General features: G+C 64.0%; 55 protein-coding genes, 2 tRNA genes and 3 pseudogenes (2 of these 60 cut by a window edge). 19 read left to right on the top strand and 41 right to left on the bottom strand.

Features of this window, described 5'->3' with window-relative positions:
- From relA to BLT86_RS03110, 7 genes are all read right to left on the bottom strand, one after another.
- Positions 1-465, bottom strand: the 5' end (the start) of a protein-coding gene (gene relA, locus BLT86_RS03140; RefSeq protein ID WP_021490068.1) for a GTP diphosphokinase. 1,779 nt of this gene lie to the left of the window's left edge; only the first 465 of its 2,244 coding nucleotides appear in the window; the start codon lies at positions 463-465; its stop codon lies beyond the left edge, outside the window.
- Between the two features lie 134 nt (positions 466-599).
- A complete protein-coding gene (gene rlmD, locus BLT86_RS03135; protein ID WP_092374560.1) occupies positions 600-1,958 on the bottom strand; it encodes a 23S rRNA (uracil(1939)-C(5))-methyltransferase RlmD in 1,359 nt (452 codons plus the stop codon).
- Positions 1,958-2,863: a cysteine synthase CysM gene (gene cysM / locus BLT86_RS03130; protein WP_017677484.1), complete on the bottom strand. Its 906-nt coding sequence runs from the start codon at positions 2,861-2,863 to the stop codon at positions 1,958-1,960. The genes rlmD and cysM overlap by 1 nt, the downstream gene beginning before the upstream one ends.
- Positions 2,864-3,028: 165 nt before the next feature.
- Positions 3,029-3,994 carry a siderophore ABC transporter substrate-binding protein gene (locus BLT86_RS03125; protein WP_092374557.1) on the bottom strand — a complete coding sequence of 322 codons (966 nt, stop codon included), beginning with the start codon at positions 3,992-3,994 and terminating at the stop codon, positions 3,029-3,031.
- 111 nt (positions 3,995-4,105) lie between these two features.
- Positions 4,106-6,190: a TonB-dependent receptor domain-containing protein gene (locus tag BLT86_RS03120; protein ID WP_092374554.1), complete on the bottom strand. Its 2,085-nt coding sequence runs from the start codon at positions 6,188-6,190 to the stop codon at positions 4,106-4,108.
- Between the two features lie 323 nt (positions 6,191-6,513).
- Positions 6,514-7,851 carry a sensor histidine kinase gene (locus tag BLT86_RS03115; RefSeq protein WP_092374551.1) on the bottom strand — a complete coding sequence of 446 codons (1,338 nt, stop codon included), beginning with the start codon at positions 7,849-7,851 and terminating at the stop codon, positions 6,514-6,516.
- A complete protein-coding gene (locus tag BLT86_RS03110) occupies positions 7,848-8,558 on the bottom strand; it encodes a response regulator transcription factor (protein WP_092374548.1) in 711 nt (236 codons plus the stop codon). The genes BLT86_RS03115 and BLT86_RS03110 overlap by 4 nt, the downstream gene beginning before the upstream one ends.
- A 119-nt stretch (positions 8,559-8,677) precedes the next feature.
- Between BLT86_RS03110 and BLT86_RS03105 the strand changes: the two genes are divergently transcribed.
- From BLT86_RS03105 to BLT86_RS03090, 4 genes and pseudogenes are all read left to right on the top strand, one after another.
- Positions 8,678-11,428, top strand: coding sequence for a response regulator (locus BLT86_RS03105; RefSeq protein WP_092374545.1), 2,751 nt, complete (start codon positions 8,678-8,680; stop codon positions 11,426-11,428).
- A gap of 74 nt (positions 11,429-11,502) precedes the next feature.
- Positions 11,503-11,811 (top strand): annotated as a pseudogene (locus tag BLT86_RS03100) (NAD(P)-dependent oxidoreductase); the annotation flags it as partial.
- A 27-nt stretch (positions 11,812-11,838) separates the two neighbouring features.
- Positions 11,839-12,270, top strand: coding sequence for a hypothetical protein (locus BLT86_RS03095; RefSeq protein ID WP_003461765.1), 432 nt, complete (start codon positions 11,839-11,841; stop codon positions 12,268-12,270).
- Positions 12,271-12,274: 4 nt separating this feature from the next.
- Positions 12,275-12,673, top strand: coding sequence for an META domain-containing protein (locus tag BLT86_RS03090; RefSeq protein WP_092374542.1), 399 nt, complete (start codon positions 12,275-12,277; stop codon positions 12,671-12,673).
- An 87-nt stretch (positions 12,674-12,760) separates the two neighbouring features.
- On the opposite strand, the gene dinB is transcribed toward BLT86_RS03090, so the two are convergent.
- Positions 12,761-13,813 carry a DNA polymerase IV gene (dinB, locus tag BLT86_RS03085; protein WP_092374539.1) on the bottom strand — a complete coding sequence of 351 codons (1,053 nt, stop codon included), beginning with the start codon at positions 13,811-13,813 and terminating at the stop codon, positions 12,761-12,763.
- Positions 13,814-13,957: 144 nt separating this feature from the next.
- Between dinB and BLT86_RS03080 the strand changes: the two genes are divergently transcribed.
- The 7 genes from BLT86_RS03080 (at position 13,958) to tsaA (ending at position 18,108) form a co-directional block, all read left to right on the top strand.
- Positions 13,958-14,034 (top strand) — tRNA-Met (locus tag BLT86_RS03080).
- 114 nt (positions 14,035-14,148) lie between these two features.
- Positions 14,149-14,225: transfer RNA gene (locus BLT86_RS03075), tRNA-Met, on the top strand.
- Between the two features lie 137 nt (positions 14,226-14,362).
- The gene (locus BLT86_RS03070; protein ID WP_092374536.1) at positions 14,363-14,911 is read left to right on the top strand and encodes a cytochrome b; all 549 of its coding nucleotides are present in this window, start codon (positions 14,363-14,365) and stop codon (positions 14,909-14,911) included.
- 96 nt (positions 14,912-15,007) lie between these two features.
- Positions 15,008-16,330, top strand: a complete 1,323-nt coding sequence (gene rimO / locus BLT86_RS03065; RefSeq protein WP_003461779.1) for a 30S ribosomal protein S12 methylthiotransferase RimO — start codon at positions 15,008-15,010, stop codon at positions 16,328-16,330.
- A 102-nt stretch (positions 16,331-16,432) separates the two neighbouring features.
- Positions 16,433-17,143, top strand: a complete 711-nt coding sequence (locus tag BLT86_RS03060; RefSeq protein WP_059391612.1) for an rRNA pseudouridine synthase — start codon at positions 16,433-16,435, stop codon at positions 17,141-17,143.
- Positions 17,144-17,186: 43 nt separating this feature from the next.
- A complete protein-coding gene (locus BLT86_RS03055) occupies positions 17,187-17,393 on the top strand; it encodes a hypothetical protein (RefSeq protein WP_017677497.1) in 207 nt (68 codons plus the stop codon).
- A gap of 10 nt (positions 17,394-17,403) precedes the next feature.
- The gene (gene tsaA / locus BLT86_RS03050; RefSeq protein WP_092374533.1) at positions 17,404-18,108 is read left to right on the top strand and encodes a tRNA (N6-threonylcarbamoyladenosine(37)-N6)-methyltransferase TrmO; all 705 of its coding nucleotides are present in this window, start codon (positions 17,404-17,406) and stop codon (positions 18,106-18,108) included.
- Positions 18,109-18,156: 48 nt separating this feature from the next.
- Here the strand turns inward: tsaA and BLT86_RS03045 are convergent, their stop codons facing one another.
- Positions 18,157-18,459 (bottom strand): putative quinol monooxygenase, encoded by a 303-nt coding sequence (locus tag BLT86_RS03045; RefSeq protein WP_017677499.1) that lies wholly within the window; start codon positions 18,457-18,459, stop codon positions 18,157-18,159.
- 61 nt (positions 18,460-18,520) lie between these two features.
- On the opposite strand from BLT86_RS03045, the gene BLT86_RS03040 reads away from it, so the two are divergent.
- Positions 18,521-18,937, top strand: a complete 417-nt coding sequence (locus tag BLT86_RS03040; RefSeq protein WP_017677500.1) for a VOC family protein — start codon at positions 18,521-18,523, stop codon at positions 18,935-18,937.
- 325 nt (positions 18,938-19,262) lie between these two features.
- On the opposite strand, the gene BLT86_RS26330 is transcribed toward BLT86_RS03040, so the two are convergent.
- The 9 genes and pseudogenes from BLT86_RS26330 to BLT86_RS03000 all read right to left on the bottom strand — a co-directional run bounded on the left by BLT86_RS26330 (position 19,263) and on the right by BLT86_RS03000 (position 28,368).
- The gene (locus tag BLT86_RS26330; RefSeq protein ID WP_370604702.1) at positions 19,263-20,126 is read right to left on the bottom strand and encodes a methyl-accepting chemotaxis protein; all 864 of its coding nucleotides are present in this window, start codon (positions 20,124-20,126) and stop codon (positions 19,263-19,265) included.
- Positions 20,121-20,306: pseudogene (locus BLT86_RS26325) on the bottom strand (HAMP domain-containing protein); the annotation flags it as partial. The pseudogene BLT86_RS26325 and the gene BLT86_RS26330, both read right to left, overlap by 6 nt.
- A gap of 1,199 nt (positions 20,307-21,505) precedes the next feature.
- Positions 21,506-22,966: a sodium-dependent transporter gene (locus tag BLT86_RS03030; RefSeq protein ID WP_092374527.1), complete on the bottom strand. Its 1,461-nt coding sequence runs from the start codon at positions 22,964-22,966 to the stop codon at positions 21,506-21,508.
- 91 nt (positions 22,967-23,057) lie between these two features.
- Complete coding sequence (maiA, locus tag BLT86_RS03025; protein ID WP_092374524.1) at positions 23,058-23,708, bottom strand: maleylacetoacetate isomerase; 651 nt, start codon at positions 23,706-23,708, stop codon at positions 23,058-23,060.
- Positions 23,709-23,806: 98 nt separating this feature from the next.
- Complete coding sequence (locus BLT86_RS03020; RefSeq protein WP_092374521.1) at positions 23,807-24,793, bottom strand: fumarylacetoacetate hydrolase family protein; 987 nt, start codon at positions 24,791-24,793, stop codon at positions 23,807-23,809.
- 57 nt (positions 24,794-24,850) lie between these two features.
- Complete coding sequence (locus BLT86_RS03015; protein WP_092374518.1) at positions 24,851-25,984, bottom strand: homogentisate 1,2-dioxygenase; 1,134 nt, start codon at positions 25,982-25,984, stop codon at positions 24,851-24,853.
- A 4-nt stretch (positions 25,985-25,988) separates the two neighbouring features.
- Positions 25,989-27,083, bottom strand: coding sequence for a 4-hydroxyphenylpyruvate dioxygenase (gene hppD, locus BLT86_RS03010; protein WP_090337330.1), 1,095 nt, complete (start codon positions 27,081-27,083; stop codon positions 25,989-25,991).
- A 224-nt stretch (positions 27,084-27,307) separates the two neighbouring features.
- Positions 27,308-27,634, bottom strand: a complete 327-nt coding sequence (locus BLT86_RS03005; RefSeq protein WP_045736598.1) for an antibiotic biosynthesis monooxygenase family protein — start codon at positions 27,632-27,634, stop codon at positions 27,308-27,310.
- Complete coding sequence (locus tag BLT86_RS03000) at positions 27,631-28,368, bottom strand: CTP synthase C-terminal region-related (seleno)protein (RefSeq protein WP_092374515.1); 738 nt, start codon at positions 28,366-28,368, stop codon at positions 27,631-27,633. Before BLT86_RS03000 ends, BLT86_RS03005 begins: the two co-directional genes overlap by 4 nt.
- Before the next feature lie 94 nt (positions 28,369-28,462).
- Between BLT86_RS03000 and BLT86_RS02995 the strand changes: the two genes are divergently transcribed.
- Complete coding sequence (locus tag BLT86_RS02995) at positions 28,463-29,326, top strand: LysR family transcriptional regulator (protein ID WP_090337332.1); 864 nt, start codon at positions 28,463-28,465, stop codon at positions 29,324-29,326.
- A 327-nt stretch (positions 29,327-29,653) separates the two neighbouring features.
- On the opposite strand, the gene BLT86_RS02990 is transcribed toward BLT86_RS02995, so the two are convergent.
- The 5 genes from BLT86_RS02990 to BLT86_RS02970 form a co-directional block, all read right to left on the bottom strand.
- The gene (locus tag BLT86_RS02990) at positions 29,654-31,435 is read right to left on the bottom strand and encodes an ABC transporter ATP-binding protein (protein WP_021488659.1); all 1,782 of its coding nucleotides are present in this window, start codon (positions 31,433-31,435) and stop codon (positions 29,654-29,656) included.
- Positions 31,428-32,060, bottom strand: coding sequence for a DsbA family protein (locus BLT86_RS02985; RefSeq protein ID WP_055987531.1), 633 nt, complete (start codon positions 32,058-32,060; stop codon positions 31,428-31,430). The genes BLT86_RS02990 and BLT86_RS02985 overlap by 8 nt, the downstream gene beginning before the upstream one ends.
- 3 nt (positions 32,061-32,063) lie before the next feature.
- The gene (trhO, locus tag BLT86_RS02980; RefSeq protein WP_021488657.1) at positions 32,064-33,002 is read right to left on the bottom strand and encodes an oxygen-dependent tRNA uridine(34) hydroxylase TrhO; all 939 of its coding nucleotides are present in this window, start codon (positions 33,000-33,002) and stop codon (positions 32,064-32,066) included.
- Positions 33,003-33,316: 314 nt separating this feature from the next.
- Positions 33,317-33,610, bottom strand: coding sequence for a BolA family protein (locus BLT86_RS02975; RefSeq protein ID WP_021488656.1), 294 nt, complete (start codon positions 33,608-33,610; stop codon positions 33,317-33,319).
- 11 nt (positions 33,611-33,621) lie between these two features.
- Entirely contained in the window at positions 33,622-34,119 is a 498-nt protein-coding gene (locus BLT86_RS02970) for a DUF2059 domain-containing protein (RefSeq protein WP_017677514.1), read from the bottom strand.
- Between the two features lie 275 nt (positions 34,120-34,394).
- On the opposite strand from BLT86_RS02970, the pseudogene BLT86_RS02965 reads away from it, so the two are divergent.
- The 3 genes and pseudogenes from BLT86_RS02965 to BLT86_RS02955 all read left to right on the top strand — a co-directional run bounded on the left by BLT86_RS02965 (position 34,395) and on the right by BLT86_RS02955 (position 37,517).
- Positions 34,395-35,406 (top strand): annotated as a pseudogene (locus BLT86_RS02965) (DUF2804 domain-containing protein).
- A 106-nt stretch (positions 35,407-35,512) separates the two neighbouring features.
- Positions 35,513-36,907, top strand: coding sequence for a class II fumarate hydratase (locus BLT86_RS02960; protein ID WP_055987527.1), 1,395 nt, complete (start codon positions 35,513-35,515; stop codon positions 36,905-36,907).
- A complete protein-coding gene (locus tag BLT86_RS02955; protein ID WP_017677517.1) occupies positions 36,900-37,517 on the top strand; it encodes an NAD(P)H-dependent oxidoreductase in 618 nt (205 codons plus the stop codon). Before BLT86_RS02960 ends, BLT86_RS02955 begins: the two co-directional genes overlap by 8 nt.
- Positions 37,518-37,538: 21 nt before the next feature.
- Here the strand turns inward: BLT86_RS02955 and BLT86_RS02950 are convergent, their stop codons facing one another.
- The 14 genes from BLT86_RS02950 to phnC all read right to left on the bottom strand — a co-directional run bounded on the left by BLT86_RS02950 (position 37,539) and on the right by phnC (position 49,587).
- Positions 37,539-38,738, bottom strand: coding sequence for an MFS transporter (locus BLT86_RS02950; RefSeq protein ID WP_092374512.1), 1,200 nt, complete (start codon positions 38,736-38,738; stop codon positions 37,539-37,541).
- A gap of 82 nt (positions 38,739-38,820) precedes the next feature.
- Positions 38,821-39,585 carry a phosphonate metabolism protein PhnP gene (gene phnP, locus BLT86_RS02945; protein WP_017677519.1) on the bottom strand — a complete coding sequence of 255 codons (765 nt, stop codon included), beginning with the start codon at positions 39,583-39,585 and terminating at the stop codon, positions 38,821-38,823.
- Positions 39,576-40,175, bottom strand: a complete 600-nt coding sequence (gene phnN, locus BLT86_RS02940; protein WP_017677520.1) for a phosphonate metabolism protein/1,5-bisphosphokinase (PRPP-forming) PhnN — start codon at positions 40,173-40,175, stop codon at positions 39,576-39,578. The genes phnP and phnN overlap by 10 nt, the downstream gene beginning before the upstream one ends.
- Complete coding sequence (locus tag BLT86_RS02935) at positions 40,175-41,320, bottom strand: alpha-D-ribose 1-methylphosphonate 5-triphosphate diphosphatase (RefSeq protein ID WP_017677521.1); 1,146 nt, start codon at positions 41,318-41,320, stop codon at positions 40,175-40,177. Before BLT86_RS02935 ends, phnN begins: the two co-directional genes overlap by 1 nt.
- A complete protein-coding gene (phnL, locus tag BLT86_RS02930; protein WP_017677522.1) occupies positions 41,310-42,026 on the bottom strand; it encodes a phosphonate C-P lyase system protein PhnL in 717 nt (238 codons plus the stop codon). The genes BLT86_RS02935 and phnL overlap by 11 nt, the downstream gene beginning before the upstream one ends.
- Before the next feature lie 259 nt (positions 42,027-42,285).
- On the bottom strand, positions 42,286-43,095 hold the full coding sequence (phnK, locus tag BLT86_RS02925) for a phosphonate C-P lyase system protein PhnK (protein WP_017677523.1): 810 nt from the start codon (positions 43,093-43,095) through the stop codon (positions 42,286-42,288).
- Complete coding sequence (locus tag BLT86_RS02920; protein WP_017677524.1) at positions 43,092-43,961, bottom strand: alpha-D-ribose 1-methylphosphonate 5-phosphate C-P-lyase PhnJ; 870 nt, start codon at positions 43,959-43,961, stop codon at positions 43,092-43,094. The genes phnK and BLT86_RS02920 overlap by 4 nt, the downstream gene beginning before the upstream one ends.
- Complete coding sequence (locus BLT86_RS02915; RefSeq protein WP_017677525.1) at positions 43,961-45,037, bottom strand: carbon-phosphorus lyase complex subunit PhnI; 1,077 nt, start codon at positions 45,035-45,037, stop codon at positions 43,961-43,963. Before BLT86_RS02915 ends, BLT86_RS02920 begins: the two co-directional genes overlap by 1 nt.
- Positions 45,037-45,648, bottom strand: a complete 612-nt coding sequence (phnH, locus tag BLT86_RS02910; protein ID WP_017677526.1) for a phosphonate C-P lyase system protein PhnH — start codon at positions 45,646-45,648, stop codon at positions 45,037-45,039. Before phnH ends, BLT86_RS02915 begins: the two co-directional genes overlap by 1 nt.
- Positions 45,648-46,097, bottom strand: a complete 450-nt coding sequence (gene phnG / locus BLT86_RS02905; RefSeq protein ID WP_017677527.1) for a phosphonate C-P lyase system protein PhnG — start codon at positions 46,095-46,097, stop codon at positions 45,648-45,650. Before phnG ends, phnH begins: the two co-directional genes overlap by 1 nt.
- A gap of 11 nt (positions 46,098-46,108) precedes the next feature.
- Complete coding sequence (gene phnF / locus BLT86_RS02900) at positions 46,109-46,831, bottom strand: phosphonate metabolism transcriptional regulator PhnF (RefSeq protein WP_021488644.1); 723 nt, start codon at positions 46,829-46,831, stop codon at positions 46,109-46,111.
- A gap of 20 nt (positions 46,832-46,851) precedes the next feature.
- The gene (gene phnE, locus BLT86_RS02895; protein ID WP_017677529.1) at positions 46,852-47,643 is read right to left on the bottom strand and encodes a phosphonate ABC transporter, permease protein PhnE; all 792 of its coding nucleotides are present in this window, start codon (positions 47,641-47,643) and stop codon (positions 46,852-46,854) included.
- Positions 47,644-47,706: 63 nt separating this feature from the next.
- The gene (gene phnD / locus BLT86_RS02890) at positions 47,707-48,708 is read right to left on the bottom strand and encodes a phosphonate ABC transporter substrate-binding protein (RefSeq protein ID WP_017677530.1); all 1,002 of its coding nucleotides are present in this window, start codon (positions 48,706-48,708) and stop codon (positions 47,707-47,709) included.
- Positions 48,709-48,762: 54 nt separating this feature from the next.
- On the bottom strand, positions 48,763-49,587 hold the full coding sequence (gene phnC, locus BLT86_RS02885; RefSeq protein ID WP_017677531.1) for a phosphonate ABC transporter ATP-binding protein: 825 nt from the start codon (positions 49,585-49,587) through the stop codon (positions 48,763-48,765).
- A 384-nt stretch (positions 49,588-49,971) separates the two neighbouring features.
- On the opposite strand from phnC, the gene BLT86_RS02880 reads away from it, so the two are divergent.
- Positions 49,972-50,298, top strand: a complete 327-nt coding sequence (locus BLT86_RS02880; RefSeq protein WP_003461866.1) for an Arc family DNA-binding protein — start codon at positions 49,972-49,974, stop codon at positions 50,296-50,298.
- 78 nt (positions 50,299-50,376) lie between these two features.
- Here BLT86_RS02880 and BLT86_RS02875 read toward each other — a convergent pair whose 3' ends face one another.
- The 4 genes from BLT86_RS02875 to BLT86_RS02860 form a co-directional block, all read right to left on the bottom strand.
- Positions 50,377-51,513: a sodium ion-translocating decarboxylase subunit beta gene (locus tag BLT86_RS02875; RefSeq protein ID WP_017677532.1), complete on the bottom strand. Its 1,137-nt coding sequence runs from the start codon at positions 51,511-51,513 to the stop codon at positions 50,377-50,379.
- A 10-nt stretch (positions 51,514-51,523) separates the two neighbouring features.
- The gene (gene oadA, locus BLT86_RS02870) at positions 51,524-53,302 is read right to left on the bottom strand and encodes a sodium-extruding oxaloacetate decarboxylase subunit alpha (RefSeq protein ID WP_092374509.1); all 1,779 of its coding nucleotides are present in this window, start codon (positions 53,300-53,302) and stop codon (positions 51,524-51,526) included.
- Positions 53,303-53,325: 23 nt separating this feature from the next.
- Positions 53,326-53,583, bottom strand: coding sequence for an OadG family protein (locus BLT86_RS02865; protein WP_092374506.1), 258 nt, complete (start codon positions 53,581-53,583; stop codon positions 53,326-53,328).
- 201 nt (positions 53,584-53,784) lie between these two features.
- Positions 53,785-54,681, bottom strand: coding sequence for an AraC family transcriptional regulator (locus BLT86_RS02860; protein ID WP_092380305.1), 897 nt, complete (start codon positions 54,679-54,681; stop codon positions 53,785-53,787).
- Between the two features lie 175 nt (positions 54,682-54,856).
- Between BLT86_RS02860 and BLT86_RS02855 the strand changes: the two genes are divergently transcribed.
- Both BLT86_RS02855 and BLT86_RS02850 read left to right on the top strand, forming a co-directional pair.
- The gene (locus BLT86_RS02855; protein ID WP_017677536.1) at positions 54,857-55,579 is read left to right on the top strand and encodes an SDR family oxidoreductase; all 723 of its coding nucleotides are present in this window, start codon (positions 54,857-54,859) and stop codon (positions 55,577-55,579) included.
- A gap of 11 nt (positions 55,580-55,590) precedes the next feature.
- A protein-coding gene (locus BLT86_RS02850) for an Atu4866 domain-containing protein (RefSeq protein WP_092374503.1) crosses the window boundary here: on the top strand, positions 55,591-55,704 show its start. 216 nt of this gene lie beyond the right edge of the window; 114 of the gene's 330 nt are visible here — the first part of the coding sequence; it begins with the start codon at positions 55,591-55,593; the stop codon falls past the right edge of the window.

Below are 55,704 nucleotides of genomic sequence, written 5' to 3'. Positions count from 1 at the left end.
ATCGACCATGGCCACCAGCATCTTGCGCAGGTTCTCGACCTGCGTCTGCGAGCCGACCACTACCGATTCACGCGGATTGATACTGGCGCTGATCGCCGCCATGCGCAGCACGCCTTCGATCAGCTTGGCCACCACCGGACCGAAGCGCTGGTGCACCGCAGCCAGGGTGATCTTGCCTTCACGTACGCCGCGATAAATGATCGCCGCGACCAGCGAATCCTGATCGAGTTTTAGATCGGCGAGGATTTCCGCGATGTCGAGGCCGGCGCGGAATGTAGATGCGTCCTCACTCCAGTGATGCGGTGTGGTGTTGGCCTGCTGCTCCAGATCACGGGCGAACTCGCAGGCTTCTTGCAATGCCTGACGATCCAGCGCCGGATCGACGCGAGTGACATGCTCCAACCAGGCCTCGAGATTGATGCTGCCGTCATCGTTGACTGGCTGATGCGCTCTCACCTGAACCATCGTCTTACCTTCCCTACGGCGCGCATAGGTCGCACCGAGCAGTCGCCGGCCTTCTCTGAGCCGGTCGGATTAACTGAAAGAATGCGCATCCTGCACATCCCTGCGGTACCGAACGTACCGCTTTGGCCCAAGACCTAAATCTCGGGTTTCTCGAATAGAGCCATCGCCTCGACATGCGCCGTCTGCGCGAACATGTCGAGAATCCCGGCGCGGCGCAGGCGATAGCCCTGCTGCACCAACTCGGCCGCATCGCGCGCCAGAGTGGTCGGATTGCAGGAGACGTAGACCAGGCGCCGCGCGCCCAACTCACTCATCCCACGCACCGCCTGCAACGCGCCATCGCGTGGCGGGTCGAGCAGCACCGCGGTAAAACCGCCACGCGCCCAGGCCTCGGAGGCCAGCGGGTTGGACAGATCGGCACGGAAAAAGTGCGCATTGTCCAAGCCATTGTTGTGCGCGTTGCCAGCGGCACGCTGCACCATCGCCTCGACGCCCTCCACAGCCACCACTTCAGCAGCCTGACGCGCCAGCGGCAGGGCGAAATTGCCCAGGCCGCAGAACAGATCCAGCACCCGCTCACCAGGTTGCACTGCCAACCAGTCTAGCGCCTGAGCGACCATCGCCTCGTTGACCAGACCATTGACCTGCACAAAATCGCCCGGCCGATAAGCCAGTCGCAGGTGCCAGCGTTGCAACTCAAAGCCCAGCTCGGCGCTCTGCTCGTCAGGCTGCGGCTGCCCTTCACCCTGCAACCACAGCTGCGCACTATGCTCGCTGCAGAATGCGCGCAGGCGGTTCAGATCAGCCTCCGCCAGCGCTGCCGTGTGCCGCAGCAGCAACGCTTCGGCAGTACCACTGAAGAGTTCCACGTGCCCGACTGCCTGCGGCTTTTCCAGGCTGCGCAGCAACGCCGGCAACGCGCTGAAAATAGGCTGCAAAGGCTGTACCAGCACCAGGCACTCATCGATGGCGACAATGTCCTGGCTGGCCTCTGCGCGAAAGCCGACCTGCAGTTGACGCGCCTTGGCGTCCCAGCGCACGGCAACACGCGCGCGGCGGCGATAGCCGAACTCGGGACCGGCCAGCGGCGCTGCCCACTCATCCGGCTGCACGCCGCCCAGGCGTGAAAGCTGCTCGGCCAGCGTGCGCTGTTTCAGGGCCAACTGATCGGCGTGGGGCATGTGCTGCAGGTTGCAGCCGCCGCAGCGGTCAGCATGAATGCAGGGCGCCGCACGGCGCTCGCTGCTGGCGGCGATGATGCGTTCGGCGCGCGCCTCGACGGTCTGGCTGCGGGCACTGAGTACCCGTGCCTCGACCTGCTCGCCGGCCAGGGCGCCACTGACGAACCAGGTGCGCCCGCCTTCGAAGGCGATGCCGCGACCGTCACCGGCCAGGCGTTCGATGGCGAGCTTCTGCTTCTTGCCGACCGGGACCTGCGCCGCACGGCTGCCGCCGCTGGGCTGAAAGCGCAGGTTGGAGCTGCGTCTGGCCATCAGTGCGCCGGTTCTTCGTAAACGCCGGTGGACAGGTAACGGTCGCCACGGTCGCAGATGATCGCCACCAGCACCGCGTTCTCCACCTGTTGCGACAGGCGCAGCATGCCGGCCACCGAACCGCCGGACGAAACGCCGCAGAAGATGCCCTCTTCCCGCGCCAGGCGCCGCATGACGTGCTCAGCCTCGGCCTGGCCCATGTCCATCACCTGATCGACACGTTCGGCCTGATAGATCTTCGGCAGGTACTCCTGCGGCCAGCGACGGATGCCGGGGATGGCCGAGCCTTCCTGCGGCTGCAGCCCGACGATCTGGATCGCCGGGTTCTGCTCCTTGAGGTAGCGCGAGGTACCCATGATGGTGCCGGTGGTGCCCATGGAGCTGATGAAGTGGGTGATGGTTCCGCCGGTCTGGCGCCAGATTTCCGGGCCGGTGCCGCTGTAATGCGCCTCGGGGTTGTCACCGTTGGCGAACTGGTCGAGCACCTTGCCGCGCCCTTCGGCCTGCAGCCGCTCGGCCAGATCACGAGCGCCCTCCATGCCCTCCTCCTTGCTGACCAGGATCAGCTCGGCGCCATAGGCGGTCATCGCCCACTTGCGCTCGGCGGTGGAGTTGTCCGGCATGATCAGGATCATCTTGTAGCCCTTGATCGCCGCCGCCATCGCCAGGGCAATGCCGGTGTTGCCGCTGGTGGCTTCGATCAGGGTATCGCCAGGCTGGATATCGCCACGCAGCTCGGCGCGGTTGATCATCGACAGTGCCGGACGATCCTTGACCGAACCGGCCGGGTTGTTACCTTCCAGCTTGACCAGCAGGGTGTTGCTGGTTTCACCGCCCAGGCGTTGCAGGCGTACCAGGGGGGTATTGCCGATGCAGTCGGCAATGGTGGGGAATTGCAGGGTCATGGGTCGCTCGAATCCAGACTGACGCGAAGGGGCATCATGATACGCCGAACCCGTCGCTTCATCACGCCATGATCGGTTGCAGGCGGTGATCAAGCCTTGCCCCGTATGCAATCCGGGATTGTCTGGCGGTGACCCGGACTGCATCCGGGCCATATGCCACCTCTTTTATTGCGCGGCAGCGAAAGCCTTCAGAGTGCTCATCAGGCCCTGATAGCCGCCAGTGGCGATATACCAGGTCGCTGGCTCGAGATAGAACACCTTGCCATCGGCCCAGACCTTGCTGGCTGCTATACCGGCATGCTTGCCCAGCGTCTCGTCGGCCTTGCCTTCGCCGCCGGTTGCCGCACCACGGTCGAGGATCACCAACCACTGCGGCTGTTCTTTCAACGCCGCCTCCAGGCGCACCTTTTGCCGCTCGCGCAGTTGCCTGGCCTCGGGCGAATCAGGCGCCGGGCGCACCTGCGCCACGCTCGCCGGGTCCACCGACTCGACCACCGAACGAGTACCCAGCACTTCGTTGAGCATGCCGAAACGCTCGCCCGGCGCATGCAGCATCAGCGCGTCGTTGACGGTGAACAGCGTCAGCGAGCTCTGGCCGGTAGTCTTTGCATGAACGGCAGCCAGCTCCTTGTTCAGCTGCGCTTGCAGCTGCACAGCCTGCTCCTGCTTGTCGAAGATCTCGCCCAGCACTTTCAGATTACCCTGCATGCCCGCCAGGAAGTGGTCTGGGGCGATGCTCAGGTCGATGGTCGGCGCCAGCGCCGAAAGCGCCTCGAACTGATTGCTGGAGCGGCCACCGATGATAATCAGGTCCGGCTTGAGACGCTCCAAAGCCGCCTGATCCGGCTCGAACAGGGTGCCAACATTGACGGTCTTGCGCCCTTCGTATTTCGCCTTCAGGTAGGCCGGCCCTGACATCTGCGGCACGCCTTCGGCGGCGATGCCAAGGGCGTCGAGCGTGTCCAGTACGCCCAGGTCAAAAACGGCGACGCGCGTGGGCGCCTGGTTCAGTGTCAGCTTGCCCTGCCCATGTTCGATGGCCAGCGGGTAGGCGGCCTGGGCGGCTGACACGGCGCACATCAGCGCGCCAAGGTGCAACAGGTTGATTAGGGTACGCTTGAACAGCGTCATATCGCTTTCCTCACTTTTTGAGTATTCGTGGATGCCGCAGCGGCGCGCCAGGAACTGGCGGCAAAGGCCACCCGGAGAGGCTCCAGGGCGGCCTGATTAAGGCGCTGCGGATCAGAAGTTCTGCGTCAGACCGAACACGTAGCGCCTGCCATCGAGGTTGTAGGCGTAGTCATCGTCGGTGGTGACTTCCTTGTTGGTGACGTTGTACACACCGAACTTCAGGCTGAGGTCCTGGGTCGGCCTGTACACCAGGCCGACATCGGCGAAGGTATAGGACGGGTAGGTCACGCCGTTGCTGGCAGCACCACTGGTGCCGGTCTGCCAGCGGCCGGATGTCTCGCCCCGGTAGTTGAGCTGAGTCCAGAGGTTCAATTTGTCCATGGCCTGCCAGTCCAACGAGACGTTGAACATGTGCTTGGCCATGTCGTTGAGCGGCTCACCCTTGTACTGACCGGTCTTCTGCTCCGTGCTGGTATAGGTGTAGCTGTGGCGGTACATCAGGTTGTCGAGCAGTTGGTAATCCAGGGTGAACTCAACGCCCCTGAGCTCCGCCTCGTCCACGTTCTCGTAGGCGGTGTAGCCGTACTGATGCGCCGGGTAGGTGGTGCCGTTGTACACACAGGGCACGTTCGGCTGGCAGACGCGGCCAGTGCGGTTGATCTTGTCCTTGTAGTCGGTCTGATAGACAGTCAGGGTCGTGTTGAGGCCCAGATCGAAGTTTTCGTAGCCGATGCCGATCTCGCGGTTGAGGCTGGTCTCCGGCGTCAGCTCGGGGTTGCCGATGATTACGCCGCCCCTTGAGCTGGAGCCAAAATCGGTTGCGGCCTGGCGTAGGCTGGGCGCCTTGTAACCGGAGGTCACGCCGCCCTTGAGGGTGAAGTTCTCGGTCAGGTGATACACGGCATAGACCTTGGGACTGACTTCGCTGCCGAACGCCTCGTTGTCGTCGTAGCGGGCACTGAGGGTCAGCGACAGGTCGTCGGTCAGGCTCCAGTTGTCTTCCAGGAAGATCGAATTCTGGTAGCGTTCCATCTCCACGACGGCATCGGCAACCGCAACGACCGGCGGACGCAGACCGCTGCTGGCACCGTCCTTGAGCTCTTCGTACTTGTGGGTCAGGCCACCTGTCAGTGCATGGGAGCCAAGGAAATAGGTCGCCTGGGTGTTGGCCGTCAGCACGTTGTACTCGATGCCATTGCCGGTATTGGCGTTGACCCGCGTCGGGTTCTCCGAGGTGTCGTAGTTGACGTAGGTATCCAGCAGCAGGTTGTCGTAACGCCCTTCGTGGGTGATGGCGTAGGTCTTGAGGATCGACTCGTTGTAGCTCGGCTCGTCGGCCACGTCGATGCTCTTGCCCGGATTGGCCCAACGGCGTTGCAGCGCTTCGTTGTAGTTGAAGGTGACCAGGTTCTGCTCGTCGATGTTCCAGCCCAGCTTGCCGCCCAGGTTGCTTCTTCTGTACCTGGGGTCGGAGGCAGCGCTGTCGTCACCACCGAGGAAATGGCTTTCGTCCTGATGCAGGAACGAACCATTGACCTGCAAGGCCAGCACATCCTCGATCAGCGGCGCATTCAGATAGGCACTGGTCTGATAACCGTCCTCGTTCACCTTGTTGGCGCCATCGGCCAGGCTGTACTCGGTGGTGATGCTGCCGGCGAACTCGTTGCGGATTTTCTTGGTGATGATGTTGATCACCCCGCCCATCGCATCGGAGCCATACAAGGACGAAGCCGGCCCCCGAATGACCTCGATGCGCTCGATCGCCTCGATGGGTGGCAGAAAATTGATCGGCGTACCGTTCTGGGTACCGTTGAGGCCGAAGGAGTCGTTGCCCTGCATCGGCCGCCCATCGATCAGAAACAGCGTATAGCCCGAGGTCATGCCGCGGATCTGGATCGAGCGCTCCACACCGCCACCGGCAATCTGCACCCCAGCCACATTTTTCAGCGCGTCGGTGATATCGGTGTAGGAGCGCTTCTTCAGTTCTTCTGCGGAGATGACGGTGATGGCGGCAGGCGCATCCTTGACGCTTTGCTCAAAGCCCGTAGCAGTGACCACTACCGCCCCAAGCTCCAGTTGCTCGGACTTTTCCTCGGCCCCCGCCGAACAGGCCAGCGAGGCCAGCGTGACAGCCAGCAGGGTTTTGTTGAATCGAGGCCGAGACGATACAGCGAGGCGTCGCTGGTTGAGTGACATGTGGATTGCTCCCAGTGATCAAGGTAAATCGAGTTGTCGGCTTGTTGCCAGCGGCCGTCCTGCACAGGAACTCGAACCCTGCACTCCCCCGGACATAGGCTTCACTGGCTGACCCAACTCGGAACATCGGCGCCAAGCTCTGCCGTGGTCAGCGGGAGCAAATGGCCGAAACCAAGCGAAAGGGCCGTGGCAAAGCCTCGGATGGACAACACGCCATCGAGAGCGAGCACTAGGAAGAAAAAGAAGCGCTACTACTTGCCGGCCCTGCCGGGTCAGACGCAAATAGTAAGAATTTACATTTGAGAGTAAATCTAATTTACGAACTATACACTTTGCAGCCGCAGCTTCAGTCGCAGACCGGGTCGTGCATTCTCTGCCCAGAGGTGCCCACCCTGGGTAGCGATCATGCTGCGCGCAATGGCCAGCCCCAGGCCGAAACCGTCACCACCCGGGCGGGCCGCGCTGAGCCGGGTGAAGGGACGAAAGATGGTCTCCAACTCGCTCTCGGCGACGCCCGGCCCCTGGTCCTCGATGCACAACAGCCATTGCTCCCCTTCGCGCTGTCCGGCCAGACGCACCACACCACCCTCCGGCGAGTGGCGAATGGCATTGCGCAGGATGTTCTCCAACGCCTGCGCCAGGCCGTTGAGATTGCCCAGCACCCGGCAATCGGCCGGCAACTCGCAGGGCATGCGCTCGATGGGCCAGCCGGTCTCGAAGCCGGCGTTTTCCCTCAGCACATCCCAGAGCCTGACGATGTCCACTTCTTCCAGCGGCAAGCTGGGCCGTTCGGTGTCCAGCCAGACCAGCTCCAAGGCATCCCCGACCAGCTTTTCCATTTCCTCGACTTCACGGGCCAGACGCTGACGCAGGGCCTCGACGTCCTGTTCGCTCTCCCCGGCCACGCGCAAGCGGGCCAACGGCGTGCGCAGTTCGTGCGACAGGTCGCGCAGCAACTGGCGCTGGAACCCCACGGTGCCCTGCAGGCGCTCGGCCATATGATCGAAGGTTCGTGCCAGCTCACCCAGTTCATCCTTGCGCCGCGTCACCTGCGGCCCGAGCCGAGCAGACAGGTCGCCTGCGCTGAGTGCCGCGGCCTGACGCCTGAGGATCGCCAGCGGAGCGATCAGCAAGCGATACAGCAGAACGGCCACGACCACAGCCAGCACGGCCGGCAGCACGCGCTGCAGCAGCAACTCCCACAGTTCGTTGTACTTGCGCGGATTCAAACGCCGCGGCAACTCCATCACCAGCCGGGCATTGCCGTCGCTGAAAGGAATGTAAAAGGTCGGCGTGCCGCCTGGCCGTCCGACCGGGAACTCCAGCCTGCGCACGAAATCGAGGCGCTGCGCCTGTTCGGCCGTCAAGGTTTGCGAGGACAGCGAGTCCTTGTGCTGATCGACCACCACCGCCCAGATCTGCTCACGCTCCTGCAGCCGCTGCAGAAAGACATCGACGCCTGCTGCGCCCTCCTCGCGCCACGTCGTTTCCGCCTCCCGGGCATAGCCTTTGAGCGTCTGCCGGGTGGATTCGGGTAGATAGGAGGTCGCATCGATCAGCTCACGGCCGACATCCACATGCAGACTGACCAGCAGCAGGCAGAACAGCGCCAATGCTCCGGCCAGCCGCCAGAGCAGCGAATGTCGCCCCGGCAGGTTCATGCCCCGGCCTGTGTCAGGATGTAGCCCTTGCCCCAGACGGTGTCGACACGTGTCGCCTCGTAGCCGACGGCCTGCAATTTGCGACGGATATGACTGACGTGCATGTCCAGGCTGCGGTCGTGCTGAGCGTAAGCGCGGCGCAGCGCCTGCTGATAAAGGAAGGGTTTGCTAAGCGCCTCGTCCTTGTGCCGCCAGAGCAGTTCCAGCACCCGGTATTCGCTGGGCGTCAGGCCGACCCAGGTGCCACAAACGGCCACATCGCTACGGCCCTCGTCGAACTGCAAACCGTTGCCCTCTGTACTCGACTGCGGCTCGCGGCGCTCATAGGCGACACGCCGCAGGATCGCATCCACGCGAACGCTCAGCTCGCCCAGGCTGAAGGGCTTGGGCAGATAGTCATCGGCGCCCTGACTGAAACCGGCAATGCGGTTCTGCTCATCGCCCAACGCAGACATCAGCAGAACCGGCACGCTGCAGCGCTGGCGCAATTGCTGCAGCGCCACCAGGCCATTGGTGCCGGGCAACAGGATATCCATCAGGATCAGATCGAAATCCTCGTTCTCCGCCAAGCGCAACCCATCACTGCCGTCATGGCTGAGAGTCACATCGAAACCACGGGCCATCAGGTGAGATTGCAGGTGACTGGCAAGCAGAGGGTCGTCCTCGACAGCGAGGATCCGGGTTGGAGAGGCGGAGCTGGCGTTCATGGAGAGAAACCGAAAATACAAAATGAGAACAATTCTACCTACTAAACGACAATCGCTCACCTACAGATTCCGCCGCGCTGAATCGCTACACTGCCCAGATGTCATTAAGGAGGAACGTCGTGTTCAAGGATCTAGGCATCAAAGGCCGCGTGCTGCTGCTCACCCTGTTCCCCACCAGCCTGCTGGCGCTGGTGCTGGGTGGCTATTTCACCTGGGTGCAACTGTCCGGTTTGCAGACGCAGCTGCTGCAGCGCGGTGAGATGCTGGTCGAACACCTGGCGCCCCTGGCGGCCCCCGCGCTGGAACAGCAGGCCACGAAAAAACTCGAGCGTATCGCTCAACAGGCACTGGAGCACCCGGATGTGCGTGCGGTGGGTTTTCTCAGCCCTGAGCGCACGTCACTGGCACATGCCGGGCCCAGCATGCTCAACCCATCACCCAGCAGCCAGGCCGGCGTCAGCCTGCTCAGCGGTCAGGACGCCACGCGTTTTCTACTACCGGTCTACGACCAGCACCTGGTGCTGAGCGACGACTTCGCTGAGGACCGCCAATTGGAGCTGCTCGGCTGGGTCGAACTGGAGCTTTCGCATCAGGGCACCTTGCTCAGCGGCTACCGCAGCCTGTTCGCCAGCCTGCTGCTGATCGCCGGTGGTCTTGCCGTCACCGCCCTGCTCGCCCTGCGCATGGGCCGCAGCATCAACGAGCCATTGCGCGAGATCAAGGCCGGTGTCGCCCAACTCAAGGACGGCCACCTGGAAACCCGCCTGCCGCCGCTGGGCAGCCATGAGATGGATGAGCTGGCCGCCGGCATCAACCGCATGGCCGAGGCCCTGCAGAATGCGCAGGAAGAACTGCAGCACAGCATCGAGCAGGCCACCGAGGACGTACGGCAGAACCTGGAAACCATCGAGATCCAGAACATCGAGCTGGACTTCGCACGCAAGGAGGCTCTGGAAGCCAGCCGCATCAAGTCCGAGTTCCTGGCCAACATGAGCCACGAGATCCGCACCCCGCTCAACGGTATCCTCGGCTTCACCAACCTGCTGCAAAAGAGCGAGCTCAGCCCGCGCCAGCAGGATTACCTTTCGACCATCGAGAAATCCGCCGACAGCCTGCTCGGCATCATCAATGAGGTGCTCGATTTCTCCAAGATCGAAGCGGGCAAGCTGATGCTCGAATCCATCCCCTTCAACCTGCGCGACCTGCTGCAGGACACCCTGACCATCCTCGCTCCCGCGGCCCATGAAAAGCAGCTGGAGCTGGTCAGCCTGATCTACCGCGACACCCCGTTGGCTCTGCGCGGTGATCCGCTGCGCCTGAAGCAGGTACTGACCAACCTGGTCAGCAATGCGATCAAGTTCACCCGCGAAGGCACCATCGTCATGCGCGCCATGGTCGAGGACGAAAGTGCCGACAGCGCGCAACTGCGTATCAGCGTGATGGACACTGGCATCGGCCTGTCGGATGAAGACCTGCGCGCGCTGTTCCAGGCCTTCAGCCAGGCCGACAACTCGCTCAGCCGCCAGGCCGGTGGCACCGGCCTCGGCCTGGTAATTTCCAAACGCCTGATCGAGCAGATGGGCGGCGAGATCGGCGTCGACAGCACCCCGGGCGAAGGCTCTGAGTTCTGGATCACCCTGACCCTGCCCAAGGCCCGCGACGACGCCGAAGACCTGCCACGTGCCGCCCTCCAGGGCCGTCGCGTGGCCGTGCTGGAAAGCCACGAGCTGGCGCGCCAGGCGCTGGCCCACCAACTCGAGGACTGCGGCCTGGAAGTAGAAAGCTTCGCCGATCCTAGCCAACTCTTCGATGCGGTTAACCAGCAGCAGAATCAGGAACGACCGCTGAGCCTGGCTGTGCTTGGCATCACCGCCAGCCAGCTACCGCCCGACAGCCTCGGCCAGCGTATCCAGGAGCTCGACCGGCTCGGCTGCAAGGCCCTGGTGCTGTGCCCGACCACCGAACTAGGGCTGTTTCACGACTCGCTGCCCGATGCCTACGCGCAACTCCAGGCCAAACCACCCTGCACACGCAAGCTGTACAAGGCGCTGGTGGAACTGGTCAGCCCGCAACGCCCGGCCAGCGAGTCGCTGACCATCAGCAACACGCGCCGACCGCAAATCCTCTGCGCCGACGACAACCCGGCCAACCTGCTGCTGGTGCAAACCCTGCTCGATGACCTCGGCGCTCAGGTCACCGCCGTGGACAGCGGCTACGCGGCTATAGAAGCGGTACAGCACGGCAGCTTCGACCTGGTGTTCATGGACGTGCAGATGCCCGGCATGGATGGCCGCGAAGCCACCGAAGCGATTCGCCAGTGGGAAAGCGAACAGGGTCGCAGCGCCACGCCAATCATCGCCCTTACTGCCCACGCGCTGGCCAACGAGAAGCGCGCCCTGCTGCAAAGCGGCATGGACGACTACCTGACCAAGCCGATCAACGAACGCCAACTGGCCCAGGTGGTGCTCAAGTGGACGGGGCTGAATCTGCGCAACCAGCCCAATCAGAGGATTGCACCGGCTGCTGCGCCGCAGTCGCAACCCAAGGTACTCGACGCCGAAGAAGGCCTGCGCCTGGCCGCAGGCAAAGCCGATCTGGCGGCGGACATGCTGAGCATGCTGCTGGCCGGTCTGCCCGGCGACCGCCAGGCCATACGCCAGGCACGCGATGCCGGCGAACGCACCGCCCTGATCGAGCGAGTGCATCGCCTGCACGGCGCCACGCGCTACTGTGGCGTACCGCAACTGCGCCTGGCCTGCCAGCGCAGCGAGACCTTGCTCAAACAGGACGACCCCGAGGCCCAGCGCGCCCTGGACGAACTGGACGCCGCAATCGCGCGCCTGACCGAAGCGGCGGCACAAAGCGCCTGAGGAACTGCCATGCGTATCTGCCTGTTCAGCAGCAAGGGCTACGACCGTGTGTCGTTCCTGGCCGCCAACGACACCTCAACACCGGCCGCGGCGCGCTGGTCGACGCGCCGGCACTGATCAAGGCGCTGAAAAGCAGCCAGCTCGGCTACCTGGGCCTGGACGTCTACGAAGAAGAGTCGGAACTGTTCTTCAAGGATCATTCCGACCTGCCGCTGCAGGACGATACTCTGGCCCGCCTGCTGAGCTTTCCCAACGTCATCGTCACCGCGCACCAGGCTTTTCTCACCCACGAAGCACTCGATGCCATCGCCCGCACGACACTGGACAACATCGCGGCCTGGCTCACCGGGCAGCCAAGCAATGAGGTCAAGGCCGGTGCGTGATAGCATGCCGGCTGATCCGGAGGACCCATGGCCGAACACGATTTCCGTTATTCCCTGCTCAACCCGCAACACACCCTCACCGAATGCCGCGCACTGGCGCCGGGCCGCTACCAGGTCACCGGCAACGGCGGTTCGATCCAGGCCAATGACGTGCTGCTGGTCACCCTCAAGGGCAGTCGCGACCTGCACATGCGCCTGGAAGTGGAGAAGGTTCGCCACCTGATCAACCCGCCCGGCCAATGGCTGGCCGTGTGCAAGGGCCCGCAGTTCAAGGAGCTGGCCATCCATAACTGGCAGGTGAACTGCGACAGCTGCGGCAAGCAGCTGGATTTCGAATTCGCCGTCGATGCCGCGCTCGGCAAAGCCGCGCAAGCACCAGCCGCTGAAGCTCGTATCGCCGAGCTTGGCTGGCGCAACGACGCTGGCCGACACCTATGCCGTACCTGCCAGGAGGCCTGACACCATGTACCGCGCCCTGCCCCTCGCCCTGCTCACCGCCACCTTGGTCGGCTGTGCCAGCGACGCACCGCAGCTGGAAACCGAACGCAGCTACCAAGTGGAATGGATCGGCGAACACCCGCTGATCGACCGCAGCCACCTGACCGTCACCTTCGCTGCTGACGGCCGCGCCCATGGCCACGCGGGCTGCAATCACTGGTTCGCCGGCTACACGCTGAAGGATGACGCTGTCCGCTTCGAAACCCCGGGCAGCACCCGCAAGATGTGCGCGCCCTCATTGATGGAGCAGGAGCAGCGCTTCCTCGCGGCGTTGGCGGAAGTGCGGCGCTGGGACTTCAACGACATCGGCCAGTTGCAGCTGTGGCCGGCCACCGGCAAGCCGATTCGCCTCTGGCCGCAGTGATCGAGCCGCGTGAATACCCTGTGGGAGGCGCTTCAGCGGCGACTTCTTTATCGATGATCGCGGCTAAAGCCCCTCCCACAACGGCAACTACGCGAACAGATCGAGCTGCTCCTGCCGCCCGCGCAGATCATGCAGCCTGACGCCTACCCCGAGCAGGCGCACCGGCTTGTCGCCACGGGCGAAAGCGTTGCTCAGCAATAGCCGGTAGCTTTCCAGATCCCGACTGGCCCCCGCCTGCTCCAGGGTGGTCTGGGTGAAATCATGAAACTTCACTTTGACGAAAGGCTTGTCCGGTCGATAGCTGGTGTCCAGACGCTGCAGGCGGCCGTTCATCTCCTCGAGCAGTGCCGGCAGTTTCTCCAGACAGCTCTGCAGATCGGGTAGATCCTGATCGTAGGTGTGCTCCACGCTCAACGACTGGCGGCGGCTGTCCACCTGCACGGCACGTTCGTCGATGCCGTGGGCCAGGCGCCACAAGCGCTCACCGAAACTGCCGAACTCGCGCACCAGCGCCAGCTTGTTCCAGTCCCGCAGATCCAGACAGGTGCGAATCCCTAAGCGCGTCAGCTTGTCCGCCGTGACCTTGCCGACGCCATGCAGCTTGTTCACCGGCAACTGCGCCACGAAATCATCGACCTGATCCGGGGTAATGACGAACAACCCGTTGGGTTTGCGCCAGTCGCTGGCGATCTTGGCCAGGAACTTGTTCGGCGCGACGCCAGCCGACACGGTGATGTGCAGCTCCTGCGCCACACGACGGCGAATTTCCTGGGCGATGCGCGTGGCGCTACCAGCGAAATGCGGCGAGTCGCTGACATCCAGATAGGCCTCGTCCAACGACAGCGGCTCGATCAGGTCGGTGAACTGACGAAAGATGCCGTGAATGTCACGCGAGACCGAGCGGTACACCTCGAAGCGCGGTTTGACGATCAGAAGATCCGGGCACAACTTCAGCGCATGCCGCGACGACATCGCCGAACGCACACCATAGGCACGCGCCTCGTAGTTGCAGGTAGCGATTACCCCGCGTCGGTCCGCCGAACCACCGACAGCCAGCGGACGACTGGCCAGGCTCGGGTCGTCACGCATCTCGATGGCGGCGTAAAAGCAGTCGCAGTCCACGTGAATTATCTTGCGCACATCACCCTCGGAAGCCTCGCCCAGCCTGGCCTGGAGTACTGAAGTCTAACAGCTGTTTAACGCTAAGCACCTGAGTTGAAAACACTTTTCTCGCAAATAGCGGTTGACACCTGAGCATCTGACTGTAGAATGCCGACCCACAGACGCGGGATGGAGCAGTCTGGTAGCTCGTCGGGCTCATAACCCGAAGGTCGTAGGTTCAAATCCTGCTCCCGCAACCAGCTTCACGAAAAGGCCACTCAATGAGTGGCCTTTTTGCTTTGACGAAAATTAACTTTTTCGATCAAACGAAACAAATCGATTGACAAGACATTAGGTAAGCGTAGAATTGCCGGCGCGGGATGGAGCAGTCTGGTAGCTCGTCGGGCTCATAACCCGAAGGTCGTAGGTTCAAATCCTGCTCCCGCAACCACCTTCAGATAAAGGCCACTCAATCGAGTGGCCTTTTTCGTTTCCGGGCATTGATCTACCTCAGCGGTCCATAAGCCAAGCAGGCTTATGCTGGAAACGCCTGCTGCAGATGCAGGACATTGACCGAGGAACGCCTGAATGAACCGGAAGAACGCCTCACCACGCCATGGAAGCCTCTCCATCGGCCTGCACTGGCTGATGCTGATCCTGATCGCAGTCGTCTATGCCTGCATCGAGCTCAAAGGAAATTTCCCCAAGGGTAGCGAAACCCGCGAACTGCTCAAGCAGTGGCACTTCATGCTCGGCCTGAGCGTCTTCGCGCTGGTCTGGCTGCGTCTGCTGGCCCGCGCACTCAGTCCGACCCCGGCCATCGAGCCGCCGCTGCCGACCTGGCAAGCCCTGCCTGCCAAGCTGATGCACCTGGCGCTGTATGCACTGATGATTGGCGCGCCGCTGGCCGGCTGGCTGATTCTCAGCGCCGCTGGCAAGCCCATCCCCTTCTTCGGCCTGGAGCTGCCCGCGCTGATCGGCCCGGACAAGGAACTGGCCGGACAGATCAAGGAACTGCACGAGCTGGCAGGCACCGCCGGTTACTGGCTGATCGGCCTGCACGCCATTGCCGGCCTGTACCACCATTACGTGGCGCGCGATAACACCCTGACGCGCATGCTGCCGGGACGTAATTGAGGTGAAGGCGCCTCTGGTCAAGCGCACGAAGCGCCGCTAGAATTGCGCACTTTTTGATCAGAGGCGCCACCCAGGCGCCCTTAGAGGTTAGCCCGCATGTCCACCGCCACACCGAAAGTAGGGTTTGTCTCCCTTGGCTGTCCAAAAGCGACGGTCGACTCCGAGCGAATCCTGACCCAGCTGCGCATGGAAGGTTACGAGATCGTACCGACCTACCAGGATGCCGACGTGGTGGTGGTCAATACCTGTGGCTTCATCGATAGCGCCAAGGCCGAGTCGCTGGACGCCATCGGTGAGGCGCTGGCGGAAAACGGCAAGGTGATCGTCACTGGTTGCATGGGCGTGGCCGAAGACAGCATCCGCGACGTGCACCCGAGCGTGCTGGCCGTCACCGGCCCGCAGCAGTATGAGCAGGTGGTCAACGCCGTACACGAAGTCATCCCGCCGAAAACCGAGCACAACCCGCTGATCGACCTGGTGCCACCGCAGGGCATCAAGCTGACCCCGCGCCACTACGCCTACCTGAAGATTTCCGAAGGCTGCAACCATACCTGCAGCTTCTGCATCATCCCGTCGATGCGCGGCAAGCTGGTCAGCCGTCCGGTGGGCGATGTGCTCAGCGAAGCCGAGCGCCTGGTCAAGGCCGGCGTGAAAGAGCTGCTGGTGATCAGCCAGGACACCAGCGCCTACGGCGTCGACCTGAAGTACAAGCTGGACTTCTGGAACGGCCAACCGGTGAAGACGCGCATGCTCGAGCTGTGCGAAGCGCTGTCGTCGATGGGCGTGTGGGTGCGTCTGCACTACGTCTACCCCTACCCCAACGTCGATGACGTGATCCCGCTGATGGCCGCCGGCAAGCTGTTGCCGTACCTGGACATCCCCTTCCAGCACGCCAGCCCGAAAGTGCTCAAGTCGATGAAGCGCCCGGCCTTCGAAGACAAGACCCTGGCACGCATCAAGAAGTGGCGTGAGATCTGCCCGGAGCTGACCATCCGCTCCACCTTCATCGTCGGTTTCCCCGGCGAGACCGAGGAAGACTTCCAGTACCTGCTGGACTGGCTGACCGAAGCGCAGCTCGACCGCGTCGGTTGCTTCCAGTATTCGCCAGTCGAAGGCGCACCAGCCAACGACCTGGGCCTGGAAGTGGTGCCTGACGACGTCAAGCAGGACCGCTGGGAGCGCTTCATGGCGCACCAGCAGGCGATCAGCTCTGCACGTCTACAGGCCAAGATCGGCCTGGAGATGGACGTACTGATCGACGAAGTGGACGGTGAAGGCGCCGTGGCCCGCTCCTGGGCCGACGCCCCGGAGATCGACGGCAGCGTGTTCATCGACTCCCCCAACGTCAAGCCGGGCGACAAGGTGCGCGTACGCATCGTCGATGCCGACGAGTACGACATGTGGGGCGAGCTGGTCTGACCGACATATCTCCTGAAAAGCCCCGCAGCATGCGGGGCTTTTTCTTTTCCGGCACCACAGCTTCTTGCCGGTACAATGACCTTCTTTTTGTCGAGCCCAGTCATGAGCGAAGCCACCCGTCTGTCCAAACGCGTCATCGAGCTGTTCGGTTGCTCGCGCCGTGAAGCCGATCTTTACATCGCAGGGGGCTGGGTGACGGTGGACGGCCAGGTGGTCGAAGCGCCGCAATTCAAGGTCGAGGATCAGCGCGTCGAGTTGCACCCCGATGCCAGCCTTGATCCCGTGGAGCCCGTCACCCTGCTGGTGCATGGCTCGACTGGCTGCAACGCTGCACAGTTGCAGCACCTGCTGGTACACGAACGCCACTGGGAACAAGACCCGCACACCCAGCGCGTCCTGCATGGCCACTTCCTGCGCCAGGAGCAGAGCCTGCCGCTGCAGACAGGCGCCAGCGGCCTGATAGTGCTCAGCCAGGACTGGCGCACGCAACGCAAGCTGCGCGAGGATGCCGCCAAGCTGGAGCAGGAATACCTGGTCGAAGTAGCCGGCGAAGTGCCCGCCAGCGCATTGGAGCGCCTGAAGAAAGGCTGGCTGCACAAGGGCACGCAGTTCCCGCCGTGCAAGGCCAGTTGGCAGAGCGAACAGCGCCTGCGCTTCGCGCTGAAGAATCCGGCCCCTGACCTGCTGCGGCAGATCTGTACGGCGTTGGGCCTGAAGGTGCTGGGCATGAAGCGCATCCGCATCGGCGGCGTCCCCATGGCCAAGTTGCCGGTCGGGCAATGGCGCTATCTAGGCGAGAAGGAACGTTTCTGAGGTCGTGTTAGGCTGTGTCCGTCACGCTCTGGAGACCACCATCATGCGTACCCTACTGCTCACCGCACTGCTCGCCCTGAGCCTGCCCAGCTTCGCCGCGCCGGCACCATTCTTTCTCTGGCAGAGCAAGATCGATGGCCACCTGACCTGCGCTCAGGTCAGCCCTGGTGAGGGCTGGATTCGCTTCACCGGTCCATTCCGCGATGCCGGCTGCCGCGTGGCACACGACGCCCCCGTCAACAGACGCTAAGCAGGACGCCATGCAGCATCTGGTTTCTCCGGTCGGTATCGTTCGCTCCTGCTTCAAGGAAAAATTCGCCATTCCTCGCCAGCCGCACCTGGCGCCCGCCGCTCGCGGCGTGCTGGAGCTGCTCCCCCCCTTCGATCAGGGCGAGGCCGTGCAGGGCCTGGAACAGGTCAGCCATGTCTGGTTGCTGTTTCTCTTTCACCAGGCGCTGGAAGACAAGCCGCGCCTGAAAGTGCGCCCGCCACGCCTGGGCGGTAACCAGGCGGTAGGCGTGTTCAGCACCCGCGCCACCCATCGCCCCAACGGCATCGGCCAGTCCGTGGTACGCCTGGAACGAGTGGAACCGGACCGCCTGCATCTGTCCGGTATCGACCTGCTCGACGGCACCCCGGTGCTGGATATCAAGCCCTATGTGCCGTACGCAGATTCTGTGGCCGACGCGCACAACGATATGGCAGATGCACCGCCACCCCTGATTACAGTGGACTGGCAGGATGACGCGCTACGCCTGGCGCGCCAACACGCGCTGCGCCTGAACGAGCCGCTGGTGGAGCTGATCGAGCAGTGCCTGGCGCAGGATCCGCGCCCGGCCTACCAGCAGCCGCAGCCGGAGCGCCGCTATGGCGCGCGCTTCTGGGATCTGGACGTGCACTGGCACTATCCCGAGCTAAGGCATATCCGGGTGCTGGATATGCAGATGGCACAGAGCCCGGCCTGACCGAGCCCAGCCTTCGGAACGGCCAGTGGTGCAACGGGCAGCCTCACTTCAGCGCGATGGATTGAGCGCCAGCATATCGGCTTCGATAGCCTCCTGACGCTCGATCAGTGGTTCCACCAGCGGCCGGCTGGCGAGGAAATGCGCAGTTCGCGTATGCGCCTCGAAAGCCGCCTCGTCGACGTACACTTCGTACAGCCACACCAGATCGGGATCACTGCGGTCACGCATCACGTCGAAGGTCAGGCAGCCCGGCTCATCGCGCACCGAAGCGGCGGCGTTGACGCGCATGGCATCCATGAACGCCCCGAAACTGCCGGGTTTGAGTTGGGTCTTGAGCAATAGCACGTACACGGCAACCTCCATTATGTTTTATATTTGAAAAATAATTGTATACATATTGGAGTGTAAAAAGATGCTCGAACGCCCATCGCGCCTCAATGGCCTGCGTCATCTGGCCCTGCTGGTACCCAACCTGGAAGAGTGCGAGCGTTTCTACGTGGACGTGCTGGGCATGCAGTTGCTGCACCGTGCCAATGAGGACCTGGTCTACCTGACCTGCGGCAACGACAACCTGTCGCTCGGCCGCGCTTATGCCGAGAGCCACGGTGTGGCGCTGGTGGATCATTACGGCTTCATCGTCGACAGCGTCGAGGAGCTGGACGCCTGGTACCAGTACCTCAAGGCACAAGGGGTGACGCTGCTGGATCGGCCCTTCGACCATGGCGACGGCGCGCGCAGCTTTCACCTGCTGGACCCAGCGGGCAACAAGGTCCAGCCGCTCTATCATCCCGCGATCTCGGGCCAGCGCTTCAGTCCGGCCCGAACCTGAACATGTGGGAGCGAGCTCCCACAGCGCTGTAGGGCGTACTCGCGAAGCAGTACGTCGTTAGGACTCTTGCCGCACCGAAGATGGCGGACTGTTCGCTGACGCTCCTGAGTCCGCCCGCGGCCGGCGTCCCGGCTAGCCCGAGTCAGGTGCGGAACTGGCGCACCAACTCCTGCAGCTCGACACCCAAACGCGCCAGCGCCGTAGGGCGTACTCGCGAAGCAGTACGCCGTTAGGACTCTTGCCGTACCGAAGATGGCGGACTGTTCGCTGACGCTCCTGAGTCCGCCCTACGCCCTCCTGCGGCCGGCGTCCCGGCTCGCCCGAATCAGGTGCGGAACTGGCGCACCAACTCCTGCAGCTCGACACCCAAACGCGCCAGCTCGGCGCTGGAGGCCGCAGTCTGTTCCGTGGCGGTAGCGCTCTGCTCACCAATATCGCGCACACGGGTGACGCTCTCGTTGATCGCCTCGGCCACAGCGCTCTGCTCCTCGGCAGCGGCGGCGATCTGCTGGTTCATCTGCTCGATGGTACTCACCGCCTGGGTGATGCGACCCAGCGCGTCCCCAGCCTCGCCCGCCAGTTCGACGGTGCGGCGGGTCAGGTCGCGGCTGCTGTCCATCTGCTGCACGGCGCCCTTGGCCATGCGCTGCAGGCCGGCGATCAGGCTCTCGATCTCTTCGGTGCTGTCCTGGGCACGCTTGGCCAGCGCGCGTACTTCATCGGCGACCACGGCGAAACCACGGCCCTGCTCACCTGCACGCGCCGCCTCGATGGCGGCGTTGAGCGCCAGCAGGTTGGTCTGCTCGGCGACGTTGCGAATCACTTCCAGCACACTGCCGATACGCGCGCTTTCCTGATTCAGGTCGGCGATGGCCTTGGCGGACTGCTCCACTTCGCTGGCCAGACTGTCGATCTGATCCACCGCCTGCTGCACCACGCGATTGCCCTGCTGCGCTTCCAGATCCGCATCGCGCGCCGCCAGCGAGGCCTGCTCGGCGTTCTGTGCCACTTCCTGCACGGTCGCAGCCATCTGGTGCATGGCGGTGGCGGTCTGCTCGGTTTCCAGTTTCTGCGTCTGCACCCCGGCGCTGGTCTGCGCGGTGATCGCCGACAATTGCTCGGCAGCCGCCGCGATCTGCCCGACACCCCCGCCAATACGCCCGACCAGGGTGCGCAGGCTGAGGGTCATGTCCTGCATGGCGGCCAGCAACTGGCCCACTTCGTCGCGGCGATCCTGCGGGATGTTCTGGCTGAGATCGCCCGCGGCGATGCGTTGGGCGAAAGTCACGGTCTCGCGCAGCGGCGCGACGATCAAACGGGTGATCAGCAACGCCGCGCACAGGCCCAGCACCACTGCGGCAGCACCCATGATGCCGAGCATCACCAGCGAGCGCTGGCTGTCGTCGAGCATGCTCTGCTCGGCCGCCGCTTGGGCTGCTTCGGCCAGGTCCACCACCGAGCGCGCACGTTCGATCATGGCGTTCTCAGTGGCCAGGTTCTGCTCACGCAGTTGCTGGTAATAGAGGAAGGAACGCTGATAGAGGGTCAACGCCTGCAGCGCGGTGTCAATGGCGCCTTTCTGGTCGTCGTTGAGCCATACCATCAGGCTGCGAGCCACGGTTTGCAGGTCTTCACTGACGTATTCCCATTCTTCCAGCGCCTCAGCCGAACCGTCGATGATGTACAGGCTTTCATGACCACGCAGATCGAGCATGCGTTTGCTCAGACCGGATGCTGTTTCCGCCAGGGTCAGCGGATCGCTGCCGCGCAGGCGGTCGCCCTGCAGACGCAGTTCACGTACTGCGTCGTACATGTCCAGCTCGATCACCTCGAACTGGTCGCGCGCTTCGGCAGCGGCGCTGCGCATGTCCTGCCGTGCTTCGCGCGCCTTGTCCTGCTGCTCGACATAGTTGTCGAACTGCTTGAGGTACTCGGCCACGGCCTGCTGCATGGTCTGATTGCGCGAGGTGGCGCCAGAACTGTCCTGGGCGAGCTTTTCCAGCAGTGTCTGCACCTTGAGCAAACTGGCCCGCACGAGCTCGGCACTCTGCGGGGTCTGCTCGATGGCGAAGCTGCGCTCCAGGCGACGCGCCTGAAGAATCTCCTGGTTGACCTGTGCCAACTGGCCGACCTGGGCATGTCCTTGCAGCACCGCCTGTACAGCGAGAAAGCCGCTGCCGGTCATGGCTGCAGTGAGCAGCAATACCAGACCGAAGCCGATGAATAACTTCTTGCCGACGGCAAGGTTGGCGAATAGGCGTGCGGCAGGTTCAAACATAGGGGACAACTCCAGGTTCTTCTTATAGAGCCACGTCTCGTGAACGCGGCCTGGTCGGAAGGCAACGCAACTGCTATGCCAAATCGAACCCCATATATCGGCAGCAAAGGCGCCCAGCTTGAGTACTGGCAATTCGCCAAGTGGTTTTGTTAAGCATAGCCCCTGAAAAGCAGACATCTGGCCATGCTCGGCAACTATCCGCTTATTGGCGCCGATTTACTGGCGATTTTTCGCCGACAAAAAAAGGCGCAGCCCCTCACGGAGCTGCGCCTCGGTCTGTCATCAACGACTCAGCGGCCAGTCAGTACCGGCATCACTCGTGGCCGCAGCAATTCGCCAGCCACAGCCAGCAGGCCGATGGCACCGGCAATCCAGTACCACTGCAGTACGGGATCGAATATCAGCCAGCCCAGCGCATGCAGGAACACCACCATGATCAGCACCGGGCTGACGTAGCGCACCATGAACAGCCACAGTGCGTACCCCGCAGGCGGCAGATCGAGCTCATCACGCATGATCTCGCCGCGCAGTGCGTAGCCTGCGAGTACGACCATGAAGATGCCACCCAGCGGCATCATCCAGCGCGAGGTGAGGTAATCCAGCCAGTCGAAGAAGTTTTTGCCCAGCGGCGTCCAGCCCGCCAGCAGGTTGAACGACAGCATTGCCAGCAGGCTGATCACCAGCAGTACCGCGCCGGCCCCGATGGCAGCGCGCAGGCGGCTGATACCGTGCTTTTCGTTCAGGTAGGCCACGCTGGCCTCGATCATCGAGATCGCCGAGGTCAGCGCGGCGATCGATACCATGGCGAAGAACAAGACGCCGAACGCGGTGCCGAATGGCATCTGCTGGAAGGCCAGCGGCAGGCTCATGAAGATCAGCCCCGGCCCGGCGCTGGGGCTCATGCCGTTGGCGAAGATAATCGGGAAGATCGCCAGACCGGCCAGCAGCGCCACGCAGGTATCGCAAAGTGCAACGATGAAGGTGGTCCGCGCGATGGATTGACCGTCCGGGATGTAGGAGCCATAGGTGAGAATGGCGCCCGAGGCCAGGCTGAGGGTGAAGAAGGCATGGCCCAATGCGGCCAACAGCGCCTCGCCGGTGATTTTCGAGGCATCGAAATGGAACAGGAAATCGAAACCGGCGCTGAAACTGCCGCTGGTGAAGGCGTAGCCGACCAGCACGATGAGCATCAGGGCCAGGCCCGGCATCATCCAGCGCACCGCGTTTTCGATGCCTTTCTGCACGCCCCTGGCGACGATCCACAGGGTCAGCAGCGCCACCAGCACGCTCCAGCCGCCAAGCTGCCAGGGGTTGGCGTTGTGCGCTTCGAACACCCCACCCAGCGCCTCGACGCTGGTGGCGGCCAGGGAGCCGTCGAGCATCTTCCACGTGTAGGCGAAAGCCCAACCAGCAACGATCACGTAGAAGCACAGGATCATGAAACCGGCGAGCATGGCCATACCGCCAACCGCCTTCCATAGCGGGTTGCCACCGTTCTCGCGTACCACGCGGCCGATGGCGTCGATGGGGCTGCCGCGACCACGGCGACCGATGGCGATCTCGGTCATCATCACCGGAATGCCGATGGCCAGGATGCACGCCAGGTACATCAGCACGAAGGCGCCGCCGCCGTATTCGCCGGTGATGTAGGGGAATTTCCAGATATTGCCCAGGCCGACGGCCGAGCCGGTTGCAGCGAGGATGAAGCCCCAGCGCGAGAGCCAGAGGTTCTTCGGTTTTTCACGGGTCATGCGTCACCTGTTTGTTTTTATCTGTGACGGAATCGGACCCGCCGCGCTTGTGGCGCAGCGGAATGCAAGGCTTGGGTTGAAGCCGAAGGTGTCACTGGGCGTCGGCTTGTGCCTCCGGTGCGGCCAGTTGGAAGGCCTCCAGGGGTTCACAGCGCGCCGCCATGGCGACAATGCGTGGGTACGCGGCAAGGTCACAGTTAAAACGCCGCGCATTATACAGCTGCGGAATCAGGCAGGCTTCCAGATATCCAGGCCGCTCGCCGAGCGACAGGCGTCCGTCGAATGCGGCCAGGCCCTCCTCCACGGCGGCCAGACCGAGCGCGACCCAGTGCCGGTACCAGGCGTTTTTCGCCTCATCGGCGACGCCCAGTTCGCTGGACAGGTACTGCAGCACGCGCAGGTTGTTCAGCGGATGCACGTCGCAGGCGATATGCAGCGCCAGCGCCCGCACCTGGGCACGCTCGGCCGGATCCGCTGGCAACAGCGCCGGCACCGGGAAGATCTCTTCGAGGTATTCGATGATCGCCAGCGACTGGGCGACACGCACGCCACCGTTCTCCTCGTCCACCAGCAGCGGCAGCAACTGCTGCGGGTTCAGCGCGCGGTAGTCAGCGCCGTGCTGCTGGCCGCCGTCCTTGACCAGGTGCACTGGCACCTGCTGGTAAGCCAGGCCCTTGAGGTTCAGGGCGATACGCACCCGGTAGGCGGCGCTGGAGCGCCAGTAGCCGTAGAGTTTCAACATTGCGGATTCCTCGCGAAACGCGACCTGCGTAGGAGCGGCTTCAGCCGCGATGCTTTTAGCGACTTCAGACAAATCGCGGCTGAAGCCGCTCCTACAGATCAGCGGGCGTCGTACTTTTCCACCACCTGATCGATGGCGCCGAAGATGCTCTGCCCGGCAACGTCGAACATCTCGATGCGCACCCGGTCGCCGAACTTGAGGAACGGCGTCTTCGCCTCGCCCTGCTCGACGATCTCCAGCATGCGCTTTTCCGCCAGGCAGGAAGAACCGGCACTGCGGTCGTAGTTGGACACGGTGCCCGAACCGATGATGGTGCCGGCGCCCAGCGGCCGGGTCTTGGCGGCATGCGCTACCAGGGTTGGGAAGTTGAAGGTCATGTCGACGCCGGCGTTCGGCTGGCCGAACAGCGCGCCGTTGATATGCGACACCAGCGGCCGATGCACCTTGCCGTCCTTCCAGCTCTCGCCCAGCTCGTCCGGGGTGATGGCCACCGGCGAGAAGCTCGATGACGGCTTGCTCTGGTAGAAACCAAAGCCCTTGGCCAACTCGCCAGGGATCAGATTGCGCAGCGAGACGTCGTTGACCAGCATCAGCAGGCGGATATGGCCTGCCGCTTCGGCCGGCGTGGCGCCCATCGGCACGTCGTCGGTGATCACTGCCAGCTCGGCCTCCAGGTCGATGCCCCAGGCTTCGTCGGCCAGGCTGATCGGGCTGTGCGGCGGGATAAAGGCATCGGCGCCGCCCTGGTACATCAGTGGATCATGCCAGAAGGATTCGGGCATCTCGGCGCCGCGCGCCTTGCGCACCAGCTCGACGTGGTTGACGTAGGCGCTGCCGTCGGCCCAGTGATAGGCACGCGGCAGCGGGCTGTGACAGGCGGCCTGATCGAAGGCGAAGGCGCCCTCTTCCAAGCCGTCGTTGAGACGCTGATAGACCGCTTCGAGCTTGGGCCGGGCCACGGCCCAGTCGTCCAGCGCAGCCTGCAGGGTGAAAGCGATCTGCGGCGCGAGCACGGCGCGGGTGAGATCGCGGGAAACGACGATCAGCACGCCATCGCGGCCCTGGTTCAGTGATGCGAGTTTCATGCTCAAACCTCGTAGGGTGCGCCGTGCGCACCATTGCAATCAGAAATCCGTGTGCAGCTACAGACCCGGCGCACGCCAGGAGTTGACGTACTCGGCCACGTCCACCGCGCCGGCGGCATCGGCCACTTCCAGGGCGCGGCGGGTGTCGATCATCACCGCCACCTCGTCGATGAAGGTGGCCGGATCCTCCTGGCTCTTCTTCAGCGCCTTGGGGTGTGGCCCATGGGGGAAGCCGCACGGGTGCAGGGTGACCATGCCCTGCTCGATGTTGTCGCGGCTGAAGAAGTTGCCACGGTGGTAGAACAGCACTTCGTCGTAGTCGTCGTTGTTGTGGAAAAACGGCACCTTGAGCGCGCCGGGATCGGATTCCACCGGACGCGGGGTGAAGGTGCAGATCACGAAACCGTTGGCGACGAAGGTGGTGTGTACCGACGGCGGCAGGTGGTAGCGATGGCTGATCAACGGGCGAATATCGCGCCAGTTCAGGCGCACCACGGTGTTGTCGCCATGCCAGCCGACCACGTCCAGCGGGTTGTAGGGGTAGGTCACGGTGCTGATCTGGCCGCGCCGCTTGATGCGGATCTGCCAGGTGTTCTCGTCCTGCTGCGCCTTGAAGGCGTCGTCGATATGCGGGTGCTCCAGCACCGCCAGGTCGAAGATCGCCTGCGGGCCGAGCAGGCCCTTGTCCGGCAACTGATAGGCGCCGTCGGTGTTCTCGATCAGCAGGAAGTAACTCGGTGTGCTGGCCTCGATGCGCCAGGCGGTGCCACGCGGGATCAGCAGGTAATCGCCGTCGCGGTACTGCAGATGGCCGAAGTCGCAGTAGAAATGCCCACTGCCTTCATGCACGAACAGCAGCTCGTCGCCATCGGCGTTGCGCACCAGATGACGCATGGCGCCGTGGGTGCGCCAGACGCGCAGCTTGACGTCGGCGTTGTGCAGCGTCAGCGGCGCCGCCAGCGGGCAGTCGCGCTCGCTGGGAATGTTGTTGAAGTTGAACGCATGCGGACGCAGCGGGCCTTCCCAGTCGATCCAGCCGGTGGGCGGATGCTTATGGTGCAGGTGCGCGGTGGGGCCGAAGAAGCCCTCACGGCCCATCTCGCGCTCGTATGTGCCCTGCGGCAGGTCGCAATGCGCCTGACGCGAGCACTCGCCTTCACGCAGGGGAAAGCGAATCCATTGGCGGCTCATGGCATCACTCCTCGGAGATCACACCGCGACGCAACTGGTCTTCCTCGATGGACTCGAACAAGGCCTTGAAGTTGCCCTCGCCGAAGCCCTGATTGCCCTTGCGCTGGATGATCTCGAAGAAGATCGGGCCGATCACCGTGTTGGTGAAGATCTGCAGCAGGATGCCGTCATCGCCCGGCGCTCCGTCGATCAGAATGTTCAGTTCACGCAGTACGTCGGTCGGCTCGCCATGGCCGGCGACGCGGGTGTCGACCTTCTCGTAATAGGTATCCGGGGTGGTCATGAAGTCGACGCCGTTGGCGCGCAGTTGGCGCACGGTGGCGTAGATGTCGTCGGTGGACAGGGCGATGTGCTGGATACCTTCGCCGTGGTATTCGCGGATGAATTCCTCGATCTGCGACTTGTCATCGGCCGACTCGTTGATCGGGATGCGGATCTTGCCGCACGGCGCGGTCATGGCGCGGGAGAACAGGCCGGTGAGCTTGCCTTCGATATCGAAGTAGCGGATCTCGCGAAAATTGGCGATACGCTCGTAGAAGCCGGACCAGACGTCCATCTGCCCGCGACGCACGTTGTGGGTCAGGTGGTCGATGCACTGCAGGCCGACGGCGTTGTCATTCGGGCTGCGGCCTTCGATGTACTCGAAGTCGACGTCGTAGATGCTCTTGTCGCCGCTCTCGTTGGAATAACGGTCAACCAGATACAGCAGCGAGCCGCCGATGCCCTCGACGCAGGGAATGTTCAGCTCGCCGAAGTTGGCGTGGCTGCCCACCAGCTTGGCGCCCTGCTGCTCGACGTAAGCAGCGGCCTGGGCCGCGTTCTTGACCCGGAAGGCCATGGCGCAGGCGCTGGGGCCATGCTTCTCACCGAAGGCGCGCACGTGGCCGGTGGGGCTGCCGTTGAGCACGATGTTGATGTCGTTCTGCTGGAACAGCCAGACCTCTTTCGAGCGGTGCTTGGCGGTCTCGGTGAAACCCATGGCGGTGAACAACTGGCGCAGTTGCTCGATGCCTTCGGCATTCGGTGCGGTAAATTCGACGAACTCGAAACCGTCGGTTCCGATGGGGTTGTGCTGCTCGATCTTGGCCACGGCGGTCATTTCGCCTCCTGATTGTCATTGTTATGGCAGCCGCACGAATGCGTTGCGGACAACCTCATGACAACCGAGTGCAGACCCGCTCTCAAGATGCTTTGCGACACGTCGACGCGGTGGCCGAGTGCGGCAGCGGCAAATTTTCCTTACACCCTCCAGGCAAGGCACGCAAAACCCTGACAGCCGTAAAAAAATCCTTACAAAGCGGTCAGCCGGCTTGCCGCTATCACTCAGCTCGGGCGCGAGAATGTGTAGGCGCGTTCGACCTTGGCCACGCGAGTGGTGAAAGCGGCATACCAGTCGGTGCGCCCCTGCTCGCGAACGGCGCTGTGCTCGGCATGCTCACGCCAGGCGCGAATGGCCTCCTCGCTCTGCCAGTAGGACAGGGTGATGCCCAGGCCATCACTGCGTGCCGACTCCACGCCGAGAAAGCCGGGCTGCTGCGCAGCCAGCTCAAGCATGCGCTGCGCCGCCTTGGCATAACCGGCGTCCACCTCCGTGCGTACCGAGGTGAACATCACCACGTAGTAAGGGGGCTCGGGAGTGGTGGCGATCACGCGACCGCCTCCTGTTGCGCCTCATGCACCGACTGCACTGCGCAGGCGCCGACCAGGCCGGCAACCACCGGCGGCAGACGCCCCTCCAGCGCCGCACGCTCGGGCTGGAACAGGGTAGCGATGAAGAACGGATGATCTTCCAGTTCGATGGCACGCACCGCGCCCGCCTGGTCGTGCCCGGAGGCCTTCAGCGCCTGGGCCATCAGCGGCTCGACGAAGGCATCGGCGAGGCCGTAGCGGCACAGGTACTGCTCGCTGATCTCACGTACACCGTAGAGCTCGGCAATGCGCGAGCCGGAGACCAGGTGCACATGCTCGCTGACGTCCAGCAAGGCACAGCTCAGGGGCGCGATCAGCGGATTTTGCGCTTGCGGCGACAGCTCGGCGTGTTCGGCATCCGTCCAGCCCAGGCGGTTGCGCGCGTACTCCAGCAGCGCGTGCTGGAAGCCGCCACAGGTGCCCAGGAACGGCACGCCCCGCTCGCGCGCGAAACGAATGGCGCGCAACGCACCTTCGGTGGCGGCGTAGGGACTGCCCGGCACGCACCAGATGCCGTCGTAAGCCATCAGGGTGGCGTCATCGACGAGACTGTCAGTGGCCAGCCAGTCATGTTCGACCGCCACACCCAGTGCCTCGCTGGCCAGGCGCAGCGCCTCGGGAATGGCCCGGTGCGCGGCAATCGCCGCATTGTAGTCACCCACCAGAGCGACCTTGACTCGACACTTGCTGTACATACGCCTATCCCCTCTTGCATGGCGGTCTCCCTGCCACTATAAGATGGCGCTAGCGCAATAATAATTGGCGAATAGACAAGCAGAGATTGCAGCCATGCAATATCAGATCGACCATGCCGACCTCTCCCTGGTGCTCGCCCTGGTGCGTGGCCGCTCCCTGGCGCGCGCGGCAGAACTGATGCAGGTCGACGTGTCCACGGTGTTCCGCGCCGTGCGCCGCCTGGAGGCCGCCCTAGGGGTGGCGCTGTTCGAAAAGAGCCGACGCGGCTACGAACCCAGCGAAACCGCCCGCGCCCTGGCCGAGCAGGCCGAGCGCGCCGAACAGGCGCTGGATGCTGCACGCGTGGCGCTGGAGCTAGGCAAGCAGGTAGTCAGCGGTACGGTGCGCCTGACCTGCACCGATGCAGTATTGAGCAGCCTGCTGCTACCGGCCATGGCGCGTTTCATGCCCAGTTACCCGGCGCTGGCGCTGGAGCTGGTGACCTCCAACGACTTCGCCAACCTCAGCCGGCGCGATGCCGACCTGGCCCTGCGCCTGACCAACGAGCCGCCGGAGCATCTGGTCGGGCGGCGCCTGGCCAGCGTGTACTACCTCGTCTGCGCGCGCGATGATGGCCAGGATCGCAGCGACCTGGCACGGCAGAGCTGGATCGCCCCGGACGAGGCGATGCCGGATCACGCCACGGTACTCTGGCGCCTGCGCGAGTTGCCCGGCGTCACCCCCAGCTACCGCTGCAGCAGCATGTACGCCGTGGCGCAGTTGGCCCGCGCCGGGCTGGGTGTCGCCGCCCTGCCCGACTTCGTGCTGCGCGCCCACCCCGAACTCAAGGCACTCGGCCCGCCACTGGCCGGCTGCGACACCGAACTCTGGTTGCTGACCCGCCCGGATTGCCGGGCCTTGCGCTCGGTGCAGACACTGTTCGAGGAGTTGAGTGAGGCTCTGATGAGCCATGGCTGAGGTAGAGCGTCGCCGCTAAAGCGCCTCCCACAGAACGGGAGCAGCCGTTCATTGCAGCGGCGCAACCTTGTGGGAGGGGCTTCAGCCGCGACAGCCAAGGAAGCTGTGTAGCCCGGATGAAATCCGGGGACATTGGTTGCGCAAAAGAGCATCGCGGCTGAAGCGGAATGCCGCCCAGCCGCTCCTACCTATCCCGTAGAAGCGGCTTCAGATCCATAGGGCGGGTGCAACCCGCCACTCATTTATGGTGGGTTGCACCCGCCCTACAACATTACAGATGCCTAACTGCCCCCGTAGGAGCAGTTTCAGCCGCGAAGAATAGACACCTCAGCCCTGCTGCAAATGCCCGTAGAGCTTGGCGTACAGGCCACCTTCGGCGATCAGCTGCTGGTGGTCGCCATCCTCGGCGACGCTGCCGCCATCGAACACCAGCACGCGGTCAGCCTGTTTCACCGCGCTGAGGCGGTGGGCGATGATCAGCGTGGTGCGACCTTCAAGGAACTGCGCCAGCGCTTCATGCAAGGCGTACTCGGTGGCCGCATCCAGCGCCGAGGTGGCCTCGTCGAGAATCACCACCTTCGGCTCGGCCAGCACCATGCGCGCGATCGCCAGGCGCTGACGTTGCCCACCAGAGAGCCGCACACCACTGCGCCCGACCACGCTGTCCAGACCCTGCGGCAGTTGCGCGATGGTGTCGTGAAGCTGGGCGATACGCAGCGCCTGCCAACAAGCCTCGTCGCTGCGTTCGCGGCCCATGGTCAGGTTGGCACGCACCGTGTCGTTGAACAGTGCCGGGTGCTGCAACACCACCGCGACGTTGTCACGCACGCCGTCCAGGCCGATCTCCTCCAGCGCGCTGCCGCCGAAGCGGATGCTGCCGGCCTGTGGCGTATAAAGGCCCAGCAGCAGCTGCACCAGCGTGCTTTTGCCACCGCCGGACGCGCCGACGATGGCGACCTTCTCACCCGGGCCGATGGACAGATCGAGACGATCCAGCACTGGCTCCTCGCCATAGCCGAAGGTCAACCCGCGCACCTCGATACCGACCGTGTCGCGCCCCTTGAAAGGGTCGACGCGCCCGTCGTACTGCGGCTCGTCCTTGCGTGCCAGCAGCTCGTTGATCCGCGTCAGCGCCCCGCCTGCAGCGTAGAACGCGTACTGCAGACTGAGCAGCTGCTCCACCGGGCCGATCATGAACCACAGGTAGCTGAACACCGCGAGCATCTGGCCGATGGACAGGTCGGAAAACAGCACGGTGAGCATCGCCGCCGCGCGGAACACGTCGATACCGAACTGGAACAGCAGGCCGCTGGCACGGTTGGAGGCATCGCTCTTCCACTGCGAGGCAACGGCATAGTCGCGCACCTCGCGCGCCCGCCCGCCGAGGCGGCCGAGGAAGTAGCCCTGGCGGTTGCCGGCGCGCACTTCCTGAATGGCTTCCAGGGTCTCGGTCAGCGCCTGGGTGAAACGCGACGTGCTGTCGTTCTCCAGCTTCTTCAGGTGCTTGACCTTCTTGCCCAGCAGCACGGTGGCGTAGATCACCAGCGGGTTGAACAGCAGGATCAGCAAGGCCAGTTGCCAGTGCATCCAGATCAGGATGGCCGAGGTGCCGACCAGGGTCAGCACCGCCACCAGAAAGCGGCTGAGGGTCTCGCCGACGAACTTGTCCAGGGTGTCCAGATCGGTGACCAGGTGGGTGGTCACGGTGCCGCTACCCAGGCTCTCGTACTCGCCGAGGGAGATGCGCTTGAGGCGCTCGATCAGACGCATGCGGATGCGATAGACAATGTCCTTCGACAACCTGGCGAACAGCCGCGCCTGCAACACGTTGAAGATCAGCCCCGAGCTGCGCAGCAGCAAGGTCAGCAGCAGCATCAGGCCGATGTAGCCTGCTGCGGTCTGCCAGTCGGCAGGCAGGAAGTTGTCCATCACCTTGAGCGCCGCGTCTCCGTCATGCAGCAGCACTTCGTCCACCAGCAGCGGCAACAGCAACGGGATCGGCACGCTGCACAAGGTCGCCAGCACGGCGACCAGATTGGCCAGGATCAGCGCTTTCTTGTGATGCAGGGCCAGGCGACGGATTTCTGCCCAGCTCAACCGATCAGGCATTGGCAGCGCGCTCCAGCCAGCGGCCCAGCAGCGGCGCCAGTACCGCGAGCGGTTGATAGCCGTTGGTCAGCAGCGCCAGCTGGCCGTCGCGCTCCGCCAACAAGGTGGGGAAGCCGGCGATGCCCAGATCCTGTACCCAGGTGAAGTCGGCAGCAGTCGCCTCCTGCATGGCCTGACTGTCGAAGGCCTCGGCGAACTCGATGCGCGGGATGCCCGCCTGCTCGGCCAGTTGCACCAGCACGCTGGCCTGGGTGACGTCGGCACCCTCGGTGTAGAAGGCTTGCTGAACCAGCTTGAGCAGCGTCCAGGCGCTTGCGGCATCGAGCTGGCGCGCGGTGACCAGCGCACGGCAGGCTGGCTCGGTGTCGTACACCAGCCCCTCGGGCAGCCCGCGTTCGAAGTCGAACAGCTGCCCGGTACTGGCGTTGACCGCCTGCCAGTAGCCCAGGTAACGCACCCGCGCGGCCGCATCGATCGCCACCTGATCGCGGCGCAGGCCACCCACCACGACCTGCAGCGGCACGCCGGCGGCCGCAGCCTGCTCGGCCAGTGCTTCGACCACCGGGGCGAAACCCCAACACCAGGAGCACATCGGGTCCATCACGTAGAGCAGGCGGCTAGCCATGGGTCAGGCCTCGTTCAGTTGGCGGGGGTCGCGGCCAATCGGGTGCGGCTGGTTGCGCTGGCGCGCCAGTTCGATCTGCTTCTGCCGCTCGCGGGCGCTCTCACGGGTTTTCTCCGGCAGCGAATCCCAGCAATGTGGACAGCTGACGCCGGGGCTGTAGAACTCGGACTGGCGGTCTTCCACGGAGATCGGCGTGCGGCAGGCGTGACACTGATCGTAGTCGCCCTCGGACAGGTCATGACGCACGGTTACACGATTATCGAAGACGAAGCAGTCGCCCTGCCACTTGGTCTGCTCCTGCGGTACTTCCTCGAGATATTTGAGGATGCCGCCCTTGAGGTGATAGACCTCCTCGAAACCCTCGCCGAGCATGTAGCTGGAGGCCTTCTCGCAGCGGATACCGCCGGTGCAGAACATCGCCACCTTCTTGTGTTTGCTCGGGTCGAAGTGGGCCTTGATGTACTCGGGGAACTCGCGGAAAGACTTGGTCTTGGGGTCGATGGCGCCCTCGAAGGTACCGATGGCCACCTCATAGTCGTTGCGGGTATCGATCAGCAGCACTTCTGGGTCGCTGATCAGGGCGTTCCAGTCCTGCGGCTCAACGTAGGTACCGACGCGCTGGTTGGGGTCGACACCGGGCACGCCGAGGGTAACGATCTCTTTCTTCAGCTTGACCTTGGTGCGATAGAACGGCTGTTCATCGCAATAGGATTCCTTGTGGTCGATATCGGCCAGACGGGCATCCAGGCGGAACCAGGCGAGCAGCGCATCGATAGCGGTGCGGGTGCCGGAAACGGTGCCATTGATACCCTCTTCGGCGAGCAACAGGGTGCCCTTGATGTCGTTATCGATCAGGGTTTGCAGCAGGGGTTCGCGCAGCGCCTGATAATCCGGCAGGGAGACGAATTTATACAACGCCGCGACGACGATCTTGTCGGTCATGAACAGTTCTCTCAGTAGTCGCCCACGTAAAGGGCGGACTGGCCCTCGATCAGCTGCGCGTCGGCCCTGCTGCGTTAAAAACAGGCTTGGAATGCTCATGTACAAAAGTACACTGCGCTTCCTCGCCTGTTTTTGCCTTGCATGGCTCTAGCTCGCTAGATCGAGAATCTCAACGAAAGCGCCGGCGTGGGCCGGCGCGGGCGGATTCTAACAAATCGGCGAATTGCCAGGGCAAGTTGGCGACAGGGCGCGACAGCCTGTCGCGTAGTCCGGATGCAATCCGGGAAAGGATCGCTGCCGCGGATTGGGCTACATCAATGACCGCCACGGCAGGTCGGCGAGGCCGGGGCCACACCCTGCGCCGCCCACTCCTCCGGGGTGTAGGTGTGCAGCGCCAGCGCGTGGATCTGCCCCATCAGCTCGCCGACCGTGGCATAGACCTTCTGATGTCGCTTGACCGCATTCAGGCCGGCAAACGCCGGGCTGACGATCACCGCCTTGTAGTGGGTCTCCAGACCGCGGCTGTGCATATGGCTCTCATCCAGCACATCGAGATACTCGGGCTGCAGCGCCGTCAGGGCGGTGACGATCAGGTCTTGCTTGGACATCTCGAGCTCCATCAGGGCTGTTTCGGCAGGCCGAGCTCGTTGCTCATGTCGGCCAGCAGCTTGTTCACCTCAGGCACGGCGGTTTCCAGCTTGCTCTGGGTGATCTGTGCAGATTGTGCGGTCAGGGTCGGCATCTTCTGCAGCACCTTCTGTCCCAGCGGCGACTCGTAGAAGGCGATCAGGTCCTTGAGCTCCTGCTCGTTGAAGTTGCTGGTGTAGAGCTTGACCATGTCCGGCTTCAGCTTGTCCCAGCCGACGGCCTTGTCCAGCGCGGTGTTGGCCTTGGCCTGATAACTCTCAAGCACCGCCTTCTTGCCGTTCGGGGCCTCGGCGAAACGCTGGGCGAACATCTGCTGCACCTGGCCGTACACCGGCACGGTCAGCTTGTCGGCGTGGGCCAGCTTGAGAAAACGCTCGGCATCGGCGGCGTGACTGGCAGCATCGGCCATGGCCAGGGATGCGCTCGCGCTGAGCAGAACGGCGGTGCAGAGTTTGGAAAAACGGAGCATGGAGAGCGTCCAGAGGTTGTGAATGAGTCTGGGTAGACTACGAAGGCGGCATTTTGTGCCCTGCGCGGAAATCCCTCAAGCGATGCGCGTTGTGCGCTGGCTCACACGCGTCATGTTGACCGGCGCACCCACTGGTCAGTTGCCAAAATGCCAGTACTTGCTCATGCTCGGCTGGGCTCGGCATTCTTTGCGACCTCCCCATTATTCAACAAGGCGTGCGCACCTCAAGAGCCGGCAATTGATCGCCAGCCCGCGCACACACACGGACGTGCCCGATGACCAGCCTCACCTCACACGCGCCCCTTCCGCTCCAGCCGCTTTGCGACAGCAAAGGTCGACTGCTGGACGAGGCCATTGGTTGGTCCAATCGACCGCAGGTGGACTGTACCCTGCATGGTCACGCCGGGCGGCGCAAGCGCTGGAATCACTGGTGCATCACCACTCCGCAGTGGATGCTCTCGCTGACCCTCGCCGATCTCGATTACCTGGGCTACGGCGCCGCCTACTTTCTCGATCTGGAATCCGGTCAGGCCGTCGCCCATGCCCAGTTCCGCCCCTTCGCTCTGGGTTGCCAACTGCCCGACTTGCCGCTGGAGAGCCACGCCTTCAGCCACTCTCGCCTGCAACTGCGCATCGACGAGCACCCCGGACGCCTGCGCCTCACCGCTGCCGCCCCGGATATAGGCGGCCAGCCCCTGCAGGTGGCCCTGGACATTCAGCGTCCTGCCCATCTGCAATCGGTCAATCTGGTCGCGCCGTTGCAACATGGCGGCTTTCATGCCACCAGTCGGCAACTCGGCCTGCCCACCGCCGGCAGCCTGCAGTTGGGCGGCCAGCATTACAGCTGCGTGCCGGGCCAGAGCTTCGCCGCACTGGACTTCGGTCGCGGCGTCTGGCCGCTGAACACTTACTGGCAGCGCGCGGCCTTCGCTGCAGCGGGCGGCATCGCCGGCAACTTCGGTGCTGGCTGGCTCGATCACAGCGGCCTGTCGGAAAATTCCCTGTGGTTCGGCGGTGAAGTGCAACTGCTCGACAGCCCCCCTGCATATCGAGCGCAGTTCACAGGCGCCACTGGCCCCCTGGCGCCTGGACAGCGAAGATGATTGCGTGGCTCTGCGCTTCACGCCCCGCCAACTGCACAAGGCCTGCCCCAAGCTCGGGCCCTTTCACGCCAGCACCGTACAGCGCTTCGGTCATTACGATGGCGTGCTGCGCGGCCCTAAAGGCGAGCGCGTACCGGTGGACGGAGCGCTGGGCTGGCTGGGTGAAACCCACGCCCGCTGGTAGTCGCCCGCTCAAAGGCTCCAATCAACCTTATAGATAAGTTGTGGAACCAGTCTTCGGCGGCACGACCTAAACTGCCAGCAACCTTGCAATTGCCCCGGAGAACGCCATGAGCCGCACCGAAACCGACAGCATCGGCCCCATCGAAGTCCCTAACGACGCTTACTGGGGCGCGCAGACCCAGCGCTCGCTGATCAACTTCGCCATCGGTCAGGAGCGCATGCCGCTGGCCGTGTTGCACGCCCTGGCGCTGATCAAGAAAGCCGCGGCACGGGTCAACAGCCGCAGCGGCGAGTTGCCGGCGGACATCGCCCGCCTGATCGAACAGGCCGCCGACGAAGTGCTCGACGGTCAGCACGACACGCAGTTCCCCCTGGTGGTCTGGCAGACCGGCAGTGGCACGCAGAGCAACATGAACGTCAACGAGGTGATCGCCGGGCGCGCCAACGAACTGGCTGGCGGCAACCGTGGCGGCAAGACCCCGGTGCACCCCAACGATCACGTCAACCGCGCGCAGAGCTCCAACGACTGCTTCCCCACGGCCATGCACATCGCCGCCGTACAGGGCGTGCGCCATTGCCTGCTGCCAGCGCTGGCCGAGCTGCGTGACGGCCTGCAGGAGCAGGCGCAGCGTCACGCCAACCTGGTCAAGACCGGGCGCACACACATGATGGACGCCACGCCGATCACTTTCGGCCAGGAGCTGTCGGCCTTCGTCGCTCAACTCGGCCACGCTGAAGCAGCCATTCGTGCCGCCCTGCCCGCCGTCTGCGAACTGGCCCAGGGGGGTACCGCCGTCGGCACAGGCCTCAATGCGCCGGCCGGTTTCGCCGAAGCCATCGCTGCCGAGCTGGCCGCGCTTACTGGCCTGCCACTGACCAGCGCGCCGAACAAATTCGCTGCGCTGTCCGGCCATGAACCTCTCGTGCACCTGTCCGGTGCCCTGAAAACCCTGGCCGTGGCGCTGATGAAGCTGGCCAACGACCTGCGCCTGCTTGGTTCGGGCCCGCGTGCCGGCTTCGCCGAAGTGCGCCTGCCGGCCAATGAGCCGGGCAGCTCGATCATGCCCGGCAAGGTCAACCCGACCCAGTGCGAAGCGCTGTCGATGCTCGCCTGCCAGGTACTGGGCAACGACGCCACCATCAGCTTCGCCGCCAGCCAGGGCCACCTGCAGCTGAACGTGTTCAAGCCGGTGATCATCCATAACCTGCTGCAATCGATCCGCCTGCTCGCTGACGGTTGCCGCAACTTCCAGCAGCACTGTGTCGCCGATCTGCAGCCGGATGCCACGCAAATGGCCGCGCACCTGGAGAATGGCCTGATGCTGGTGACCGCGCTCAATCCCCATATCGGCTACGACAAGGCCGCCGAAATCGCCAAGAAGGCCTACGCCGAAGGCAGCACCCTGCGCCAGGCTGCTCTGCAGCTTGGTTACCTGAACGAAGAGGAATTCGACCAATGGGTACGACCACAGGACATGCTCGGAGCCGGGCGGCATGACTGAAGGCAAGAGCGGCGCCACACCGCTGGAAGGCGATGGCAAACGAATCCTGCTGATTCTCGGCACCCCCAAGAAGGACAGCCTCTGCCACGCCCTGGCCGAGGCCTACAGCCTGGGAGCACGCAGCAAGGGGCACGTGGTGCGCCAGCTCAGGCTGGGCGAGATGCAGTTCGACCCGATCCTGCGTGAAGGTTACGAGCAGAGCCAGAATCTGGAGCCGGATCTGCTCGAAGCTCAGCGTCTGATCCACTGGGCCGAGCATCTGGTGTTCGTCTACCCGGTCTGGTGGGGCGGCATTCCTGCACTGCTCAAGGGTTTCTTCGACCGGGTGTTCCTGCCCGGCTTCGCCTTCAAGTATCGCAACCGCTCACAACTCTGGGACAAGCTCCTCAGTGGGCGCAGCGCTGACCTGTTGGTGACCATGGACACGCCACGCTGGTACTTCCGCTGGATCTACGGCGCTCCGGCGCATCGGCAGATGGTGCGCACCATTCTCGGTTTCTGCGGGATCAAGACTCGCCGCCTGAGCGAATTCGCCCCGGTTCGCCCGTCCAATGAGGAACAGCGCCAGAGCTGGCTGCGCAAGGCTGAAGCGCTGGGGATGAAGGCATGACACACAGCAGGCATGCCTGATCTACAAACGAGCACTGCCCTCGCGTGCCTTGCCCGCCCACCATAGCGCCAGCGGCCCCAGCGTCAGTAGCAGGCCCATCAGCGCGAACGCTGCCCACCAGCCGAGCAACTGCTGATCGCCCAGGGCATCGAGGGTCATGCCGAACAGCAACGGGCCGAGGAACGCGCCGGTAAAACCGGTGCAGGAATACAGCGCCATCGCCGCACCACGATGGCTGGCCGGGGCGACGCTGACCAACCCGGCGGTCAGCGAAGCCGAGTCGGCGGTCACGGTCACCGCGTAAAGCAGCACCAACACCAGCATCCCCCAGAACGGCAGTGCCGCCCCCAGGCCGACCACGACTGCCAGCAGCGCGGAGGCGAACATCACGCCGATCAGCCAGCGCTGCCGACCGAAACGCAGCGCCAGCTCATTGCCAAGAATGCTCGACGGCATGCCGATCAGCGTTGCCAGCATCGCCACCCAGGTACCGGACAACCAGGGATCGACGCCCTGAAAATGCCCGGAGAACACCACGAAGGCCACCAGCCAGGCGCGCAGGGCGAACAGCTCCAGGTTGTGCATCGCGTAGGCCAGGCAGTAGGCCAACACCGCGCGACTTTTCAGCGGTGCCAGATCCAGCAGATTGCGCGGCGTATGCACCACCACCGGTTTCGGCGCCAGCCCCCAGTACACCAGCGCCCAGGCCAGCAACGCGCAGGCGCCGCTGAGCAATGCCGGCACCTGCCAGCCACCGAGCTTGGCCAGTTCGCCGGACAGGGTGAAGGACAGCGCCGTACCCAGGCCGAAACTGGCGGTATAGAAGGCGATGGCGCGCGACTGCGAAGCACCGTCGATGCGTTCTGATAACGCCTTGAGCCCCGGCATGTAGGTGCCCGCCAGACCGATGCCGGCCAGCACACGCCAGAGCAGCGCCGACCAGAAACCATCGGCGAAGACGAAGCCGGCGCTGGCCACGGCCGTCAGCAGCATGGCCCACAGGTAGATCAGCCGGGCATCGTGGCGGTCGGTCAGGCCGGTGAGCACCGGCACGGCCAGCATATAGCCGAGAAAGAAGCCGCCGCCGATCCAGCCCGCCTCGGTATTGCTCAGCCCCCAGAGCGCCTGGAACTGCGGCAACAATGCGGCGAACAGGGCAAAGCCGGCCATGCCCAGGGTTTCGGCTGTACACAGCAGCAGAGTAATGCGACGAGTGTTCATGCTGTTCTTAGGGCGAGAAATCGGAAGGCTTTGCACTGTAACGGCAAAGCCGCGCGAATCGAAATATTTGGTTACACCAAGATCAAAGCACCAGGCCATCGCTGGCCAGGCTCACGCCACTCGGTAACGCCTCGGGATGCTCCAGCAACCAGGTATCGAAGGCATGGCCGATATGGGTCAGCACTGCATGCGTTGGCTGCAACCGCTCGATGACCTCCAGCGCGCGGGTCAGGTCGTTGTGGTTACGTGGTGCAACGGGTTGCGGCGCGGTGGAGCAATCGAGCACCAGCAGATCCAGCGGTGCACGCTGCAATTCGGCGCAACTGGCCTCGGGCACACCAACCGTGTCGGTGAGATAGGCGATACGCCGGCCCTGCCCTTCGAACCCCTTCCCCTCGAACAAATACCCGAAGGTCGGTTTGGAATGCGTCAGCGGTAGCGCGGTGACCTGCAGTTCGCCCAATTGGCGACGCTCGAATGCGGCGAATGGCTGGCTGAAGTCGAGGATGCCGGGGTGCTTGTACAGATCGGCCAGCCCTTCCGGGTCGTCCGGGCCATGCACCGGAATCACCAGCCCCTGGCCCCAGCGCAGGTGCAGCAGACCCTGGGCGTGGTCGGCGTGGTAGTGGGTCTGCAGAATGCCGCTGAGGCTGTGCGGCGCGAAGCGCTCGGTAAGGTCGGTCAGGCCGCTGTCGATCAGCCAGCGCTGCGCGCCGCATTCGATCAGCGCGCAACAGGGGCCACGGCGCCGCGCCGGATACACGCGCGCCGCATCACAAGCCGGGCAGCTGCAGTTGTACACGGGCACCTGGCGAGCATCGCCGCTGCCGAGCAGGGTCAGGCGCATTGGCGGGCCTCGTCGAGCAGATGCAGCAGGCGGCTGACGGTGTGTTGCAGGGGGCCAGAGTTGTCGAGGATTGCCAGGCACTCCCCTGTGGGAGGGGCTTTAGCCGCGACAGTCGCCGCTGAAGCGCCTCCCATAGGGGTAAAGCTGCGGCTGCGCGCCAGGCGCTGTTCGATCTGCTCCGGCGTTTCCCGGCCACGGGCCAGCAAGCGCTGGCGCAGCACCGCCTCGTCGACCTGCAGAAGAATCGCCAGCAGATCCGGATAGCGCTGGCGGGCGACCTCCAGATGGCCGCGCGAGCCGTTGATCAGTACGTCCTGCCCGGCGCTCAGCCAGTCGTCGATCTCACGCGGGATGCCGTAGGCCAGGCCGTTGGCACGCCAGCTCAGGGCGAAGGCGCCCTCGCCCTGCAGACGCTCGAACTCGTCCGGGGTGACGCCCAGTGCGTCCTCGCCTACCGACTCCGCGCTGCGGGTGATAACCCGCCGGGCGAAACGGCAGCCGTGCGCCTCCAGCGGCGCACGTGCGGCTTGCAACAGGCTGTCCTTGCCCGAGCCCGAAGGCCCCATCAGATAGATCAACCTGCCCTGCATCAGAATACCCTTCGTGCTTGGCGCCACACCTGCTGGATCACCGGCTGCTGGCCATGGGCCCTGGCCTGTACCAGGTCGGCGCGCAGGCCGACGCGGATCTCGCCGCGGTCATCCAGTCCGGCCGCCCTGGCCGGCGCGCGGCTCACGGTGGCGATGGCCGCAGGCAAATCATAGTCGTTGTCCTGCCCGACGAGCAGCCAGGCAGCATGCAGCAGACTGGCCGGGTAGTAGTCGCTGGAGAGGATATCCAGCACGCCGTGGCGCGCCAGTTCGGCGGCGGCGATATTGCCGGAGTGCGAGCCGCCGCGCACCACATTCGGTGCCCCCATCAGCACCTTCAGCCCCAGCTCGTGGCTGGCTCTGGCCGCTTCCAGGGTGGTGGGAAACTCGGCGATGGCCATGCCGAAGCCGGCCGACTCCTGCACATGGGCCAGGGTCGCGTCGTCATGGCTGGCCACCGAGATGCCCCGGGCGTGGCAGTCCTCGACGATGGCGCGGCGCTGGCGGTCGCTGTATTGGTGCGAGTTGGCGATCTGCTCCTGAAGGAAATCCTCCATCTCCGCCGAGCTCAGGTGATACTTGCCCATGTAGTACTCGCGGTACTTCTCCACCTTGGCGAACTGGCGCTGGCCGGGCGAGTGATCCATCACCGAAACCAGCGCCACCAGCGGGTGCTCCACAAGGTCGCGGTAGATGGTCAGGGCATCCGGGTGGCACAGCTCGCAACGCAGGTGCAGGCGGTGCTCGGCGCGAGTCTGCCCGGCCGCCTCGCTGGCAGCGATGGCCTCGATCATCGCCGGCAACTGCTGCATGCGCCGCCCGCGCGGGTTGATGTCGCCGATGGCCAGCGCATCGAACACCGTGGTGATACCGGCGGCGACGATCTGCGCGTCGTGGGTCAACACCGCCGAGGCCGAGGGCCAATCGACTCCCGGCCTGGGGCTCATATGTTTTTCCAGGTTGTCGGTGTGCAACTCCACCAACCCCGGCAGCAGGTAATCGCCGCCGAGATCCTGGGCCTGCGGCAGGCGGCTGGCGCCCTCGTCCACCGCTGCGATCAGTCCGTCACGCAGCAGCAGGCTACCCAGGAATTCCCGCTCAGCGGTGACGACGCGGGCGTTGCTGAGAATCTGTTCAGACGACATAGACGTACTCCGGTTGCGCCGCCTCGGCGCTCATATCGAGGTAACGGTCGGCCACCGCCTCACGGGCGGTGCGGTCGTGGAAAATGCCAATCAGTGCGCTGCCTGCGGCCTTGGCTTCGTTGATCAGCTCCAGCACCACCTGGCGGTTGGCGTCGTCCAACGAGGCGGTGGGCTCGTCGAGCAGCAGCACCGGCCACTCGACCATGAAGCCGCGGGCGATATTGACGCGCTGCTGCTCGCCCCCGGAGAAGGTGCCCGGTGCCAACTGCCACAGCGCCTCGGGAATGTTGAGGCGGGCCAGCAGGGCCTTGGCCCGCGCCTCGGCGTCGCTGCGCGGCCAGCCGCGCGACAACGCCGGCTCCATCACCACGTCCAGGGTCGAGACGCGCGGGATCACCCGCAGGAACTGACTGACATAACCCAGACTCTGCCGGCGCACCGCCAGCACCTGACGCGGCTCGGCGCCGACCAGCTCCACCGGCGCGCCCTGGTGACGGATGCGGATGCTGCCGCCGGCCGCCAGGTAGTTGCCGTACAGGGTGCGCAGCAGGGTCGACTTGCCGGCGCCGGACTGCCCATGCAGCACCAGGCACTCGCCGCCGCGCACGGCGAAATTCAGGTCACGCAGCACCTGCAGGACGACGCCGTTCTGCTGGTGCAGGGTGAAGGTCTTGCTGAGGCTGCTGACCTCGATCAGGTTGTTCATATACACCTCGATTGCTGTCGTAGCCCGGATGCAATCCGGGGGTGGCGGGCACGGGCTTCCCGGATTTCATCCGGGCTACGGGTTGACGGTTGCAGGCCGTAGGGCGGGTGCAACCCGCCATTGCCGTGGCGGGTTACACCCGCCCTACATCCCGCGTCATGCGCAAGCGGGCAGCTGTAGCCCGGATGCAATCCGGGGATGGCTGGCACGGTTTTCCCGGATTGCATCCGGGCTACGGGCTGGCGATTGCTGGGCGTCATCAGGGCTGCAACACCGACGACACCAGCAGCTGCGAATACGGATGCTGCGGGTCGTCGAGAATCTGGTCGGTCAGCCCCGCCTCCACGACCTTCGAACGGCGCATCACCATCAGGCGGTCGGCCAGCAGGCGCGCCACCGCCAGGTCATGGGTGACGATCACCACTGCCAGGTCCAGCTCACGCACCAGGCCGCGCAGCAGGTCGAGCAGGCGCGCCTGCACCGACACGTCCAGCCCTCCAGTCGGCTCGTCCATAAACACCAGGCGCGGCGCGGAGACCAGGTTGCGGGCGATCTGCAGGCGCTGCTGCATGCCGCCGGAGAAGGTGCGTGGCAGGTCGTCGATACGCGCCGGGTCGATCTCCACCTGGCTCAGCCAGTCGAGCCCGGCGGCGCGCAGCTCGCCGTAGTGGCGCACGCCCTGGGCCATCAGCCGCTCGCCGATATTGGCGCCGGCCGACACCGCCATGCGCAGGCCGTCGCGCGGGTTCTGCTCGACGAAGCCCCACTCGGTGCGCAGCAGCGTGCGCCGCTCGGCCTCGCTGGCGCTATACAGGTCGAGCCACTGACCACTGCGCGCGCGATAACTCACGCTGCCGCGATCCGGCGGGCAGCGCCCGGAGAGCAGGCTGAGCAAGGTGGACTTGCCCGAGCCGGACTCGCCGACGATGCCCAGCACCTCGCCGGGATAGAGGTCGAAGCTCACCCCCTGGCAGCCCTTGTCCGGGCCGTACAGGCGGGTCAGGTCACGCGCCGAGAACAGCGGCTCGGCCGCTGCCACGGCAGGTTGCAGACGTTCGGCGGCGCTCATTGCAGGTTCTCCTCGGTGCGCTGGCGGCAGTAGTCGGTATCGGAGCAGACGTAGCGCTTGCTGCCGGCGTCGTCGACGATCAGCTCGTCGAGGAAGGATTCCGTGCTGCCGCAGAAGGCGCAGCACTCGTCCCAGCGCTGCACGGCGAAGGGGTGATCCTCGAAGTCCAGGCTGACCACCCGGGTAAAGGGCGGCACCGCGTACAGGCGCTTTTCACGACCGGCGCCGAACAGCATCAGCGCCGGGCTCATGTCCAGCTTGGGGTTGTCGAATTTCGGGATCGGCGACGGGTCCATCACGTAGCGCTCGTCCACCGTCACCGGGTAGGCGTAGGCGGTGGCGATATGGCCGAAGGTGGCGATGTCCTCGTACAGCTTCACGTGCATCACGCCGTAATCCTCCAGCGCATGCATGGTCCGCGTCTCCTGCTCGCTGGGCTCGATAAAGCGCAGCGGCTCGGGGATAGGCACCTGGTAGACCATGATCTGCCCGGCCGACAGCGGGGTTTCCGGGATGCGGTGGCGGGTCTGGATCACGCTGGCCTCCACCGTGCGTTCGGTGGTGGCGACGCCGGCGGTGCGGGCGAAGAAGCGGCGGATCGACACCGCATTGGTGGTGTCATCAGCGCCCTGGTCGATCACCTTGAGCACGTCATCACGGCCGAGAATGGCGGCGGTCAGCTGCATGCCACCGGTGCCCCAGCCGTAGGGCAGCGGCATCTCACGGCCGCCGAAAGGCACTTGGTAGCCGGGGATCGCCACCGCCTTGAGCAGACCTCGGCGGATCATGCGTTTGGTCTGCTCGTCGAGGTAGGCGAAGTTGTAGGCCGACGCCTCGCGGACGCCGCTTGCAGTGGAAAGGTTCATCAGTGGTTCTCCTCTGCCGACGCCTGTCGGCGCAGCTTGCGGATCAGTTCCAGTTCGGCCTGGAAGTCGACGTAGTGCGGCAACTTCAGGTGCGAGACGAAGCCGGCGGCCTCGACGTTGTCGCAGTGCATCAGCACGAATTCCTCCTCCTGCGCCGGGCCCTGCACTTCCTCGCCGTACTCGCCGGCGCGCAGGGCGCGGTCGACCAGGGCCATGCCCATGGCCTTGCGCTCGGCGTAACCGAAGGCCAGGCCGTAGCCGCGGGTGAACTGCGCCTGCTCGGCGCTTTCCCCGACGAACTGGTTGACCATCTCGCACTCGGTGATTTCGATGTCGCCCAGCGGTACGGCGAAACCCAGTTCGGCGGGCGTCATCCACACCTCGACATCACCGATGCGGATCTCCCCGGCGAAGGGGTGGTTGCGTCCGTAACCACGCTGCGTGGAATACCCCAGCGCCAGGAGGAAGCCCTCGTCGCCACGGGCCAGGGCCTGCAGGCGCTCGGCGCGGCAGGCGGGAAAGGCCAGCGGCTCGCGGGTGATGTCGGGTACTGGCGCGCCGTCATCCGCCTCACGGGCCATCAGCCCTTCGCCTGCGAGAAAATCCAGCACCCGCGGACAGGGCTTGGGCTCAGCGGTAACGGCTGCTTCCGGCGCCGGATAGTCGCCCTCGGCCAGCAAGGTGAAATCCAGCAGACGGTGGGTGTAGTCGAAGGTCGGGCCGAGCAGTTGACCGCCAGGCAAATCCTTGAAGGTGGCGGAGATGCGCCGTTCCAGCTGCATCTTCGTGGTATCCAGCGGCTCGCTGGCGCCGAAGCGCGGCAGCGTGGTGCGGTAGGCGCGCAAGAGGAAGATGGCTTCCATCAGATCGCCCGCGGCCTGCTTGATGGCCAGCGCAGCCAGTTCCTCGTCGTACAGCGAGCCCTCGCTCATGACGCGGGCCACGGCCAGCGGCAGTTGCTGACGCACCTGCTGCACGCCCAGTTCGGCGACGGCGGTATCACCGCGGCGACGATTGGCCAGCAGTTGATGAGCGTTGTCGATGGCGCGTTCGCCACCCTTGACGGCGACATACATCAGGCAGCCTCCTCGGTTTCGATCAGCACGTGGGTGCTGCGTGGCAGGCCGATGACTTCGCCGTCAGCGGCGAAGAAGCAGTCCAGGCCACGGGGAAAAGCGTTGCGCGCCTGGCGCTGCTGCCAGAACGAGGCCGGCAACGGCAGGCTGACGCTGCGCACGTCCTTGATACCCGGGCCGCGCCAGCGCAGGGCTGGGCCAGCGTGCAGATCGTCGAGTTGAATCAGCAGCGTGCAAGACTGATCCGGGTAGCGCTCGCTGCCGTTGTCGAAGTCCGACAGATCGCTCAACTCGCGCTCATCGAGCAGGGCGAACAGGGCGATCTCGCGCTCGGCGACGATCGGGCAGCCGCAGTGGAACGCCAGGTTGGCGCGGATCAGCGGCGTATCGAAGCGCGGCGCCAGCCACAGCGGCGTGTCGCTGTCGAGAAAGGCCAGGCACAGGCCATAGGTGGCCGGGGCCAGGTCACCCAGGGCGTGGGCGCGATCCATGGCGCGCGGCAGACCCGGTTCGGCCAGGGCGCCGAGGGCGGCGCGGAAGCTGAGCTGGGCGTCCAGCACCGGGTCGTCGAAAGCCGGTTGCAGCCAGTGCGAGCTGTGCGGCGTAGTCATCAATCCTCTCCTCTGACCAGGGTGAAGAACTCCACCTGGGTGGTGGCAGTCTGTGCGGCCCGGGCCAGTCGCTGTTCGCGCTGCTGGCGGGCCAGGGGGTCGATCAGGTCAATGAGCCAGCGCGCCTGGTCACTGCCCTGCAGGTGGGCGTCGGCCAGGGCGGCCAGTTCAGCGCGGCGCTTGTCGCGACCAGCCAGGTAGCTGTAGCCGGTACGGCCGTCGGCCAGGCGCACCACGCAGCGGGTCACGGTCATCTCGCCGAGGTTGAAGGCGCTGCCGGTGCCGCCCATGCGCCCGCGCACCAGAGTCATGCCCACCTCGGGGGCGCGGATCAGCTGGTAGGCGCTGTCTTTCAGCGCCGCTTCATGGGCATCGAGAGCGTCGCCGGCGCGAGCCAGCACACCCATCCAGCGCTGGCGCGCGGCGATGTTCGGATCAAGGTCGTTCATGCGGGTCTCCATCAGGTCGCTACCTGGTACTGGAAGCGGTCGGCGCGGCTGCTGGACTGCGCCAGCTCCACCGCCCGACCAGCGGGATCGCGGGACAGGGTGAGTACGCTGAGCAGCGGCGCATGGCGCGGCATCAGCAGGTGCGCGGCTTCTTCGCGGCTGGGCAGACGCGCACCGATCAGGCTGAAAGTGCGCGCCAGCGGCAGGTCGCGCTCGGCCAGGTACTGGCGCAGCGAACCGCCCTGGTAGTCGGCCAACAGTGGCGCCAGGCTGGCGCAGAAACGGTGACGGATCAGGCTCAGCGGCTGGCCGTCGAGCAGGCGCAGGGTGGCCAGTTCGATCAGCTCGCTACCATCGGGCAATTGCAGGTGGCGGCACTCCTCGCTGCTGCCGCCACGGCGCAGGCGCTCGATCAATTTCGCTTCAACCCGGTGGCCGAGCGCCGACAGCGACTGGCTGAAGGCACTGCCCGCCTCCACCGGATACACCAGCGGCTTGGCCAGCACCTGGGTGCCCTTGCCCTGGCGGCGCAGCAGTCGGCCTTCGAGCACCAGCTCGTCCACCGCGCGGCGCAGGGTGTGGCGGTTGACGGAAAAACGTGCGGCCAGTTGCATCTCGCCCGGCAGGTAGTCGCCCGGGCTCATGCGTTGCAGATCTTCGCGCAACACGGCGGCCAGCTCGCGGTACAGCGGTTCGCTTTGTCTAGACAAGTTCATCGTTTGAAAAGGGCGCACGCAGGCGCCCTCCTCCTCCTTCAGATAAAGAGCTTGCGCAGGCGCTGGGACAGGATGTCGATGGCGCTCACCACCAGGATGATCACGATCAGCAGCGCGCAGGTCTGGGCGAACTGGAAGCCGCGTATGGCCTCCCAGAGGATCACCCCGATACCGCCAGCGCCGACCATGCCGACCACGGTGGCCGAGCGCACGTTGGACTCGAAGCGGTACAGCGAGTAGGAGATCCACAGCGGCAACACCTGTGGGATGACGCCGAAGATCACTTCCTGCAGGGCACTGGCGCCGGTGGCGCGCACGCCTTCGACCGGGCCCGGATCGATGGCCTCGACCGCCTCGGCGAACAGCTTGGCCAGCACCCCGGTGGTGCTGATGAACAGCGCCAGCACGCCAGCGAAGGGGCCGAGGCCGACCGCGACGACGAAGAGCATGGCGAAGACCATTTCGTTGATCGAACGGCAGGCATCCATCACCCGGCGTACCGGCTGATAGATCCACCAGGGCACGATGTTCTCGGAGCAGAGAATGCCCAGTGGAATGGCGCAGACGATGGCCAGCACCGTGCCCCAGAGGGCGATCTGCACGGTAACCACCATCTCCTTGAGGTAGTGCTGCCAGTTGCTGAAATCCGGCGGAAAGAAGTCGGCGGCGAAGGTGGCCATGTTGCCGGCATCGCGCACCAGCGCCAGCGGGTTCATTTCCGCGCCCTGCCAGGACCAGGCAAGTACGGCGAAGAACAGGCCCGAGCCGATCAACTGCAACCAGCTGCGTTTGCTATCGACGGTCGGGGTATGGGTGGTCAAAGTGGTCATCAAGGCATCTCGGGGAAAACGACTGCAGTCAGCCCCTCAGTCGATACCGAGGGGCTGCCAGGATCAACCGGCGCTGGCGCCGCCCTGCTTCTCACGCTCGGCCATACGCTGCTCCAGCTTGGCCAGCTCGGCGTCCAGCTCCTTGAGCTGAGCCTGCTTGTCGGCGTCCTTGAGCTTGTCGTTGTTGGCTACTTCAGTACGTTTCTTGAACAGTTCGAGCTGACGAATCGGCAGCAACTGATCGTTGTCGGAAGCCTTGAACTGGCCCCACTGCAGGCCTGCGAGCACCTTCTTCTCCTCCGGCTTGGCACCGTAGGTCATGAAGAAGTCGCGCAGCTTGTCGCGGGTTTCCTGCGGCAGGTTCTTGCGCCAGACGATGGGGTCGGACGGGATCAGCGGCGAGGTCCAGATCACCTTGAGCTGCGCGGCCTTGTCCGGCGCGGTCACTTCCAGACGCTCCATGCCCTCGCTGTTGAAGGTGCCGACATCGACCTGCTTGTTGGCCACCGACAAGGCGTTGACCTCATGACTGCCGTTGAGCGAGCGCTTGAAGATCTTGCCGGCGTCGGCGTTGTTCTGGGCGAACACGTAATACCCCGGTACCAGGTAGCCGGAGGTGGAGTTGGGGTCGCCGTTGGCGAAGGTCAGGCTCTTGGCGTTCTTGAGCATGTCCTCGACCGAGTTGATCGAGCTGTCCTTGTGCGCCACCAGCAGGCTGTAGTAACCCTGCGCGCCGTTGGCCGCCACGGTCTGGGCGAAGATCTCGCCGCCGGCGCGATCAACCGCCTCCATCGCAGACTTGTTGCCGTACCAGGCCACGTCGACCTTGTCGAAGCGCATGCCCTGGATGATCCCGGCATAGTCCGGGGCGAAGAAGGCGTTGATCTTCACCCCGGTCTGCTTGCTCATGTCAGCCAGGAAGGGGTCCCACATGGCCTTGAGGTTCTGCGAGGACTCGGTGGAGATGATGCCGAAGTTGAGTTCCTCGGCGGCCTGGACCGAGCCCAGCAGGGAACCGGTGACGAGCGCAGAGGCAGCCAGCACCTGGCCGATGCGTTTGAACATGGAGCACACTCCTGTTGCGGGTTGGCGTTGTTGTTTCGAATGAGGGAGGCGACGTCAGGCCTTGGCCAGCGCCAGCGGACGCTCTACAGCCCGTGGGCGCTGCCCTTGCGGCAGCAGCAGGCTGATATCGAGATCGCCGCCGTAGAGGTCATTGAGGAAATCGGGGTTGAAGCTTTCGGTGGGTCCGTCGAAATGAATGCGCCCGCCCTTGAGCGCCACGGCGCGCTGGCAATAGCGCACCGCGTAGTCGACCTGATGCAGGGTCACCACCACCGTCTTGCCGTCGCAGCGGTTGATGTCGGCGAGAATCTCCATCACCTTGCGCGCCGACTCCGGGTCGAGCGAGGCGATCGGCTCGTCGGCGAGGATCACCTCGGCCTGCTGGCACAGCGCGCGGGCGATGGCCACGCGTTGCTGCTGTCCGCCGGAGAGGGTCGAAGCACGCTGCGTAGCGAGCTCGGCCAGACCGACGCGCTCCAGCGCCTGCATGGCACGCTGCCTTTCCTCGGCATTGAACAGACTGAGGCTGCCGCGCCAGCGCGGCATGCGCCCCAGACCGCCGAGCAGCACGTTCTGCATCACACTGAGGCGGCCGACCAGATTGAACTGCTGGAAGATATAGCCGATATCGGCGCGCTGACGGCGCACGTCGCCGTTGAGGCGACCATCGGTCTGGACCTGGCGACCGAGCACTTCGATACTGCCGGCATCGCCGCGTGCCAAGCCGGCGAGATGGCGCAGCAGGGTCGACTTGCCCGACCCCGAAGCACCGATCAAGGCCACCATTTCACCTGGCTGTACCGACAGCGCCAGGTCGAACAACGCCTGTTTGCGGCCGAAGCTCTTGTTCAGACGGTCGACTCGAATCGCTGCGCGCATGGGCTGGCCCTCTACTATCATTGTCGATACGAAGGCAGCTAACTCGCGCCTTCTGGTGTAGACCAAGGTAGGCGCAAGCTGTGTCAGACCCGTGAACCACGGATGACGATTGAGTGAACGAAACTTGAAACTTTTATGTTCGAGCGACGCAACAAGATGAGTTCTGCCGAATACCACGCATTTCAGACAATCGGTGCTGGCATAAAGCCGCCACCTGAATCACAATCCGACACGTATTTGGCGTCAAGGAACTGTTCAGATGACTCTCGGGTCATAATGACGCAGAACGCGATACCGGTTGAACGGCTAGTGCGAAACACGGTCAAACCGGTGACAATCTCGACACTGACTACCAGTATCGCTCCCTGAACTAACCGGTAATGTATGCGCCCTATGAAACAGGCTATTTACTCCAGCCGCACGGCTGACAAATTTGTCGTTCGCTTGCCAGATGGCATGCGTGAGCGTATCGCTGACGTAGCACGCAACCATCACCGCAGCATGAATTCGGAAATCATCGCCCGCCTGGAGCAAAGCATGCTTCAGGAAGGTGCGCTGGATGACGATCTCAGTCTGCGTCTCGACAGCCCCGAACTGAGCCTCCATGAGCGTGAATTGCTGCAGCGTTTTCGTCAGTTGTCGCGCCGCCAGCAAAACGCGCTGGTCGCTCTGATTGCCCACGACGTGGAAATGGCCGCCGAAGAAGCCTGAGGCGAGCCCATAAAAAAACCGGCCTTGAGCCGGTTTTTTTATGGGCAACGAAAAGACGCGGAGCGAACTCCGCGCCTATCAGCCAACGAAACTGAGCAACACCCCCGCCGCCACGGCCGAGCCGATCACCCCGGCCACGTTCGGCCCCATGGCATGCATCAGCAGGAAGTTCTGCGGGTTGGCCTCCAGGCCGACCTTGTTCGATACCCGAGCCGCCATCGGCACTGCCGACACACCCGCCGAGCCGATCAACGGATTGACCTTGTTGCTGCTGAACACATTCATCAGCTTGGCCATCAGCACCCCTGCAGCAGTGCCGGCGCAGAAAGCCAACATGCCCAGAGAGAGAATTCCCAGGGTTTTAAGTTGCAGGAAGGAATCGGCTGAGAGTTTGGAGCCTACGGTCAGGCCAAGGAAGATGGTGACGATATTGATCAGCGCATTGCGCGATGTATCGGCCAGACGCTCGACCACACCGGCCTCGCGTAGCAGATTGCCGAGGGCAAACATGCCGATCAACGGCGCGGCGTCAGGCAGCAGCATCCCGATCAGAACGCACAGCACGATGGGGAATATGATCTTCTCGGTCTGCCCCACCGGGCGCAGTTGCTGCATGACGATGGCGCGCTCTTCCTTGGTGGTCAGCGCACGCATGATCGGCGGCTGAATCAGGGGCACCAGCGCCATATAGGCATAGGCCGCAACTGCAATAGGACCAAGTAGATGCGGCGCCAGCTTGGAGGTCACGAAGATCGAGGTCGGCCCGTCAGCACCGCCAATGATGGCGATGGAGGCAGCCTCCTTGAGTGTGAACTCCATACCGGGAATACCCAACGCGGTCAGCGCCAAGGCGCCGAGCAGCGTACCGAAAATACCGAACTGCGCAGCAGCACCCAACAGCAGCGTTTTGGGGTTGGCCAGCATCGGCCCGAAATCGGTCATAGCGCCGACACCCAAAAAAATCAGCAGCGGGAAGATACTGGTAGGCAGGCCTACCTCGTAGATCAGGTGCAGAAAGCCCGCCCCCTCTGCCATGTTGGCCACCGGGATGTTCGCCAACAGGCCACCAAAACCAATGGGCAGCAGCAACAGCGGCTCGAAGCCCTTTTTGATGGCCAGGTAAATCAGCAACAGACACACCGCGATCATGAACGCCTGACCGGGCTCCAGATGGTACAGACCGGTGCTCTGCCAGAGCTTGAGCAGCTTTTCCATGACGCGCCCCTCAGCCGATGGTCAGCAGGCTTGCGCCCACTGCCACTGCATCGCCGACCTTGACGTTGACGGCACCGACGGTGCCGGCCTTGAAGGCGCGGATCTCGGTTTCCATCTTCATTGCTTCGAGGATGATCACCAGTTGACCCTCCTCCACGGCCTGGCCAGGTTGCACCAACACCTTGAAGATATTGCCAGCCAATGGCGCGGCTTGCGGCTCGCCGCCGCCGACTGCGGCCGGAGCCGCCGCCGGTGCGGCGCTCGCTGCGCCACCGACGGGCTTGATGCCTTCGATATCGCCACCTTCGCCCACCTGCACGACGAAGGATTTGCCATTGACCTCGACGGTGTAGACCTCGGGCTTGCCGGCCTCGCGAGCCGGGGTTTCCTTACCGGTCGGCGCCGGCTCGAATGCCGCCGGATTGCCGCGATTTTCCAGGAACTTCAAACCGATCTGCGGGAACAGCGCGTAAGTCAGCACGTCGTCGATCTCGTCGGCGGCCAGCTTGATGCCTTTCTCCCGGGCAATGCCCTTGAGCTCGGCGCTCAGCTTGTCCATTTCGGCCTCGAGCAGGTCGGCCGGGCGGCAGGTAATGGCCTCGCTGCCATCGAGTACACGGGCCTGCAGCTCGGCGTTGAACGGCGCGGGCGCGGCGCCGTACTCGCCCTTGAGCACGCCGGCGGTTTCCTTGGTGATGGACTTGTAGCGCTCGCCAGTGAGCACGTTGATCACCGCCTGGGTGCCGACGATCTGCGACGTGGGCGTCACCAGCGGGATGAAGCCGAGATCTTCGCGCACGCGCGGAATCTCGGCCAGCACCTGGTCGAACTTGTCCTGGGCGCCCTGCTCTTTGAGCTGGCTTTCCATGTTGGTGAGCATGCCTCCGGGCACCTGAGCAACCAGGATGCGCGAATCGACACCCTTGAGGTTGCCCTCGAACTTCGCGTACTTCTTGCGCACTTCGCGGAAGTAGGCGGCGATTTCCTCCAGCAGCTCCAGGTTGAGCCCGGTGTCACGCTCGGTGCCCTGGAACATGGCCACCACCGATTCGGTCGGCGAATGACCATAGGTCATCGACAGCGAGGAAATCGCGGTGTCGACGTTGTCGATACCGGCTTCCACCGCCTTGAGAATGGCCACCGACGACAGCCCCGCCGTGGCGTGGCACTGCATGTGAACCGGAATCGCCAGGCTGGCCTTCAGGCGCGACACCAGCTCGAAGGCGGTGTACGGGGTAAGGATGCCCGCCATGTCCTTGATGGCCACCGAATCGGCGCCCATGTCTTCGATCTGCTTGGCCAGGTCGACCCACATATCCAAGGTGTGCACCGGGCTGGTGGTGTAGGAGATGGTGCCCTGGGCATGTTTGTCCTGCTTCTTCACGGCCTTGAGCGCGGTTTCCAGATTGCGCGGATCGTTCATCGCATCGAACACGCGGAACACATCGACGCCGTTGACCGCCGCACGCTCGACGAACTTCTCCACCACATCGTCGGCGTAGTGGCGGTAGCCGAGCAGGTTCTGCCCACGCAGCAGCATCTGCTGACGGGTGTTGGGCATGGCCTTCTTCAGTTCGCGGATGCGCTCCCAGGGGTCTTCGCCGAGGTAACGAATGCAGGCATCGAAGGTCGCGCCGCCCCAGGACTCCACCGACCAGAAGCCGACCTGATCGAGCTTGGGCGCAATCGGCAGCATGTCTTCGAGACGAACACGCGTCGCCAGGATCGACTGATGCGCATCACGCAGCACCACATCGGTGATTCCGAGTGCTTGTTTTACGGCAGTCATACAGGTGCTCCCTCTGAACCTGATCAACCGCGGCGCGCGCGGTGCTGGGCAATAGCGGATTGGATGGCGACCAGTGTCTCTGCATCCGGCCCATGGCTGGCCGACTCGACACTAGGCGCTGGAGAAGAAATGGCCGGGGTCGGCGCGGGCGGAGCGAAGGTCGCGATCAGACGTGACATCAGACTGACCACACCCACCAGCAACACCAGAAAGACAAATACGAAGCCCATGCCGAACAGCATGAGTTCGACACCCTCGAGCAGCAGTTCACTGGGGGTCATCTTGGCTCCTTTGGCCAGCAGCTAAGGGGCTGCATTCATTATTGATTAGGAGCGCCCAGGGTCAGTACCTGGGCAAAGCTGGCGAACCTTAGCGTGAAACGAGCGTTTGAAGCAAACGCCAAAAGGGACGAACGGGCTATTTATGTAGTGGTTTATCAGCACCCACTACCAAAGAGGCAGAAAGGCCCGGCGAGCGCAGCCTCAGGATGCCGAGCGAACCACGGTATCAACGGCAGGAGCAAGCCTCAGCAGGGTCTTGAAGTGACGCGTCTCATCACCGGGGGTACGCCCGAACAGACGCTTGAACTCCCGATTGAACTGCGACGGACTTTCATACCCGACGCGCTGCGCAGCGCTGAGCGCACTCATGTCGTTGCGGATCATCAGCAGGCGCGCCTGATGCAGGCGAATGGCCTTGAGGTACTGCAGCGGTGAGCGACTGGTCATCGCCTTGAAATGCACATGGAAAGTCGGCACGCTCATGCTGGCGACTTCGGCCAGCGAAGGCACATCGAGCGATTGCTGATAATCCCGGTGAATCCGCTGCAGGACGCGCGCGATACGACCGAAATGACTGTTCTGCGCCAGGGTCGCGCGCAGGCCATTGCCCTGCTCACCCTGCAGCACGCGAAAGACGATCTCACGCAGAATCGATGGGCCGAGCAGGCGCACCTCCTCAGGGTCAGCCAGGGCCTCCAGCAGGCGCAACGTGGCATCACTCAAGCGCGCATCCATCGGACTGGAATAAAGCGTTGCCGGTTGAGTGGGCTGGGGCTCTTGCAGATCCATGACCAGCTCGGCCACCAACAGCGGGTCGACACGCAGCGCCACCCCCAGCATGGGCTCTTCGGCACTGGCCTCGGTTTCGATGGAGAACGGCAGGGGCAGCGCCAGCACCAGATAGTGCTGCGCATCGTAAACATACAGATTGCCGTCGTGCAGTCCGCTCTTGCGCCCCTGGATCACGATCACGATGCTCGGCTCGTACAGCGCCGGGGTAACCGGCAGCGAGCGATTGGAGCGCATGAAGGTAACCCCGTCGAGCTGCGCCGCGGTGTACCCCTCCTCGGGGGCCAGACGCAGCATCAGTTCGACCATACGTCGCTTGATGCTCTCAGGACTCATGCTCATGCGCCGCTTTCGACTCGTTATCAATACCCGGGTATTGTAGGAAGCATTCAATAGAAACAGGCAATATCGAAAGAGTAACGAGACTTAGCAGCCGGCCGGCCCCTGCCTAGCATGGACGCTCCACAACGCAATGGAGACCGACATGAGCAAAGTCATCCTCATCACCGGCGCCAGCAGCGGCATCGGCGAAGCCACCGCCAGACACCTGGCAAGCCTGGGTCATCAGGTAGCCCTCGGTGCACGGCGCATCGAGCGCCTGCAGGCACTGGTAGAAGAACTGCAGGCACAAGGTCAACATGCCTCCTGCCGCGCCCTCGACGTCAGCCAACTGCACGATATGCAGGCCTTCGTCGAGCATGCCGAAGCGCAGCACGGCCCCGTCGACGTGATCATCAACAACGCCGGGGTCATGCCACTGTCGCCGCTCAATGCCCTGAAGGTGGATGAGTGGAATCGCATGATCGACGTCAACATCAGGGGCGTGCTGCACGGTATTGCCGCCGTACTGCCAGGCATGGAAGAACGCGGACGCGGCCAGGTCATAAATATCGCCTCCATCGGCGCCCATGCCGTATCGCCGACAGCAGCGGTCTACTGCGCCACCAAATATGCCGTCTGGGCGATTTCCGACGGCCTGCGCCAGGAAAGCGAGCGCATCCGCGTCACCACCATCTGCCCTGGCGTGGTCGAGTCCGAACTGGCCGACAGCATCTCCGATGCCAGTGCGCGCGAGGCGATGCAAGCTTTCCGTCGCGTCGCCATCACGCCAGACGCCATCGCCCGCGCCGTGGCCTATGCAGTCGAACAGCCCGACGACGTCGACGTCAGCGAACTGATCGTGCGCCCAACCGCCAGCCCTCATTGATGGAGACCACCATGTCAGCGAAGACTACTGTCGCAGCGCTGCTGATCAGCGGCGCCTTGCTACCCGGCGTGTCACTGGCGCAATCCGAGAACCCGCATCCTTATGTAGGCATGTGGGTAACGGAC

This window comes from Pseudomonas sihuiensis (assembly GCF_900106015.1).
GTDB classification, from domain to species: domain Bacteria; phylum Pseudomonadota; class Gammaproteobacteria; order Pseudomonadales; family Pseudomonadaceae; genus Aquipseudomonas; species Aquipseudomonas sihuiensis.
The sequence above is the reverse complement of the archived record's forward strand: the minus strand, read 5'-3'. Positions and strand labels throughout refer to the sequence as shown.

Coding starts and splice junctions, on each gene's coding strand:
- BLT86_RS03090 (WP_092374542.1), top strand. CDS start 12,275: ATGTACCGCGCCCTGCCCCTCGCCCTGCTCACCGCCACCTTGGTCGGC.
- phnN (WP_017677520.1), bottom strand. CDS start 40,175: ATGCAGGGCAGGTTGATCTATCTGATGGGGCCTTCGGGCTCGGGCAAG.
- trhO (WP_021488657.1), bottom strand. CDS start 33,002: ATGACCGACAAGATCGTCGTCGCGGCGTTGTATAAATTCGTCTCCCTG.
- BLT86_RS02990 (WP_021488659.1), bottom strand. CDS start 31,435: ATGCCTGATCGGTTGAGCTGGGCAGAAATCCGTCGCCTGGCCCTGCAT.
- maiA (WP_092374524.1), bottom strand. CDS start 23,708: ATGTTGAAACTCTACGGCTACTGGCGCTCCAGCGCCGCCTACCGGGTG.
- BLT86_RS03030 (WP_092374527.1), bottom strand. CDS start 22,966: ATGACCCGTGAAAAACCGAAGAACCTCTGGCTCTCGCGCTGGGGCTTC.
- BLT86_RS02955 (WP_017677517.1), top strand. CDS start 36,900: ATGACTGAAGGCAAGAGCGGCGCCACACCGCTGGAAGGCGATGGCAAA.
- BLT86_RS02985 (WP_055987531.1), bottom strand. CDS start 32,060: ATGGCTAGCCGCCTGCTCTACGTGATGGACCCGATGTGCTCCTGGTGT.
- BLT86_RS03040 (WP_017677500.1), top strand. CDS start 18,521: ATGCTCGAACGCCCATCGCGCCTCAATGGCCTGCGTCATCTGGCCCTG.
- BLT86_RS03115 (WP_092374551.1), bottom strand. CDS start 7,851: ATGAACCTGCCGGGGCGACATTCGCTGCTCTGGCGGCTGGCCGGAGCA.
- rlmD (WP_092374560.1), bottom strand. CDS start 1,958: ATGGCCAGACGCAGCTCCAACCTGCGCTTTCAGCCCAGCGGCGGCAGC.
- cysM (WP_017677484.1), bottom strand. CDS start 2,863: ATGACCCTGCAATTCCCCACCATTGCCGACTGCATCGGCAATACCCCC.
- BLT86_RS03095 (WP_003461765.1), top strand. CDS start 11,839: ATGGCCGAACACGATTTCCGTTATTCCCTGCTCAACCCGCAACACACC.
- BLT86_RS03070 (WP_092374536.1), top strand. CDS start 14,363: ATGAACCGGAAGAACGCCTCACCACGCCATGGAAGCCTCTCCATCGGC.
- phnE (WP_017677529.1), bottom strand. CDS start 47,643: ATGACCACTTTGACCACCCATACCCCGACCGTCGATAGCAAACGCAGC.
- phnD (WP_017677530.1), bottom strand. CDS start 48,708: ATGTTCAAACGCATCGGCCAGGTGCTGGCTGCCTCTGCGCTCGTCACC.
- phnK (WP_017677523.1), bottom strand. CDS start 43,095: ATGAGCGCCGCCGAACGTCTGCAACCTGCCGTGGCAGCGGCCGAGCCG.
- hppD (WP_090337330.1), bottom strand. CDS start 27,083: ATGACCGCCGTGGCCAAGATCGAGCAGCACAACCCCATCGGAACCGAC.
- BLT86_RS02970 (WP_017677514.1), bottom strand. CDS start 34,119: ATGCTCCGTTTTTCCAAACTCTGCACCGCCGTTCTGCTCAGCGCGAGC.
- BLT86_RS02920 (WP_017677524.1), bottom strand. CDS start 43,961: ATGAACCTTTCCACTGCAAGCGGCGTCCGCGAGGCGTCGGCCTACAAC.
- BLT86_RS03120 (WP_092374554.1), bottom strand. CDS start 6,190: ATGTCACTCAACCAGCGACGCCTCGCTGTATCGTCTCGGCCTCGATTC.
- phnP (WP_017677519.1), bottom strand. CDS start 39,585: ATGCGCCTGACCCTGCTCGGCAGCGGCGATGCTCGCCAGGTGCCCGTG.
- BLT86_RS02865 (WP_092374506.1), bottom strand. CDS start 53,583: ATGACCCCCAGTGAACTGCTGCTCGAGGGTGTCGAACTCATGCTGTTC.
- BLT86_RS02880 (WP_003461866.1), top strand. CDS start 49,972: ATGCGCCCTATGAAACAGGCTATTTACTCCAGCCGCACGGCTGACAAA.
- BLT86_RS02975 (WP_021488656.1), bottom strand. CDS start 33,610: ATGTCCAAGCAAGACCTGATCGTCACCGCCCTGACGGCGCTGCAGCCC.
- phnG (WP_017677527.1), bottom strand. CDS start 46,097: ATGAACGACCTTGATCCGAACATCGCCGCGCGCCAGCGCTGGATGGGT.
- BLT86_RS02860 (WP_092380305.1), bottom strand. CDS start 54,681: ATGGTCGAACTGATGCTGCGTCTGGCCCCCGAGGAGGGGTACACCGCG.
- BLT86_RS02935 (WP_017677521.1), bottom strand. CDS start 41,320: ATGTCGTCTGAACAGATTCTCAGCAACGCCCGCGTCGTCACCGCTGAG.
- BLT86_RS03125 (WP_092374557.1), bottom strand. CDS start 3,994: ATGACGCTGTTCAAGCGTACCCTAATCAACCTGTTGCACCTTGGCGCG.
- BLT86_RS02950 (WP_092374512.1), bottom strand. CDS start 38,738: ATGAACACTCGTCGCATTACTCTGCTGCTGTGTACAGCCGAAACCCTG.
- BLT86_RS03110 (WP_092374548.1), bottom strand. CDS start 8,558: ATGAACGCCAGCTCCGCCTCTCCAACCCGGATCCTCGCTGTCGAGGAC.
- BLT86_RS02875 (WP_017677532.1), bottom strand. CDS start 51,513: ATGGAAAAGCTGCTCAAGCTCTGGCAGAGCACCGGTCTGTACCATCTG.
- BLT86_RS02855 (WP_017677536.1), top strand. CDS start 54,857: ATGAGCAAAGTCATCCTCATCACCGGCGCCAGCAGCGGCATCGGCGAA.
- tsaA (WP_092374533.1), top strand. CDS start 17,404: ATGCAGCATCTGGTTTCTCCGGTCGGTATCGTTCGCTCCTGCTTCAAG.
- BLT86_RS02995 (WP_090337332.1), top strand. CDS start 28,463: ATGCAATATCAGATCGACCATGCCGACCTCTCCCTGGTGCTCGCCCTG.
- oadA (WP_092374509.1), bottom strand. CDS start 53,302: ATGACTGCCGTAAAACAAGCACTCGGAATCACCGATGTGGTGCTGCGT.
- BLT86_RS02915 (WP_017677525.1), bottom strand. CDS start 45,037: ATGTATGTCGCCGTCAAGGGTGGCGAACGCGCCATCGACAACGCTCAT.
- BLT86_RS03000 (WP_092374515.1), bottom strand. CDS start 28,368: ATGTACAGCAAGTGTCGAGTCAAGGTCGCTCTGGTGGGTGACTACAAT.
- BLT86_RS03020 (WP_092374521.1), bottom strand. CDS start 24,793: ATGAAACTCGCATCACTGAACCAGGGCCGCGATGGCGTGCTGATCGTC.
- BLT86_RS03060 (WP_059391612.1), top strand. CDS start 16,433: ATGAGCGAAGCCACCCGTCTGTCCAAACGCGTCATCGAGCTGTTCGGT.
- phnC (WP_017677531.1), bottom strand. CDS start 49,587: ATGCGCGCAGCGATTCGAGTCGACCGTCTGAACAAGAGCTTCGGCCGC.
- BLT86_RS03055 (WP_017677497.1), top strand. CDS start 17,187: ATGCGTACCCTACTGCTCACCGCACTGCTCGCCCTGAGCCTGCCCAGC.
- phnL (WP_017677522.1), bottom strand. CDS start 42,026: ATGAACAACCTGATCGAGGTCAGCAGCCTCAGCAAGACCTTCACCCTG.
- BLT86_RS02960 (WP_055987527.1), top strand. CDS start 35,513: ATGAGCCGCACCGAAACCGACAGCATCGGCCCCATCGAAGTCCCTAAC.
- BLT86_RS26330 (WP_370604702.1), bottom strand. CDS start 20,126: ATGACCCTCAGCCTGCGCACCCTGGTCGGGCGTATTGGCGGGGGTGTC.
- phnH (WP_017677526.1), bottom strand. CDS start 45,648: ATGACTACGCCGCACAGCTCGCACTGGCTGCAACCGGCTTTCGACGAC.
- rimO (WP_003461779.1), top strand. CDS start 15,008: ATGTCCACCGCCACACCGAAAGTAGGGTTTGTCTCCCTTGGCTGTCCA.
- BLT86_RS03015 (WP_092374518.1), bottom strand. CDS start 25,984: ATGAGCCGCCAATGGATTCGCTTTCCCCTGCGTGAAGGCGAGTGCTCG.